This window comes from Frigidibacter sp. (genome assembly GCF_030695035.1).
Classification (GTDB): Bacteria; Pseudomonadota; Alphaproteobacteria; order Rhodobacterales; family Rhodobacteraceae; genus Frigidibacter.
On the sequence record NZ_JAUYTT010000015.1, the window covers coordinates 54,522 to 108,523 of the forward strand.

55 protein-coding genes and 2 tRNA genes (2 of these 57 cut by a window edge) are annotated in these 54,002 nt (G+C 67.7%); 34 read left to right on the forward strand and 23 right to left on the reverse strand.

Annotated elements, in window-relative coordinates; translation table 11 throughout:
- The 3 genes in view from pyrC to Q8S30_RS15690 are tightly spaced (at most 4 nt apart) and all read right to left on the reverse strand, a layout consistent with a single transcriptional unit that may run on beyond the window.
- Positions 1-134 carry the start of a dihydroorotase gene (gene pyrC / locus Q8S30_RS15680; protein ID WP_305666964.1) on the reverse strand. The gene continues 1,159 nt to the left of window position 1, outside the view, so only the first 134 of its 1,293 coding nucleotides appear in the window; the start codon lies at positions 132-134; the stop codon falls past the left edge of the window.
- Positions 135-138: 4 nt separating this feature from the next.
- Positions 139-1,803: a DNA recombination protein RmuC gene (locus Q8S30_RS15685; RefSeq protein WP_305666965.1), complete on the reverse strand. Its 1,665-nt coding sequence runs from the start codon at positions 1,801-1,803 to the stop codon at positions 139-141.
- Entirely contained in the window at positions 1,800-2,762 is a 963-nt protein-coding gene (locus Q8S30_RS15690; RefSeq protein ID WP_161346509.1) for an aspartate carbamoyltransferase catalytic subunit, read from the reverse strand. Before Q8S30_RS15690 ends, Q8S30_RS15685 begins: the two co-directional genes overlap by 4 nt.
- Positions 2,763-2,876: 114 nt before the next feature.
- On the opposite strand from Q8S30_RS15690, the gene Q8S30_RS15695 reads away from it, so the two are divergent.
- Together Q8S30_RS15695 and moaB are read left to right on the forward strand one after the other, a co-directional pair.
- Positions 2,877-3,656, forward strand: coding sequence for a uracil-DNA glycosylase family protein (locus tag Q8S30_RS15695; RefSeq protein ID WP_305666966.1), 780 nt, complete (start codon positions 2,877-2,879; stop codon positions 3,654-3,656).
- Positions 3,653-4,180 carry a molybdenum cofactor biosynthesis protein B gene (gene moaB / locus Q8S30_RS15700; protein ID WP_305666967.1) on the forward strand — a complete coding sequence of 176 codons (528 nt, stop codon included), beginning with the start codon at positions 3,653-3,655 and terminating at the stop codon, positions 4,178-4,180. Before Q8S30_RS15695 ends, moaB begins: the two co-directional genes overlap by 4 nt.
- 76 nt (positions 4,181-4,256) lie before the next feature.
- Here the strand turns inward: moaB and Q8S30_RS15705 are convergent, their stop codons facing one another.
- Positions 4,257-5,087 carry a protein-disulfide reductase DsbD domain-containing protein gene (locus Q8S30_RS15705; protein WP_305666968.1) on the reverse strand — a complete coding sequence of 277 codons (831 nt, stop codon included), beginning with the start codon at positions 5,085-5,087 and terminating at the stop codon, positions 4,257-4,259.
- A 150-nt stretch (positions 5,088-5,237) separates the two neighbouring features.
- Here Q8S30_RS15705 and Q8S30_RS15710 point away from each other — a divergent pair, with 150 nt between their 5' ends.
- Together Q8S30_RS15710 and leuB are read left to right on the forward strand one after the other, a co-directional pair.
- Positions 5,238-5,792 carry a YqgE/AlgH family protein gene (locus Q8S30_RS15710; protein ID WP_305667036.1) on the forward strand — a complete coding sequence of 185 codons (555 nt, stop codon included), beginning with the start codon at positions 5,238-5,240 and terminating at the stop codon, positions 5,790-5,792.
- Between the two features lie 367 nt (positions 5,793-6,159).
- Positions 6,160-7,269: a 3-isopropylmalate dehydrogenase gene (gene leuB, locus Q8S30_RS15715; RefSeq protein ID WP_305666969.1), complete on the forward strand. Its 1,110-nt coding sequence runs from the start codon at positions 6,160-6,162 to the stop codon at positions 7,267-7,269.
- Here leuB and Q8S30_RS15720 read toward each other — a convergent pair whose 3' ends face one another.
- Positions 7,270-8,817, reverse strand: coding sequence for a Na/Pi cotransporter family protein (locus Q8S30_RS15720; protein WP_305666970.1), 1,548 nt, complete (start codon positions 8,815-8,817; stop codon positions 7,270-7,272).
- Positions 8,818-9,022: 205 nt separating this feature from the next.
- Between Q8S30_RS15720 and Q8S30_RS15725 the strand changes: the two genes are divergently transcribed.
- The 5 genes from Q8S30_RS15725 to Q8S30_RS15745 all read left to right on the forward strand — a co-directional run bounded on the left by Q8S30_RS15725 (position 9,023) and on the right by Q8S30_RS15745 (position 12,787).
- Positions 9,023-10,024 carry a DMT family transporter gene (locus tag Q8S30_RS15725; RefSeq protein ID WP_305666971.1) on the forward strand — a complete coding sequence of 334 codons (1,002 nt, stop codon included), beginning with the start codon at positions 9,023-9,025 and terminating at the stop codon, positions 10,022-10,024.
- A gap of 58 nt (positions 10,025-10,082) precedes the next feature.
- Positions 10,083-10,159, forward strand: a tRNA-Pro gene (locus Q8S30_RS15730).
- A gap of 147 nt (positions 10,160-10,306) precedes the next feature.
- The gene (locus Q8S30_RS15735; RefSeq protein WP_305666972.1) at positions 10,307-11,035 is read left to right on the forward strand and encodes a transporter substrate-binding domain-containing protein; all 729 of its coding nucleotides are present in this window, start codon (positions 10,307-10,309) and stop codon (positions 11,033-11,035) included.
- Positions 11,036-11,108: 73 nt separating this feature from the next.
- A complete protein-coding gene (locus Q8S30_RS15740) occupies positions 11,109-11,999 on the forward strand; it encodes a glycosyltransferase family 92 protein (protein WP_305666973.1) in 891 nt (296 codons plus the stop codon).
- 134 nt (positions 12,000-12,133) lie between these two features.
- Entirely contained in the window at positions 12,134-12,787 is a 654-nt protein-coding gene (locus Q8S30_RS15745) for a peroxiredoxin (protein ID WP_305666974.1), read from the forward strand.
- Positions 12,788-12,808: 21 nt separating this feature from the next.
- Here Q8S30_RS15745 and Q8S30_RS15750 read toward each other — a convergent pair whose 3' ends face one another.
- Positions 12,809-13,135, reverse strand: a complete 327-nt coding sequence (locus Q8S30_RS15750) for a DUF6525 family protein (RefSeq protein WP_305666975.1) — start codon at positions 13,133-13,135, stop codon at positions 12,809-12,811.
- Positions 13,117-14,325: a GTP-binding protein gene (locus tag Q8S30_RS15755; protein ID WP_305666976.1), complete on the reverse strand. Its 1,209-nt coding sequence runs from the start codon at positions 14,323-14,325 to the stop codon at positions 13,117-13,119. Before Q8S30_RS15755 ends, Q8S30_RS15750 begins: the two co-directional genes overlap by 19 nt.
- A gap of 107 nt (positions 14,326-14,432) precedes the next feature.
- On the opposite strand from Q8S30_RS15755, the gene Q8S30_RS15760 reads away from it, so the two are divergent.
- A complete protein-coding gene (locus tag Q8S30_RS15760; protein ID WP_305666977.1) occupies positions 14,433-14,576 on the forward strand; it encodes a hypothetical protein in 144 nt (47 codons plus the stop codon).
- Positions 14,577-14,675: 99 nt separating this feature from the next.
- On the opposite strand, the gene pnp is transcribed toward Q8S30_RS15760, so the two are convergent.
- The 6 genes from pnp to rbfA form a co-directional block, all read right to left on the reverse strand.
- Positions 14,676-16,808: a polyribonucleotide nucleotidyltransferase gene (gene pnp / locus Q8S30_RS15765; protein WP_305666978.1), complete on the reverse strand. Its 2,133-nt coding sequence runs from the start codon at positions 16,806-16,808 to the stop codon at positions 14,676-14,678.
- Positions 16,809-17,083: 275 nt separating this feature from the next.
- Positions 17,084-17,353 carry a 30S ribosomal protein S15 gene (gene rpsO, locus Q8S30_RS15770; protein WP_305666979.1) on the reverse strand — a complete coding sequence of 90 codons (270 nt, stop codon included), beginning with the start codon at positions 17,351-17,353 and terminating at the stop codon, positions 17,084-17,086.
- 158 nt (positions 17,354-17,511) lie between these two features.
- Positions 17,512-18,690, reverse strand: a complete 1,179-nt coding sequence (locus Q8S30_RS15775; protein WP_305666980.1) for a calcium-binding protein — start codon at positions 18,688-18,690, stop codon at positions 17,512-17,514.
- A 130-nt stretch (positions 18,691-18,820) separates the two neighbouring features.
- A complete protein-coding gene (gene truB / locus Q8S30_RS15780) occupies positions 18,821-19,723 on the reverse strand; it encodes a tRNA pseudouridine(55) synthase TruB (protein WP_305666981.1) in 903 nt (300 codons plus the stop codon).
- A 54-nt stretch (positions 19,724-19,777) separates the two neighbouring features.
- The gene (locus tag Q8S30_RS15785) at positions 19,778-20,521 is read right to left on the reverse strand and encodes a phosphodiester glycosidase family protein (RefSeq protein WP_371135534.1); all 744 of its coding nucleotides are present in this window, start codon (positions 20,519-20,521) and stop codon (positions 19,778-19,780) included.
- Positions 20,505-20,921, reverse strand: coding sequence for a 30S ribosome-binding factor RbfA (rbfA, locus tag Q8S30_RS15790; RefSeq protein ID WP_371135535.1), 417 nt, complete (start codon positions 20,919-20,921; stop codon positions 20,505-20,507). Before rbfA ends, Q8S30_RS15785 begins: the two co-directional genes overlap by 17 nt.
- 110 nt (positions 20,922-21,031) lie before the next feature.
- Between rbfA and dapB the strand changes: the two genes are divergently transcribed.
- Complete coding sequence (gene dapB, locus Q8S30_RS15795; RefSeq protein ID WP_305666982.1) at positions 21,032-21,841, forward strand: 4-hydroxy-tetrahydrodipicolinate reductase; 810 nt, start codon at positions 21,032-21,034, stop codon at positions 21,839-21,841.
- 4 nt (positions 21,842-21,845) lie between these two features.
- Here dapB and Q8S30_RS15800 read toward each other — a convergent pair whose 3' ends face one another.
- Positions 21,846-22,037 (reverse strand): DUF1674 domain-containing protein, encoded by a 192-nt coding sequence (locus tag Q8S30_RS15800; protein ID WP_305666983.1) that lies wholly within the window; start codon positions 22,035-22,037, stop codon positions 21,846-21,848.
- An 89-nt stretch (positions 22,038-22,126) separates the two neighbouring features.
- Here Q8S30_RS15800 and Q8S30_RS15805 point away from each other — a divergent pair, with 89 nt between their 5' ends.
- The 8 genes from Q8S30_RS15805 to mutL all read left to right on the forward strand — a co-directional run bounded on the left by Q8S30_RS15805 (position 22,127) and on the right by mutL (position 32,772).
- Positions 22,127-23,413 (forward strand): RsmB/NOP family class I SAM-dependent RNA methyltransferase, encoded by a 1,287-nt coding sequence (locus Q8S30_RS15805; RefSeq protein WP_305666984.1) that lies wholly within the window; start codon positions 22,127-22,129, stop codon positions 23,411-23,413.
- A gap of 175 nt (positions 23,414-23,588) precedes the next feature.
- On the forward strand, positions 23,589-25,310 hold the full coding sequence (locus tag Q8S30_RS15810) for a heparinase II/III family protein (RefSeq protein ID WP_305667039.1): 1,722 nt from the start codon (positions 23,589-23,591) through the stop codon (positions 25,308-25,310).
- Between the two features lie 24 nt (positions 25,311-25,334).
- Positions 25,335-26,921 carry a bifunctional phosphoribosylaminoimidazolecarboxamide formyltransferase/IMP cyclohydrolase gene (purH, locus tag Q8S30_RS15815; RefSeq protein ID WP_305667040.1) on the forward strand — a complete coding sequence of 529 codons (1,587 nt, stop codon included), beginning with the start codon at positions 25,335-25,337 and terminating at the stop codon, positions 26,919-26,921.
- Positions 26,922-26,956: 35 nt separating this feature from the next.
- Positions 26,957-27,451 carry a signal peptidase II gene (lspA, locus tag Q8S30_RS15820; protein WP_305667041.1) on the forward strand — a complete coding sequence of 165 codons (495 nt, stop codon included), beginning with the start codon at positions 26,957-26,959 and terminating at the stop codon, positions 27,449-27,451.
- A 94-nt stretch (positions 27,452-27,545) separates the two neighbouring features.
- Positions 27,546-28,091 carry a DUF3035 domain-containing protein gene (locus Q8S30_RS15825; RefSeq protein WP_305666985.1) on the forward strand — a complete coding sequence of 182 codons (546 nt, stop codon included), beginning with the start codon at positions 27,546-27,548 and terminating at the stop codon, positions 28,089-28,091.
- A gap of 98 nt (positions 28,092-28,189) precedes the next feature.
- A complete protein-coding gene (locus Q8S30_RS15830; protein WP_305666986.1) occupies positions 28,190-29,587 on the forward strand; it encodes a pitrilysin family protein in 1,398 nt (465 codons plus the stop codon).
- Complete coding sequence (locus Q8S30_RS15835) at positions 29,584-30,894, forward strand: pitrilysin family protein (protein WP_305666987.1); 1,311 nt, start codon at positions 29,584-29,586, stop codon at positions 30,892-30,894. Before Q8S30_RS15830 ends, Q8S30_RS15835 begins: the two co-directional genes overlap by 4 nt.
- Before the next feature lie 48 nt (positions 30,895-30,942).
- Complete coding sequence (gene mutL / locus Q8S30_RS15840; protein ID WP_305666988.1) at positions 30,943-32,772, forward strand: DNA mismatch repair endonuclease MutL; 1,830 nt, start codon at positions 30,943-30,945, stop codon at positions 32,770-32,772.
- Positions 32,773-32,875: 103 nt separating this feature from the next.
- Here mutL and Q8S30_RS15845 read toward each other — a convergent pair whose 3' ends face one another.
- Together Q8S30_RS15845 and Q8S30_RS15850 are read right to left on the reverse strand one after the other, a co-directional pair.
- A complete protein-coding gene (locus Q8S30_RS15845) occupies positions 32,876-33,523 on the reverse strand; it encodes a ChrR family anti-sigma-E factor (RefSeq protein ID WP_371135536.1) in 648 nt (215 codons plus the stop codon).
- The gene (locus tag Q8S30_RS15850) at positions 33,520-34,065 is read right to left on the reverse strand and encodes a sigma-70 family RNA polymerase sigma factor (RefSeq protein ID WP_371135537.1); all 546 of its coding nucleotides are present in this window, start codon (positions 34,063-34,065) and stop codon (positions 33,520-33,522) included. The genes Q8S30_RS15845 and Q8S30_RS15850 overlap by 4 nt, the downstream gene beginning before the upstream one ends.
- Before the next feature lie 264 nt (positions 34,066-34,329).
- Here Q8S30_RS15850 and Q8S30_RS15855 point away from each other — a divergent pair, with 264 nt between their 5' ends.
- The 5 genes from Q8S30_RS15855 (at position 34,330) to Q8S30_RS15875 (ending at position 38,135) form a co-directional block, all read left to right on the forward strand.
- On the forward strand, positions 34,330-35,622 hold the full coding sequence (locus Q8S30_RS15855; RefSeq protein ID WP_305666991.1) for an NAD(P)/FAD-dependent oxidoreductase: 1,293 nt from the start codon (positions 34,330-34,332) through the stop codon (positions 35,620-35,622).
- Positions 35,619-36,377: a DUF1365 domain-containing protein gene (locus Q8S30_RS15860; protein WP_305666992.1), complete on the forward strand. Its 759-nt coding sequence runs from the start codon at positions 35,619-35,621 to the stop codon at positions 36,375-36,377. Before Q8S30_RS15855 ends, Q8S30_RS15860 begins: the two co-directional genes overlap by 4 nt.
- Entirely contained in the window at positions 36,377-36,934 is a 558-nt protein-coding gene (locus tag Q8S30_RS15865) for a DUF3833 family protein (protein WP_305666993.1), read from the forward strand. Before Q8S30_RS15860 ends, Q8S30_RS15865 begins: the two co-directional genes overlap by 1 nt.
- Positions 36,931-37,659, forward strand: coding sequence for an SDR family oxidoreductase (locus Q8S30_RS15870; protein WP_305666994.1), 729 nt, complete (start codon positions 36,931-36,933; stop codon positions 37,657-37,659). The genes Q8S30_RS15865 and Q8S30_RS15870 overlap by 4 nt, the downstream gene beginning before the upstream one ends.
- 80 nt (positions 37,660-37,739) lie before the next feature.
- Positions 37,740-38,135 (forward strand): VOC family protein, encoded by a 396-nt coding sequence (locus Q8S30_RS15875; RefSeq protein WP_305666995.1) that lies wholly within the window; start codon positions 37,740-37,742, stop codon positions 38,133-38,135.
- Here Q8S30_RS15875 and Q8S30_RS15880 read toward each other — a convergent pair.
- On the reverse strand, positions 38,087-38,770 hold the full coding sequence (locus Q8S30_RS15880; RefSeq protein WP_305666996.1) for a helix-turn-helix domain-containing protein: 684 nt from the start codon (positions 38,768-38,770) through the stop codon (positions 38,087-38,089). The two genes, Q8S30_RS15875 and Q8S30_RS15880, sit on opposite strands and share 49 nt — an antisense overlap.
- Before the next feature lie 86 nt (positions 38,771-38,856).
- On the opposite strand from Q8S30_RS15880, the gene Q8S30_RS15885 reads away from it, so the two are divergent.
- Positions 38,857-39,249 (forward strand): DUF3775 domain-containing protein, encoded by a 393-nt coding sequence (locus Q8S30_RS15885; RefSeq protein WP_305666997.1) that lies wholly within the window; start codon positions 38,857-38,859, stop codon positions 39,247-39,249.
- Between the two features lie 92 nt (positions 39,250-39,341).
- On the opposite strand, the gene Q8S30_RS15890 is transcribed toward Q8S30_RS15885, so the two are convergent.
- The 4 genes from Q8S30_RS15890 to Q8S30_RS15905 form a co-directional block, all read right to left on the reverse strand.
- Positions 39,342-40,388 carry a saccharopine dehydrogenase gene (locus tag Q8S30_RS15890; protein ID WP_305666998.1) on the reverse strand — a complete coding sequence of 349 codons (1,047 nt, stop codon included), beginning with the start codon at positions 40,386-40,388 and terminating at the stop codon, positions 39,342-39,344.
- A 69-nt stretch (positions 40,389-40,457) separates the two neighbouring features.
- Positions 40,458-40,715 carry a WGR domain-containing protein gene (locus Q8S30_RS15895; protein WP_305666999.1) on the reverse strand — a complete coding sequence of 86 codons (258 nt, stop codon included), beginning with the start codon at positions 40,713-40,715 and terminating at the stop codon, positions 40,458-40,460.
- Between the two features lie 224 nt (positions 40,716-40,939).
- A complete protein-coding gene (locus Q8S30_RS15900) occupies positions 40,940-41,659 on the reverse strand; it encodes a response regulator transcription factor (protein ID WP_305667000.1) in 720 nt (239 codons plus the stop codon).
- Complete coding sequence (locus Q8S30_RS15905) at positions 41,656-43,575, reverse strand: PAS-domain containing protein (protein ID WP_305667001.1); 1,920 nt, start codon at positions 43,573-43,575, stop codon at positions 41,656-41,658. Before Q8S30_RS15905 ends, Q8S30_RS15900 begins: the two co-directional genes overlap by 4 nt.
- A gap of 236 nt (positions 43,576-43,811) precedes the next feature.
- Here Q8S30_RS15905 and Q8S30_RS15910 point away from each other — a divergent pair, with 236 nt between their 5' ends.
- The 8 genes from Q8S30_RS15910 (at position 43,812) to Q8S30_RS15945 (ending at position 52,627) form a co-directional block, all read left to right on the forward strand.
- Complete coding sequence (locus Q8S30_RS15910; protein ID WP_305667002.1) at positions 43,812-45,782, forward strand: long-chain fatty acid--CoA ligase; 1,971 nt, start codon at positions 43,812-43,814, stop codon at positions 45,780-45,782.
- On the forward strand, positions 45,779-46,609 hold the full coding sequence (locus Q8S30_RS15915; RefSeq protein ID WP_305667003.1) for an ABC transporter ATP-binding protein: 831 nt from the start codon (positions 45,779-45,781) through the stop codon (positions 46,607-46,609). The genes Q8S30_RS15910 and Q8S30_RS15915 overlap by 4 nt, the downstream gene beginning before the upstream one ends.
- Positions 46,610-46,686: 77 nt before the next feature.
- Positions 46,687-47,676: a branched-chain amino acid ABC transporter permease gene (locus Q8S30_RS15920; protein WP_305667004.1), complete on the forward strand. Its 990-nt coding sequence runs from the start codon at positions 46,687-46,689 to the stop codon at positions 47,674-47,676.
- Positions 47,677-47,794: 118 nt separating this feature from the next.
- Positions 47,795-47,974 carry a hypothetical protein gene (locus Q8S30_RS15925; protein WP_305667005.1) on the forward strand — a complete coding sequence of 60 codons (180 nt, stop codon included), beginning with the start codon at positions 47,795-47,797 and terminating at the stop codon, positions 47,972-47,974.
- Positions 47,975-48,014: 40 nt separating this feature from the next.
- The gene (locus Q8S30_RS15930) at positions 48,015-49,091 is read left to right on the forward strand and encodes a branched-chain amino acid ABC transporter permease (RefSeq protein ID WP_305667006.1); all 1,077 of its coding nucleotides are present in this window, start codon (positions 48,015-48,017) and stop codon (positions 49,089-49,091) included.
- 63 nt (positions 49,092-49,154) lie between these two features.
- Positions 49,155-50,441 (forward strand): ABC transporter substrate-binding protein, encoded by a 1,287-nt coding sequence (locus Q8S30_RS15935; RefSeq protein ID WP_305667007.1) that lies wholly within the window; start codon positions 49,155-49,157, stop codon positions 50,439-50,441.
- Positions 50,442-50,498: 57 nt separating this feature from the next.
- Positions 50,499-51,323 carry an ABC transporter ATP-binding protein gene (locus Q8S30_RS15940; protein ID WP_305667008.1) on the forward strand — a complete coding sequence of 275 codons (825 nt, stop codon included), beginning with the start codon at positions 50,499-50,501 and terminating at the stop codon, positions 51,321-51,323.
- A gap of 83 nt (positions 51,324-51,406) precedes the next feature.
- Positions 51,407-52,627, forward strand: a complete 1,221-nt coding sequence (locus Q8S30_RS15945; protein WP_305667009.1) for a phenylacetate--CoA ligase family protein — start codon at positions 51,407-51,409, stop codon at positions 52,625-52,627.
- A 139-nt stretch (positions 52,628-52,766) separates the two neighbouring features.
- Here Q8S30_RS15945 and ykgO read toward each other — a convergent pair whose 3' ends face one another.
- Both ykgO and Q8S30_RS15955 read right to left on the reverse strand, forming a co-directional pair.
- Positions 52,767-52,892, reverse strand: coding sequence for a type B 50S ribosomal protein L36 (ykgO, locus tag Q8S30_RS15950; protein WP_161348375.1), 126 nt, complete (start codon positions 52,890-52,892; stop codon positions 52,767-52,769).
- 92 nt (positions 52,893-52,984) lie between these two features.
- A tRNA-Val gene (locus Q8S30_RS15955) sits at positions 52,985-53,059 on the reverse strand.
- Positions 53,060-53,193: 134 nt separating this feature from the next.
- Between Q8S30_RS15955 and Q8S30_RS15960 the strand changes: the two genes are divergently transcribed.
- Positions 53,194-54,002 carry the 5' portion of an N-formylglutamate amidohydrolase gene (locus Q8S30_RS15960; RefSeq protein ID WP_305667010.1) on the forward strand. Its footprint extends 61 nt past the window's final position, so the window shows 809 of its 870 coding nt (coding positions 1-809); the start codon lies at positions 53,194-53,196; its stop codon lies beyond the right edge, outside the window.

Genomic DNA, 54,002 nt, shown 5'->3' on the forward strand with positions numbered 1-54,002 from the left:
ATCCGCGCGCCCTTGGGGGCAGACAGCGCATCCACCACCGCGATCACCCCGCCATGAAGGATCAGGTTGCCGGTGCGTTCCGTGCCAGCCTCTGGGTCGATCAGGCGGGCGTTTTCAAGGTAGGTCGTGGTCATCGGGTCACTCCGCAGCATCGGCATTGGCGGGCGGCAGTCGCGCGGGATCGTCGCCAGGATCGGCGCCAAGTTCGGGAATGTCGCCGGTCTCATCCGGTTCCGCGTCAAAGTCGGTCTGGATGGTTTTCGAGGTGCGGGCACCCAGCCGTTTCAGCTTGTCCACCTGCGCCAGCACATTGCCATTGCCGCGCACCAGCCGGTCCATCGCGGTGCCATAGGCGTTCTGCGCCTTGCCCAGATTGGCACCGACCGACTCCATCGCGTCGATGAAACCCGCAACCTTTTCGTACAGCAGCCCGGCCCGGTTGGCGATGTCCTCGGCATTGCGGTTGCGCCGCTCGATCGTCCAGGTGCTGGCGATGGTGCGCAGCGCCATCATCAGCGTGGTCGGGGTGGCGATCATCACCGACTTGTCCAGCGCATAGCCGGTCAGGTCGCCCGCCTCGCGCAGCGCCTCGGACAGGGCGCCCTCGATGGGGACGAACATCACGGTGTAGTCGACGCTGTGGCCGACCAGCCGGGCGTAGTCCTTCTTCGAGATGGTATCGACATGCGACTTCAACGCCGTCACATGGCGGCGGCGCGCGGCGGTGGCCTGCACCTCGTCCTCAGAGTTCACGCAGGTCTCATAGTCGACCAGCGACACCTTGCTGTCGATCACCAGCGCCGAGCCATTGGGCATCCGCACGATCACGTCCGACCGCAGGCGCCCGCCCTCATCGCCAGCATGGCTGTCTTGCGTGGTGTATTCCTCGCCCTTGCGCAGGCCGGAGCGTTCCAGCAGCGATTCAAGGATCATCTCGCCCCAGGCGCCTTGCCGTTGCTTGTCGCCCTTCAGCGCGCGGGTCAGGGCGACGGCCTCCTTGGAGACCTCCTCGGACCGGCGCGACAGCATCTCGATCTCGGTCTTCAGCGCCTGGCGGTCGCGCAGCGCGCCCTCATGGACGGCCTTCAGCTCGACCTGGAAGTGGGCGACATGCTCCTTCAGCGGGTTCAGCGCCGCCTCCAGCCGCTCACGGCTGGCGCGGGTCAGTTCCTCGCCGGTGGTCTTCAGCGACAGGTCCGCCAGTTCCTTGAACTTGTGCTGCATATCCTCGCGCACGGCGCTCAGAAGCGCGATCTTCTCTTCGCCCGACAGGCGCTGCTGGTCGGATTGGGCACGGAGGGCGGCAAGGTCGCGCTCGGCCGTCGCGGCGCGCTTTTGCATGTCGAGGACGCGCAGGTCCATGGTTTCGCGCAGTTTTTCGATATGGCCCTTCGCCTCGAGTAGTGCGGTTTCGGCACGGGCCGCGCGGGCGGCTGCGGCCTCCAGCTCTGCGCTGCGCTGCGACAAGGCCTGCGCCGTTTCATACCGGACGCGCTGCGCCTCAAGGGCCCGCGCGTCGGTGTCGGACAAGGCCGTTTGCAACCGCGCCGCCTCATCCACCGAGCCGGTCAGCAGCGCGGAGACGCGGGCGAGCTCCAGTTCCATCTGGTGCAGGGCGTGGCCACGTTCCGCCTCGGCTTCCTGAGCGCGGGCGGCACGGGCCTCGGCCAAGGCCAGCGCGCCAGAGCGCCGCCAGATCATCAGGGCCAGCACCAGAAGCGCAAGCAGCGCCAGCGCCGCCCAGGGCAGCCAGGGCGGGCCGGCGGCGTCGAGACGGGCGGCAAACTCGATCAGCGGCGTCATACCATTGTTCCAAGCGCCGCGCGGCCGCGTTCGGCGCGCAGGTTGCGGGCCAGAAGGTCCATGCAGGCCATACGCACGGCAACGCCCATCTCCACCTGCTCCTGAATGACGCTGCGGTTGATGTCATCGGCGATGGTGCCGTCGATCTCGACCCCGCGGTTCATCGGGCCGGGATGCATGACGATGGCATCGGGCTTGGCATGGGCGAGTTTTTCGGCGTCGAGGCCGAAGCGGTGAAAATACTCGCGTTCCGAGGGGATGAAGCCGCCATCCATCCGCTCTTTCTGAAGGCGCAGCATCATTACCACATCGGCATCCTTCAGCCCTGCGGCCATGTCGTCATAAACCTCGCAGCCGAACTCGGCGACGCCCGCAGGCATCAGGGTCGGCGGGCCGATCAGGCGCACGCGGTTTTCCATTTTGCCCAGCAAGATCAGGTTGCTGCGGGCCACGCGGGAATGGGCGATGTCGCCGCAGATCGCCACGGTCAGCCGGTGGATCCGGCCCTTGGCGCGGCGGATGGTGAGCGCATCGAGCAGCGCTTGCGTGGGATGCTCGTGCCGCCCGTCACCAGCATTCAGCACAGCGCAATTCACCTTGGAGGCCAAGAGGTTGACCGCGCCGCTGGCGCCGTGCCGCACCACCAGCAGGTCGGGATGCATGGCGTTCAGTGTCAGGGCGGTGTCGATCAGTGTCTCGCCCTTCTTCACGCTGGACTGGGCCATCGTCATGTTCATCACGTCGGCACCAAGGCGCTTGCCGGCGAGTTCGAAGCTGGACTGGGTGCGGGTGGAGTTCTCGAAGAACATGTTGATCTGCGTCATCCCCGCCAGCGCGTCGGTGCGCTTGATGGTGCGGCGGTTCAGGTCAACATATTGATCTGCAAGGTCAAGGATGGTGCGGATCTCGTCGGGGGCGAGATGTTCGATGCCCAGAAGGTGACGCGCGCGAAAGGACATGGGCGGGTTCCTGTGGCTGGATCGGTTGCGCGCTTATCGCAAAAGCCTCGGCGCGCGGCAAGGTCGCGGGCGCTTTACCTGGCTGGCCGGGGGGCCTAGCTTGCGGGCATGCTGATGCCTGATCTTTCCCACCTCGATTCCCTGACACTTCGGGCCATGCTGGAATGGCAGATGGAGCTTGGCGCGACCGAGGCGATCGGGGATGTGCCAGTGGATCGGTATGCCGAAGTGCCGCGGAAGGCCGAGGTGGCGGCGCCTGCGGTTGTGGCGTTGCCGGTGGGGGAAGTGGACTGCGTGGCCGAGGCGCGGGCGGCGGTGCGGGGGGTGCAGAGCCTTGCGGAACTTGCCGAGGCGCAGGGGGCGTTCGAGCATTGCGAGATCCGCAAGGGCGCCCGCAACTTCGTGTTTTCAGACGGAAATCCTGCCTCGCGGGTGATGGTGATCGGCGAGGCGCCGGGGCGGGATGAAGATATCGAGGGCAAGCCCTTCGTGGGGCGGGCGGGGCAGCTGCTGGACCGGATGTTTGCGGCGATCGGGCTGGTGCGGGGAGCCGAGGATCCGGCTAAGTCCTTGTATATCACGAACGTTATGCCGTGGCGGCCACCGGGGAACCGGACGCCGGAGGCGGCGGAGATTGCGATGATGCTGCCGTTTCTGGAGCGGCATGTGGCGCTGGCGGAGCCGGAGATCATCGTGCTGATGGGGAACACGCCCTGCAGTGCCGCGCTGGGGCAGGTGGGGATTTTGAAGCTGCGTGGTCAATGGGTTAACGCCTTTGGCAGGCCGGCTTTGCCGATGACGCACCCGGCCTATCTGTTGCGCAATCCGGCGGCGAAGCGGGAGGCCTGGGCGGATTTGCTGGCGGTGCAGGCGCGGTTGAGGAGCGGGGCATGACGAGGGAGTTCATTCCGGTACGGATTGCGGTGCTGACGGTGTCGGACACGCGGGGGCTGGCGGAAGACAGGTCTGGCGATACTTTGGTGCAACGCATTGAAAGTGCTGGTCATATTCTGGCCGCTCGGCACATCTTGCCTGATGAGCGGGACCAGATTGCGGCGCAACTGCGCATATGGATTGCCGATCCGGGGATCGATGTGATCCTGAGCACGGGGGGCACCGGGTTGACCGGGCGGGACGTGACGGTGGAGGCGCACCGGGACGTTTATGAGAAGGAAATCGAGGCGTTCGGGACAGTCTTTACCCTTGTTTCCATGAAGAAAATCGGCACCAGCGCGGTGCAGAGCCGGGCTTGCGGCGGGGTTGCGGGGGGCACGTATCTGTTCGCCTTGCCGGGCAGTCCGGGGGCCTGCAAGGACGCCTGGGACGAGATCCTGAGCCTGCAGCTGGACTACCGGCACATGCCCTGCAACTTTGTCGAGATCCTGCCGCGGCTGGAGGAGCATCGGCGGCGGAAGTAGGCTCGGGTGCTATACAGAAACCATACGGAACCCATACAGATACCGTATGTAAACTGGAACAGTCAGGAATAGCCCCTTAACTGGGGCAGCCGCGCAGTTCAACGGCGCGGCCGTCGCCCAGAACGGTGATGGTGATGCGCGAGCGGTCCAGCGCCACCGGGCCGTTCCGCGCCGGGATCAGGTCAGAAGTGCTGACCAGCCGCCCGCCCTCGCGCCGGGTTTCCGATTCGGAGACCCAGAGCTCTGGATCGGCGGTTTCGAACACCGCCACATCCTCGGCCCCGCCCGGCAGGTCGATCTGGGCGGTGAGGCGTAGCCCGTCGCGGATCGGTTCTACCTCGCAGCGGAGCCCGCTGAGACCGGCCGACTTGGCCGCCATCGGCTGATCGGCCAGCGCGGCGCGGATCGACGCATCCGGCGCGCCGCCGCGGGGGATATCCGCGCCGAGCTGCAGCGAGACCGGAACGCAGATGTCGCTGCACACGCCCATGTCGATGCTGGCCTGCAGGTGGATCGGCTGGGCGGGGTCGCGCGGGGTGATTTCCAGCGGCAGCACCAACTGATGCGTGTAGCCGATGGTGCGCATCCCGTTCAGGTAGAACACCTCGGGCGTGGGCCAGTGGAAGCGGACCGCTGCGACGTTCTGCGAGCCCGACCAGTCGAATTGCGGGGGGATGCCAGCATCGCCGGGGGCGCGCCAATAGGTCTTCCACCCGTCGGCCAGATCGAGGCGCAGCGCGGCCATCTGGGTGCCGCCGTCCGTGGTCCAGCCGCCAAGAAAGCCGGCGCGGATCAGATTGTCCGGCACCGCATCGGCCGCAGCGGGGCCAGCCGCGGACAGGCAGAGCGCAAGGGCCGCGGCATAACGGCGAAGGGCCGCGGCGGGGCGGCGGGCAGTGTGGGCCAAGGGGTGTGCAATCATGGCGCGAGGTTTATCCCCCGCTGGCCCAGAGGGAAGTCACATTTCCGCCAATGGGCCGCGACTGTGGCTGCTGCGCCACCTCATCCTCTTGCGCAGGGCGGGGCGTGGCGCGATGGTCGGGGCATGGAAGAGTGCATGGACCTGACCGGAAAACTGCTGATCGCCATGCCCGGCATGGGTGACCCGCGCTTTGACAAGAGCGTGATTTACCTGTGTGCGCATTCGCCCGATGGGGCGATGGGGCTGATCGTCAACAAGCCGGCGCATGACCTGTCCTTCTCGCATCTGCTGGCGCAGCTGGGGGTGCAGCAGGGGCCGGGCGGGGCCGATATCCGCGTGCATTTCGGCGGGCCGGTGGAGCATGGGCGCGGCTTCGTGCTGCATAGCGCGGACTATCCGGGCGGGGATGCGACGTTGCATGTGGATGCGCGGTTCTCGATGACGGCCACCATGGATATTCTGCAGGCGATTGCCGAGGGGCAGGGGCCAGCGCGGTTCATCATGGCGCTGGGCTATGCGGGTTGGGGGCCGGGGCAGCTGGAGTCGGAGATCTTGCGCAACGGCTGGCTGACAGCCGAGGCGGGGCCGGAACTGGTGTTTTCGGCGCAGAACTCGGCCAAGTGGGAGCAGGCGCTGCGGACGCTGGGGGTGGACCCGGTGGGGCTGTCGGCTTCGGCGGGGCGGGCGTAGGGGCGCTACGCTTGCCTTCCAGAATTTCGGCCGTCGACGAAATTCTGATGTGACCGCCCTCCGGGGGCGGGCACATGCGTGCCCACCTTGGCGGTCTCATCAGAATTTGGCACTGCCAGTCCAAGCGGCACCCCCCTTGCCCTGCGGCTTGCGCCTTCGGGCAACCGGCGCGGTCGGCTTGCCACTGGCAAGCCGCCTGATCGCGCCGGGGCGCCAGTTTCGGAAGTCGCGCGCAAAACGGACGTGCTTTCAATGGGCGGCATTCCGGCCCCGCGCTTGACCCTGCGAGAGCCATTGGCTAGGCCGGTGCCCGACGCTTTTCGCAGTTTGGCCGGGCGGCGCTGCGCTGCTGGCCCTTGGAGGACATATGGCAAATCCCTCGATCCTTATCCTGGCCGGCGACGGCATCGGCCCCGAGGTCATGGCCGAGGTCAAGAAGATCATCGGCTGGTTCGGCGACAAGCGCGGCATCGGCTTTGATGTCGAGGATGATCTGGTGGGCGGGTCTGCCTATGACGTGCATGGCACGCCGCTGACCGATGCGACGATGGCCAAGGCGCAGGCCGCGGATGCGGTGCTGCTGGGCGCTGTCGGCGGGCCGAAATATGACGTGCTGGATTTCAGCGTGAAGCCCGAGCGGGGCCTTTTGCGCCTGCGCAAGGAGATGGACCTGTTTTCCAACCTGCGCCCGGCGCAGTGCTTTGACGCGCTGGCGGATTTCTCTTCGCTGAAGAAGGAGGTCGTCGCGGGCCTCGACATCATGATCGTGCGCGAGCTGACCTCGGGCGTGTATTTCGGCGAGCCGCGGGGGATTTTCCCGGACAATGAAGGCGGGCGCGTGGGCGTGAACACGCAGCGCTATACCACCGAGGAGATCCGCCGGGTGGCGCGGTCGGCCTTCGAGCTGGCGCGGCGGCGGGGCAACAAGGTCTGCTCGATGGAGAAGGCCAATGTGATGGAATCGGGCATCTTGTGGCGCGAGGAAGTGCAGTGGGTGCATGACAACGAATACCCGGATGTCGAGCTGAGCCACATGTATGCCGATGCCGGGGCGATGCAGCTGGTGCGTTGGCCCAAGCAGTTCGACGTGATCGTGACCGACAACCTGTTCGGGGATCTGCTGTCCGACTGCGCCGCGATGCTGACGGGGAGCCTCGGGATGCTGCCCTCCGCCAGCCTTGGGGCGCCGACGGCGACGGGTCGGCCGAAGGCTTTGTACGAGCCGGTGCACGGCTCGGCGCCGGATATTGCCGGGCAGGGCAAGGCCAACCCGATCGCCTGCATCCTCAGCTTTGCGATGGCGCTGCGCTATTCGTTCGATCTGGGTGAGGAAGCGACGCGGGTTGAGCGGGCGGTGGAAGCGGTGCTGGCGGATGGCGCGCGCACGGCGGACCTGATGGGGCCGGAAGGCGGCGTGCCGGTGAGCACGGCCGAGATGGGCGACCTGATCGTGAAGGCGCTGGACGCCAGCCTTTAACTACTGCGCGTAGTGCGCGATCCGTTCGGCGTGATGCGCCGAGCGGGTCAGCCAGCGCGAGGCGTCGGTGAGGTCGAAGACGCCCTCGGGGCTGACGAGACCGGCATGTTCGCGCAGCAGGGCCGAGCGGCGCAGGCGATGGGCGCGGTGGAGGATGGTTGCTTCGAGCCGGGCCAGTTGGCGGGCGGTCGCCGGGTCTCGCGGGGCATTTGCGGCGCGTGTGAGGGCGGCGCCGAAGGCGGCAGCGGGGCGGCGCAGTACCGGGTCGCGGGGGAGAAGCGCAATGCGCTCCGTCTGTGCGGCGCGGTGGGCGAGGCGCTGCAGGTGGTCGAAGCGGTGCAGCGCGGCGGAGCGGCGGGCGAGGGTGGCGGCGTCGCCTTCGGCCACGCGGATGCGGGTCAGGAAGGATTCGAGATCGTCGAGGGCGGGCCCAAGCAGGGGCGTCAGCTCCTCGAGTGGGGCGGGATCGGCTGACGGGCCGAGCCGGGCGCCGAGGGCGGCGCAGAGCGCCGAGGCGATGGCGTCGGACGCGGCCCCAGCGGCATCGAGTGCGGCGCCGGGATCGGCCAGCAGGGCGGGGTCCAGCTTCTGGGTCAGGCTGGGGCCGCGGCCGGGCACAAGGCGCTCTATCAGCCGGGCGAAGGGCGCGGTGAGGGGCAGCATCAGCATCACCCCTAAGAGGTTGAAGGCGGTGTGGAAGGCGACCAGCGCGGCAGGCGCGTCGCCCCCGGTCAGCACCGCCATGGCGGGCGCGGCCCAGCCGACCACGGCGAAGGCGGCAAGTCCGGTCACCACATTGTAGGCGACATGGGCCATGGCGGTGCGGCGCATGTCGCGCGAGCCGCCGATGGTGGCGATCAGCGACTTGAAGGTGGTGCCGATATCCATGCCGATCACCATCGCCGCCGCCTGCGGCAGGGAGATCGCGCCCGAGGTCAGCAACACCAGCGCCATCGCCACCCCGGCGCTGGAGGACTGGATGACCAGCGTGACGCCGATGCCGATGCCCAGAAGCGCCAGCCGCCCGGCCAGCGTGTCGCCGGGCAGGCGGTCGAAGACCATCCAGGATTCGAAGGCTCCGGTGCCCTGCTGCATCAGGTCGAAGCCCAGGAAGATCAGGCTGAACCCGGCCAGCAGCGTGCCGGCCCGCGCCCAAGGACCACCCGCCAGCGCCCGCAGCAGGGCCGCCGCCAACAGCATCGGCAGCGCCGCCGTTCCCAGCTGCAGCTTGACCCCCAGCAGCACGACCATCCATCCGGTGATCGTGGTGCCGACATTGGCCCCGTAGATTATGCCGATGGCCTGCGGGAAGGTCAGCAGCCCGGCCCCGACAAAACCGATGGTGGTGACCAGCACCGCACTGGAGGATTGCACCACGGCGGTGGCGGCGGCCCCGGTCACCGCGCCCGAGAGGGGCGAGGTGGTGAAGCGGCGCAGCGCCTCGCGCAACTGGCGGCTGGCGAGTTGGCGCAGGGCGTCGGTCATCATCTGCATCCCGAGGATGTAGAGGCCGATGCCGCCGGCCAGCAGCAGCAGGTTTTCCGTCATCGGTTTCGCTCCCTCGGGCAGCAGTGATCGCCGCGCCGCCTGCAGGATCGCAGAGCGGGGAACCCGGGGCAAGAATGCTGCGTTTGCGAAAGGGACGCCGCGGCGGCAAAGGCGCGTTGAGTTGCCGGGGCAAATCTGGCAGCACGGGCGGAGACGGTCGCCCGGAGCGAATTGGCCCGGCACCCAGCGAAGGAAGGCAATCACCATGGCGATTGGCAATTCAAGCCTGCGCGGCGCGGTGCTGGCGCTGGCAGCCATGGGCATCTATGCCACGCATGACGTGGTGGTGAAGCTGCTGGGCGAGGACTACTCCGCCATCCAGATCGTGTTCTTCGCCGCGCTGATGAGCTTTCCGGTGGTGTCGGTGGTCCTGCTCAGCGACCGGACCTCGGGCACGCTCAGGCCGGTGCATCCGTGGTGGACCCTGCTGCGCACCGTTTGCACCGTCACCTGCGGGGTGACGGCCTTCTATGCGTTTTCGGAACTGCCGCTGGCGCAGACCTATGCGATCTTGTTCGCCACGCCGCTGCTGATTACCGTGATTGCCATTCCGCTGCTGGGCGAGACGGTGCGGCTGCGGCGCTGGGCGGCGGTGATCTGCGGGCTGGTGGGGGTGATGGTGGTGCTGCGGCCGGGCTCGACCGAGCTTGGCAGTGGCCATCTGGCGGCGCTGATCTCGGCCATGACCGGGGCGCTGGCCTCCGTCATCGTGCGCAAGATCGGCAGCGAGGAACGGTCTGTCGTGCTGCTGCTGTTCCCGATGGTGGGCAACTTTCTGGCGATGGGGGCGCTGCTGCCCTTCGTCTATCAGCCGATGCCGTTGGCGCATCTGGGGCTGATCTGCATCATCGCGCTGTTCGGGATTGCGGGTTCGCTGCTGGTGATTGCCGCCTACCGGTCTGGCGAGGCGGTGATCGTGGCGCCGATGCAATATTCGCAGATCCTGTGGGCGACGGGCTATGGCTGGTTCCTGTTCGATGAGCGGCTGGACGGCGGCACCGTGCTGGGCGCGTCGATCATCATCGGCTCGGGCCTGTACATCCTGTTCCGCGAGAGCCGGTCCGATGCGTCGCAGAACCAGCCGGTGCTGCAGACGCGGCTGCGGCAAGAGACGGTGACCACCCCGCGCGCCGGGCTGCTGCAGCGCATCTTGCGGCTGGGCGGCGACCGCACGATGACCGGCTCGGGTAGTGGGCGCGGCGCTTAAGGGGCGTGCGATGCCCCTTGCAAATGCGCGCGAGACCCGGTAACTCGCCGCTCACGGTCGGAGCGTAGCGCAGCCTGGTAGCGCACCTGCTTCGGGAGCAGGGGGTCGGAGGTTCGAATCCTCTCGCTCCGACCAATGAAATCCCGGGGCTTCCGATGGGATTTCGCATTTGGGACGGTGACCGCCTTCATGGTGGGCGGGACGTCCGGCTTGATCTGATACAGACATCGATTGTTCAATCTTCGCGGTGCGTCGCGCTGTCGGTATTGCAGGGGATGCGGGATGAAATTCGCCTATCTGATAGAGCCGCCGTTCAATTACCGGGATGCTTCGGGTGCGGTGCTGGGCCATGACGTCGAGATCGCACGGCATGTGTTTGCAGAGCTGGGTGCGCCGTTCGAGCCGGTGGAGGCCGAGTTCGCGCAGCTTCTCCCCGGGCTTTCGGAGGGGCGCTGGCAGATGACGACGGGCCTTTTCGCAACGGCGGAGCGCCGACGGGTTGCGGCATTTACCCGTCCAATCTGGGCGCTGCCGGACGGGTTGCTGGTGCGCCAGGGCAATCCGCTGGGCCTTGTCGGCTATCGCTCGGTGGCTGCGCATGGGTCGGCGGTGCTGGCGGTGATCCGTGACCAGATCCAGCACCGATCCGCCGCTGAATTTGGGGTGCCGGAAGAGCGGCTGCGGATTTTCGAGACCTATGCCGAGGCTGCCGACGCGGTGCGGGACGGGCACGCCGATGGCTATGCCAGCGTTGCCCGCGCCCATGCGGGGTTCCTGGCACAGAACCCGGGCTGGGGGCTTGAGGCGGTGGACGTGCCCTATGCGGAGAAGCCGCCGGCGTTCGGAGCCTTCGCTGTTGCGCTGGGGGACCGGGAGCTTCTGGGGCGCGTCAACGAGGTGCTGGCCAGGTTCCTTGGCTCGGCGGAGCATCGCAGCGTGGCGGAAGGGTATGGCTTTTCGGATCGTGAGGTTGATCTGGTGAGCGAGGCCAAGGCTGCCGGAACGGCATAAGGCCCGAGCCCCCGCCTTTGCCAACCCCCCGCCGCGCTGCTATGCCAAGGTGGAACCCTTGGCCGGAGGACCTATGCTGCGATTGTTCGGGCGCAAGCGCGCCATTACCCGGATCGGGCTGGTTCCGCCGGTGGCGCAGCCGGGGCGGGCGGGGCTCGCGCTGGTGTTGATCGTGCGGAACGAGGCGCGGCATATCGGGGAATGGGCGCGGTTCCACGCGGCGGCGGGGGTTTCGCGTTTCATCGTCTATGACAATGGCTGCACGGATGGCACGCTGGAGGCGCTGGAGGCGGCGGTGCCGGGGATGGCTGTGGTGATCCCGTGGGACCAGAAGCTGCTGGCGGGGACAGCCGAGATCCACAATCAGGTGCTGGCCTATGCCCATGCCACGCGCAACTTTGGCGGGGCGTTCCGCTGGATGAGCTATCTGGATGTCGACGAGTTTCTGGTGCCGAAGCGGGCGAACAGCCTGACGGAGGCGCTGGCGCATCTGGAAGGGTGCCGGAATATCAGCCTGCCCTGGCACATGTTCGGCCGGAACGGGCATGGGGAGGCACCGGAAGGTGGGGTGGTGGCGAATTACACCCGACGGAACCCGGATCCGATGAGCGCGGCCAAGGGCCTTAGGAACTTCAAGATGATCGTGGACCCCTGCCATGTGACGGCGATCCGGGTGCATACGATCTGGACGGGTGGCAGCGATGCGACCTGCAATGACCGCGGCGAGCAGTTCAGCGCGGCGGGGCGCGAGGCGGCGGCGTTCTATTCGGCGGATCATATCCAGTTGAACCATTACTACACGCGGTCCGATGCAGAGCTGCGCGCCAAGATCGCGCGGGGGCCGAACCTGACGACGCCCGATGCCGACCATCTGCGCCGGGTGATGCGCAAGGTGGCGCACATCGAGGCGGGCGAGATCGAGGATCGCAGCGCGCCGGAGTTTCTGGCGCGCAGCGGCCGTTGAGGGCGGTTGTTCGCGTTTGCGCGTCCGGCAGGGGATTTCTTTCCTTTTGCGGGGCAGGGCAACACGGGGGCTGAAATCCTGTTCCGGTTCGACTATCTCGGAGGGGACAGCGAATCTTTACAGGAGAGCCGAACATGGGCCTGCGCATCAACGATATCGCCCCCGATTTCACCGCCGAGTCGACCGCCGGCACGATCAAGTTTCACGACTGGATCGGCGACAGCTACGCCATCATCTTCTCGCATCCGAAAGACTTCACCCCGGTCTGCACTACCGAGTTCGGCGCGGTGGCACAGCTGGCGGGCGAGTTCGAGGCGCGCAAGACCAAGGTGATCGGCGTGTCGGTGGACAGCGTCGAAGAACATCACAAGTGGATGGCGGATATCGAGAAATTCGCGGGCGTCCCGGCTAACTTCCCGATCATCGACGATACCTCGCTGACCGTGGCCAAGGCCTATGACATGCTGCCGGCCGATGCCTATCTGCCCGACGGCCGCACCCCGGCGCATTCGGCGACCGTGCGCACGGTGTTCATCATCGGGCCGGACAAGAAGGTGCGGCTGACGATGACCTATCCGATGTCGGTGGGCCGCAACTTCGCCGAAGTGCTGCGCGCGCTGGATGCGGTGCGGGCGACGGATGGCGTGCCGTTCGCCACCCCGGCCAACTGGGTGCCGGGGCAGGACGTGATCGTGGCGCTGTCGGTTCCGACCGACGAGGCGACGGCGAAATACGGCGAGCTGGACATCAAGCTGCCCTATCTGCGGTTCGCCAAGGCGCCGGCCTAAGACTTTCCTGAAAATTCAGGATTATGTGAAGGCCCCCGGTGACGGGGGCTTTTGCATGTTCAGCGTGGCGGGATGGCCGGGCCCCCAGATGCGCGCGGCATCGCGGGCCAGCAGCCGCGCCTCGGCCGCGTCAAGCCGGGCGCGGGCACGGGCCTCGCATCCGGTTTCGCGCAGGGCGCGCTGCCAGAGGCGCAGCAGGGACGCCGCGCTCCACGGCAGGGCGGCGGTGGCGGCCCAGTCCCGCAAGGGAGGGGGCAGGCGGTCATGCGCGGCCATTGGCGCGGCGCGAGAGCGGCAACGCAGGCTGCTGGCGAGGTTGCGGCGCATCGTCAGGCGCCCTTCTTCCATGCCGGGAAGGGGTCGGACATGTGCTTCCAGTCGCGCGGCCGGAAATCGGTGGCGGGGACCAGCGCGGCATCGAGCGCCGCGGTGATTGCGGCGCGGTCCATGCCCGAACCGATGAAGACCAGTTCCTGCCGGCGGTCGCCCCAGGGGTCGAGCCATTTTGCCTGCAACTCTGCCATCGCCTCGGGATGCTTGGGCCAGCGGGCTTTCGGGACGCTGGCCCACCAGCCGCCAAGCGGTGTGATGGAGGAGACGGCCCCGGCCAGCGAATACTCCACCGCCCAGTCGGGCCTTGTCGCCAGCCAGAAATGCCCCTTGGCGCGGATGACGCCGGGCAGGTCGCCGGTCAGCACCGCATGGACGCGGGCGGGATCGAAGGGCTGGCGCGCACGGTAGACGAAGGAGGAAATGCCGTATTCCTCGGTCTCCGGGACATGATTGGCGAAGCCATAGAGTTCCTTGGCCCAAAGCGGATGCTCATGCGCCCGGTCGAAATCGAAGCGACCGGTGTCGAAGATCTGGCCGGGGTCCACCGCGGAATGATCGGTCTCGATCAGCAGCGCATCGGGGTTGAGGGCGCGGACGATGCGGCGGGCGGCCTCGGCGCGATCGGGCCCGGCATCGGTGATCTTGTTGAGGATCACCACATCGGCAAATTCCATCTGGTCGGTGAGCAGGGTCACGAGGGTGCGGTTGTCGGCATCCCCCAGGCTCTCGCCGCGGTCCGTCAGGAAGTCATGGCTGGCGAAGTCCTTCAGCAGGTTGATCGCGTCGACCACCGTCACCATCGTGTCGAGCCGGGCGACATCGGACAGGCTGCCCCCCTCCGCGTCGCGGAAGTCGAAGGTGGCGGCGACGGGCAGCGGTTCGGCGATGCCGGTGGATTCGATCAGCAGGTAGTCGAAGCGCCCCTCGGCAGCGAGGCGGCGCACCTCGACCAGCAGGTCATCGCGCAGGGTGCAGCAGATGCAGCCATTGGTCATCTCGACCAGCTTTTCCTCGGTCCGCGACAGGCCGGCGCCTTCGCGCACGAGGTCTGCGTCGATGTTCACCTCGGACATGTCGTTGACGATCACGGCGACGCGGCGGCCGGAGCGGTTGTTCAGGATGTGGTTGAGGAGGGTCGTCTTGCCGGCGCCGAGGAAGCCGGAGAGGACGGTCACGGGCAGGCGGGGGTCGGTGGCGGTGGTCATGGATGGGCTCCCGGAATGATCCGGAGCTTCTAACATGATGTGTTATAACATTACAATCGATAGTGAGTGGGGAGGATCACGCTGTTGCCGGACCAACGCCGCGCCGGATGATCGCCCGTTCGGAACCAGCGGCGGGCGAGGCGGTTGTGATGGCAGGTAATATGAGGAGAAACGCAATGCCTATCCTTCTTTGGCTGCTGGGCGTCCCCGGCGTGGTGATCATCATTCTGCTGCTCATGGGCGTGTTTTAAGGCGCCTCTGATGCAGTCCGTTGGCGCCCTGCGTGCCGACGTGAAAAGGCCCCGGCAGTCTCTGCCGGGGCCTCTCTATTTGCTGCTGCAGCCTTAGGGTTAGGCTTCGTCGGAGTCGCTGATCTCGGCGCCGGTGGTCTGGTCGACCATCCGCATCCCGAGGCGCACCTTGCCGCGATCGTCAAAGCCCAGCAGCTTCACCTTCACTTCCTGACCTTCGGTCAGGATTTCATTCGGGTGCTTCAGGCGCTGCTTGGAGATCTGCGAGACATGCACAAGGCCGTCGCGCTTGCCGAAGAAGTTCACGAAGGCGCCGAAATCGACCAGCTTCACGACCTTGCCGGTGTAGATCTTGCCTTCTTCCGGCTCTGCCACGATCGACCAGATCATGTCATAGGCCTTCTTGATCGACTCGGAGTTGGCCGAAGCGATCTTGATGACGCCATCGTCGTTGATGTCGACCTTGGCGCCCGACACTTCCACGATCTCGCGGATGACCTTGCCGCCCGAGCCGATCACTTCACGGATCTTGTCTGTCGGGATCGTCATCGTCTCGATGCGCGGGGCATGGGCCGAGAATTCCTGACGGCCGGCAGCCAGCGCCTTGGCCATCTCGCCCAGGATGTGCAGACGGCCGTCCTTGGCCTGTGCCAGCGCCTGTTCCATGATGGCGGGGGTGATGCCCGCAACCTTAATGTCCATCTGCAGCGAGGTGATGCCGGCTTCGGTGCCCGCAACCTTGAAGTCCATGTCGCCGAGGTGATCCTCGTCGCCAAGAATGTCGGTCAGCACCGCATAGCGGCCGTCATCTTCCAGGATCAGACCCATCGCCACGCCGGCAACCGGAGCCTTCAGCGGAACGCCGGCATCCATCATCGACAGCGAGCCGCCGCAGACAGAGGCCATCGAGGACGAGCCGTTCGACTCGGTGATCTCGGACACGACGCGGACGGTGTAGGGGAAGTCGGTCGCGGCGGGCAGGACGGCCTGCAGCGCACGCCATGCCAGCTTGCCGTGGCCGATTTCGCGGCGGCCCGGGCCAGAGACGCGGCCAACTTCGCCGACGGAGTAGGGCGGGAAGTTGTAGTGCAGCAGGAAGTTCGACCGGCTGTTGCCGTGCAGCGCGTCGACGATCTGTTCGTCATCGCCAGTGCCGAGCGTGGTGACCACGAGGCCCTGCGTCTCGCCGCGGGTGAACAGCGCCGAACCGTGGGTGCGCGGCAGGATGCCAACTTCGGCCACGATCGGGCGGACGGTCTTGTTGTCACGGCCGTCGATGCGGGCGCCACCGTTGATGATATCGCCGCGCAGGATCGAGGATTCCAGCTTCTTGAACGCCGAACCGAGGTTCGCGTTGGCAAGCTCTTCGTCCGACAGCGCGGCCTTGGCGGCGGCGCGGGCGGCGTCGATGGCGGTGGTCCGCTCTTGCTTGTCCTTGATAGCGAAGGCGGCGCGCATCTGCTTTTCAGCAGCGGCTTTCACCTTGGCGTAGAGGGCGGAGTAGTCCGGAGCCTGGAAGTCGAAGGGCTCTTTCGCGCTGTCTTCGGCGAAGTCGATGATCATGTCGATCACCGGCTGCATCGCGTCATGACCGAACTTGACCGCGCCCAGCATTTCCTCTTCCGACAGCTCGTAGGCTTCGGATTCGACCATCATAACGGCGTCCTTGGTGCCGGCGACAACCAGATCGAGCCGCTGCTCGGGGTTGTTGCGCAGCTTGTCCATGTCCTGCACTTCGGGGTTCAGGACATAGGCGCCATTAGAGAAGCCGACGCGGGCCGCGCCGATCGGGCCCATGAACGGCACGCCGGAAATGGTCAGCGCCGCCGAGGTGGCGATCATCGCGACCATGTCGGGATCGTTGACCAGATCGTGCGACAGCACGGTGCACATCACCAGCACTTCATGCTTGAAGCCGGGGACGAACAGCGGGCGGATCGGCCGGTCGATCAGGCGCGCGGTGAGGGTTTCCTTCTCGGAAGGCCGCGCCTCGCGCTTGAAGAAGCCGCCCGGGATCTTGCCGGCGGCGTAGTATTTTTCCTGGTAATGAACCGTGAGCGGGAAGAAGTCCTGGCCCGGCTTCGGTTCCTTGGCGAAGGTCACGTTCGCCATGACGCTGGTCTCGCCCAGCGTGGCGACGACCGAGCCATCGGCCTGACGCGCGATCTTGCCGGTTTCCAGCGTGAGCGTTTCATTGCCCCACTGGATGGATTTCCTGATAACGTTGAACATTCAAATTCCTCTTGGGAGCTCTCCCGGCCCCTGCCGGGTCTCCCGATGTCTGGCGGCCCCATTGCCGCCGCCCCTATCCTTTGCATGTGCCCGGGGCCAAGGGCGTCACGTCGCAGATAGCGCGGGCCCTACAGGAAAATGGCCGAGATTGGAAGCGGGGAGTTTGCGCGCACCCCGGCATTGGCCAATGTCCGCAGGGTCGGTGCCGCCAGGGCCCAAACGCAAAACGCCCGCACCTTTCGGCGCGGGCGTCGTGTCGAACCCTTGGGTCGCGGTTAGCGACGCAGGCCCAGACGCTCGATCAGCGACTGGTAGCGGGTCTGGTCCTTGCCCTTGACGTAGTCCAGCAGCTTGCGGCGCTGAGCCACCATCATCAGAAGGCCACGACGCGAGTGGTTGTCCTTCTTGTGGGTCTTGAAATGCTCGGTCAGCGTGGCGATGCGCGAGGTCAGGATCGCGACCTGAACTTCGGGCGAGCCGGTATCGCCGGGCTTGGTGGCGAATTCGCTGACAAGGCGGTTCTTTTCTTCGACGGTGATCGACATCGGGATCTCCTGTTACGGAAGGGTTATGGCGCAGGCCGGGATGTCGTCCAGCAAGGCCCTTGGAGGCTGACCGCCGAGCGTGGCGGATGCGCGCGTATAGGGGAATTGCGCCCGGAAGGGAAGCGGGTTCTGCGGGGGTGCTTTGGCGCGCCGGGCGATCAGGCCGCCAGCGCGCCGCCGCCGGGAAAGCCGGTTTCCAGAATTTCGGGCGTGCCGATCAGCAAGATGTCACCGGCGGTCAGGTTTGCCGCGCCGGTCACCTCGGCAATGCGGATGCCGTCGATCAGCACATGGGCGGTGTCGCCTTCGGTTTCCACCGTCACATCGGGGTCGGGATGGGCCTCGGGGTCGTAGGCCAGCACGATCTGGTCCTCTGCCGGGTCGTAATCGGCGATGACCGCCACCGCCTCGCCGCCCATCAGCCAGTCGCCCAGAACGAAGGTGTCGGCATCCTCGCCGCCCGAGCCTGTGTCGCCCGCGCCAAGGATCAGCGTGTCGTCGCCGCGCCCGCCGTTGAGGAAATCCGCATCCTCGGCGGAATCGTCGGCCGGATCGGCTGGGACGCCGACCAGCGTATCGTCGCCGTCATTGCCATAGAGCACGTCACGCCCCGCGCCGCCGTCGAGGTGGTCATCCCCGAGGCCGCCTTCGAGGCTGTCATCGCCGGCCTCACCGCGGAGGGTGTCATCGCCCTCGCCGCCGATCAGGTGGTCGTTGCCGTCCCCGCCCAGCAGGATGTCATCGCCCTCATGGCCGGCAAGCCTGTCATCGCTGGCCTCGCCCAGCAGCAGGTCATCGCTGGCCTCGCCCAGCAGCAGGTCATCGCCGGCCTGGCCGTGCAGGCTGTCGTCGCCCTCGCCGCCCAGCAGGATATCGTCGCCCCCGGCGCCGTGCAGATCGTCGTTGCCGGCGCCGCCAACCAGCAGGTCATTGCCCGCGCCGCCGTTCATCTGGTCGTCGCCATCCAGCCCCTGCAGCGTGTCATCGCCCTCGCCGCCCGCAAGGATGTCATCGCCCGGCCCGCCGGTGATATCCTGCCGGGGAGCGGTGCTGGCGAGCTCCGGTTCGGGGTCGTCCGTGTCCGGCCCATCGGGTTCAAGGTCGCCGGTTTCCGGCTCAGCCTCGTCCGGCAGGTCGTCCTCCCAGCCGGTTTCCTCGCCGGCCTCGGGCGCGTCGTCCCATTCGTCCCACAGATCGCCGGGCCCCTCGTCCTCGTCATCGCCGCTGCCTTCCGGCATCTGATCTTCCTCGTCCTCGTCCTCTTTCCGAGACAGGAACGAAAAATCCATCATCGACCCGGCCACCACCAGGCCGAGCAGTCCCGTCAGCATAAGCATGACGCCCACCCCGTTCCTTGCGCCCCGAGGCAATGCCCCGAGGCCCCACTTCACCCGGGATCAGCGAACGCGATTCGGCTTTCCGAAAGGACAACGCCGTTAACCACTGGGCGCGATTTCGGGAGAGGGATCAGAGGTTGAACACGCGGCTCGGATGCAGTTCGCCGGCCTTGTAGATGCCCACGGCGACCGGCTGGCCGTCATGGCTGGCCCAGGCCTCGTCGCCGTATTCGACGTCGGAGGCGATCACCATGCCGGGGTTGCCGTTGCGCAGGCGCGCCGCGCCTTCGGCGGTGGCGCGCAGTTCGGGCAGATCGGCCAGCCCGGTTTCCAGCGGCAGCAGATGCGCGTCCAGCTCCGGCGACTGCGCCAGTTCCTCGATGCGCTCAAGGCTCAGGCCGTCTTCAGCGTCGAAGGGCCCGGACCATGTGCGCCGCAGCATCAGCACATGGCCAAGGCAGCCAAGCGCCTGCCCCAGATCGCGGGCGATGGAGCGGACATAGCCGCCCTTGCCGCAGACCATTTCCAGCTCGACATGGCCCTCATCGGGGCGAGAGAGGAAGGTGAGGCTTTCCACCCAGAGCGGGCGGGCGGCAAGCTCCATCTCCTCGCCCTCGCGGGCGAGGGCATAGGCGCGCATCCCGTCGACCTTCACGGCAGAGAATTGCGGGGGAATCTGCATGATGTCGCCGGTGAAGGCGGGCAGGGCGGCGAGGATCTGGTCATCCGTCGGGCGCAGGTCCGAGGTGGCGATCACCTCGCCCTCGGCATCGTCGGTGTTGGTGGCCGCCCCCAGCCGCACGGTGAAGCGGTAGCATTTCAGCGCATCGGTGATGTAGGGTACGGTCTTGGTCGCCTCGCCCAGCGCCACCGCCAGAACGCCGGTCGCCGCCGGGTCGAGCGTGCCGGCATGGCCGGCCTTCGCGGCGCCAAAGGCCCAGCGGACCTTATTCACGACCGAGGTCGAGGTGATGCCGGCGGGCTTGTCCACCACCAGCCAGCCAGAGATGGCCCGGCCTTTCCTGCGTCCCATGATCTGATCCCCTTTGCGGCAAGGCGCGACTGCTAGCGGCGCGGGCCGGCTTCGTCAATCGGTGGGTGCAAGAAGCCCGACGATCGGCCCCATCGGGCGGCCGCCCTGATCGCGGCCAAGCTCGGGCGCGTAGATCCGCGAGATGCTGCCGTCGAGATAGAGCGCCTCGGGCGTGTCCAGCACGTCACGGAAGAAGCGGCCGAAGCTGTGGAAGTTCACCGCGCCTTGCGACAGGGCGAAGCGGGCGGTCTGGCCATCGGCGCTGACGCCGACGCCGTTGCGGATGTAGGTCGAGTCGGAGTCGACCAGGAACCGCGGATGCAGTTCGCCGCCGATCACCAACATCGGGCCGGATTGGGTGGCATGGGTGCAGGCGGGCGGATTGGCGAGGAAGGCCTTGGTTTCCAGCACCGCAAAGCTGCCAGGCTGGATGCAGAAGATGCCATTCGGCAGCAGCCCGAAATTGCCGCCGCCGCCGCCGGTCACGGCGCCCGACTGCGTCTCGCCGTTCTCGATATGCAGGCCCACCGCGCTGCGGTCGGCGTGATACATGCCGGCATTCATCGCGAAGACGACTTCGCGCCCCTCGGCGGCGGCTAGCTCACGCAGCCGTTCAAAGCTGCCGACGGGGCGGCCATCGGGCGCGGTCAGCCACAGCCGCAGGTCGGCGCCGGCGGGCACGTCGCAGACGGTGTAGCCCACGCCTTCGAAGCTGGTGTCCTGGCAGGTCTGGGCTTGGGCCATTCCGCCGACGGTCAACAGCAGCGCCAGGGCCAGCGCCTTACGCGTCTTCGTCATCGTCCGGTTGCGCGATGTCGCGCTGCACGGTTTCGTCGGCAAACAGGCGGCGGGTCTCGTCCATGCGGTCGAAGGTTTCGTCCAGCACGAAGCGCAGCTGGGGCGTGAACTTCAGCGTCATGTTCTTCGAGATCAGGTGGCGCAGCTCGCCGGTATTGCGGCGCAGGGCGGCCAGCGCCTCATCCGCGAACTTGCCGCCAAGGGGCAGCACATAGGCGGTGGCGACCTTCAGGTCGGTGGACATCCGCACCTCGCCCACGGTGATCGAGATCCGCTCCAGATCTGGGTCATGCACGTCGCCGCGCGCCAGAACGTCCGACAGGTTGCGCCGGATCAACTCGCCGACGCGAAGCTGGCGCTGCTTGGGGCCTATGCCCTGGGAAGTGCTTTTGGATGCCATTCCCCGCATGTAGGGCATGAAAGCCGCTGCCGCAACGGGGTTCGGGCGCAACGGGCTTTGCCAAGCAGGCGCGCGCGCGGTAACTGGGGGCGAACCGATAGGAGAATGCCATGACCGATCTGCCGGGTATCGTCGTCACCGGAGCCTCGGGCCGGATGGGCCGGATGCTGATCGCCGCGGTCGCAGCGTCGGACAAGGCCCGGCTGGTCGGCGCGCTGGAGCGCGAGGGGCACCCCTGGGTCGGGCAGGATGCCGGCGTGGCGATGGGCGGCGCGCCTTTGGGCGTGCTGGTGACCGATGACCCGCTGGAGGTCTTCGCCAAGGCGCAGGCGGTGATCGACTTCACCGCGCCCGAGGCGACGGTCGAGTTCTCGGTGCTGGCCGCGCAGGCCCGCGCCGTGCATGTGATCGGCACCACCGGGCTGGAGCCGGCGCATCTGGCGAAGATCGCCGCCGCCGCCCGCCATGCGGTGATCGTGCGGGCCGGGAACATGAGCCTTGGCGTCAACCTGCTGACGCAGCTGACGCAGCGCGTGGCGGCGGCGCTGGATGCCGACTGGGATATCGAGATCGTCGAGGCGCATCACAACCGCAAGGTCGATGCGCCCTCGGGTACGGCGCTGATGCTGGGCGAGGCGGCGGCGGCGGGGCGCGGCGTCGATCTGGCGGCGGTGTCGGACCGCGGCCGCGACGGGATCACCGGGGCGCGGCTGCCGGGCCATATCGGCTTTGCCGCGATCCGCGGCGGCGATGTGGTGGGCGAGCATGACGTGATCTTTGCCGCGGCGGGCGAGCGGATCGTGCTGCGCCACATCGCCACCGACCGCGCGATCTTTGCCCGCGGCGCGCTGAAGGCGGCTCTGTGGGGGCAGGACCGCATCCCCGGCGAGTATGACATGCTGGACGTGCTGGGGATATGATCCCTTAGAAGTCGATGGCGATGCCCTTCTTCTCCCAGTCGCCATAGCGCACCGGCTCTGGCCCGTCGCGCCCGCCAAGCTCGGGGGGCAGGGCGGGGCCGGTGGCGGCACGGCGGCGCTCTTCGGCCTCGGCCAGGGCGCGAAGGGCGGCGGGCGGCAGATCGGGCCGCAGATCAGTCGGGGGTGCGTCGGTCATGGCGGGTTCCTTGTATCGTCGCACCCTGTGATATACGCGGGCCGACGATGGGAACAAGGTTCCCGAGCAATTCAGGGGGCGCAGCGCGCATGAGCAAGGACGCACATTCGGCCCGCGCGGCCGCGGCGGATCTGGTGGCGGCAGTCACGGGCGAAGGGCAGCTGCTGTCCGACGCGCTGGGGCAGGGCGCGCTGACCGCGCTGGCCCCGGCCGACCGGGCGCGGGCGCAGCGGCTGGCGACCGAGACGCTGCGGCAGATGCCGCGGGCCGATGCGGTGCTGAAACCCTTCCTGCGCCGCTCTCCCCCGGCCCCGGTGCTGGCGGTGCTGCGCATCGCCACGGTCGAGATGCTGGCGCTTGGCGCCGCGCCGCATGGCGTGGTGGGGGCAGCGGTCGATACGCTGCGCGCCGGCGGGATGCGGACCGACAGCTTCGCCAGCCTTGGCAATGCGGTGCTGCGCAAGGTCGCCGCCACCGATCCGTCCGTCTGGGAAACGCTGCCGGTGCCGGAGCTGCCGGGCTGGCTGCGCGGGCGGCTGATGTCGGCCTGGGGCAAGCCCGCCACCCGCGCGATGGAGGCGGCGCATCTGGCCGGCGCCCCGCTGGACCTGACGCCGAAGGATGGCGATGCCGAGGCCTTGGCCGCGCGGCTGGGGGGCGAGGCTTTGCCGGGCGGTTCCGTGCGGCTGACCGCGCCGGGGCAGGTCAGCGAGTTGGGCGGCTATGCCAGCGGCGACTGGTGGGTGCAGGACGCGGCGGCGGCGATGCCGGCGCGGCTGCTGGCCGCGCAGGCGGGCGAGCGGGTGGCAGACCTTTGCGCCGCGCCGGGCGGCAAGACGCTGCAACTGGCGGCGGCGGGGGCCGAGGTCACTGCGCTCGACATCTCGCAGGGCCGCATGGACCGGGTGGCCGAGAACCTTGGCCGCTGCGGGCTGGCGGCGAACCTCGTGGTCGCCGATGCGCTGGACTGGCAGCCAGAGGCGCTGCTGGACGCCGTGCTGCTCGACGCGCCCTGTTCGGCGACCGGCACCATCCGCCGCCATCCCGACCTGCCGCATGCGAAGGGCGGCTACGGGCTGCGCGAGCTGTTCGCGCTGCAGGCGCAGATGCTGGACCATGCGCTGACCCTGCTGCGGCCGGGCGGGCGGCTGGTGTTCTGCACGTGCTCGCTGCTGCCCGAGGAAGGCGAGCAACAGATCGCCCATCTGCGCGACAGGCACCCGGATCTGGTGGCCGACGTCGCGGCAACCGACCTGCCCTGGATCGCGCCGGAATGGCGGGCGGGGGACGGGATGCTGCGCCTGCGGCCGGATTTCTGGGCAGATCGGGGCGGGATCGACGGGTTCTTCATCGCCTGCCTGCGGCTGCCGGGGTGAACGCTGCCGCGCGGCGCAAACGGGCATTAGGCGGTGACAGCGGCCCCTGCCGTGGCTATGGTTCAGGCCGAGCAGTCCCCGAAAAAACCCGCGGAACCCCACGCGAATCCCCATGACCCAAGGCACGGCAGGCGCGATCCAACCCGAAGGCTGGACAGCCCGGCGCATCCGCCTGATGCACCGGCTGGCGGCGCGCCTTGCCACGCAGGCGCGCCCTGCAACCGGCTTTGTCAGCCAGCCCGAACCCAAGACCATCGGATCCTTCGCGCGCGGCAAGCAGCTTTGCGCCGGCAACTTCCTGTTCGCGGGTTATCTGGTCGAAGCGAAGGCCCCTACTGATTCAAAGGTCTGGCCCTTGTGGGACCTGCCGATGCCCGCCCCGGCCTTCGAGGAGGCGCTGCACGGTTTCGCCTGGCTCGACGATCTGGCCGCCGTCGCCGATGGCCCGGCGCGGGCCCGGGCGCAGGCCTGGACCTGGGACTGGATCACCCGCTTTGGCCGGGGGCGCGGGCCGGGCTGGACGCCGGACCTGACCGGGCGGCGGCTGATCCGCTGGATCAACCACGCGCTCTTCTTGCTCAACGGGCGTGAGAGGGCCGAGGCGGATGCCTATTTCCGCAGCCTCGGCCAGCAGACCATCTTCCTGGCCCGCCGCTGGCACACCGCCCGCCCGGGCCTGCCGCGGTTCGAGGCGCTAACCGGGCTGATCTATGCCGGCCTGTCGCTGACCGGGATGGAACGGCATGTGGGGCCCGCGGCCAATGCGCTGGCCAAGGAATGCGCCAGCCAGATCGACGCGCAGGGCGGCATCCCGACGCGGAACCCCGAGGAACTGCTGGAGGTCTTCACCCTGCTGACCTGGGCCGCGGCGGCGCTGGCCGAGGCGGGGCGCAGCCCGCAGCCTGCGCATCTGCAGGCCATCGAGCGGATTGCGCCGACGCTGCGGGCGCTGCGCCATTCCGATGGCGGGCTGGCGCGCTTCCACGGCGGCGGGCGCGGCACCGAGGGGCGGCTGGATCAGGCGCTTGCCTCGGCCGGGGTGCGGGCGGTTCCGGCAGAGGGGCCCTCGATGGGCTATATCCGGCTCGCCGCGGGGCGCAGCACGGTGATCGTCGATGCCGCGCGGCCTCCGGTGGGGGCGGCGTCCTCCAATGCCCATGCCTCGACCCTGGCCTTCGAGCTGACCTCGGGCCGCCGTCCGTTGGTGGTGAACTGCGGCTCGGGTGCGGGCTTCGGCCCCGACTGGCACCGCGCCGGGCGGGCGACGCCCAGCCACTCGACGCTGGGGATCGAGGGCTTCTCCTCGGCCCGGCTCGGCACGGACGGGCTGGTCCTGAAGGGCGGGCGGCGCCTGCTCGGCGACGCGCCGGGCGAGGTTCGGGTGGATCTGGAGCATGGCGAGGATGGCATCCGCCTGATCGCCGGCCATGACGGATACGCCCCGACCCACGGCATGACCCATGTGCGCGAATTGCTGCTGGACACCACCGGCCGTGTGCTGCGCGGCGAAGATACGCTGGGGGCGCTGACCTCGGCGCATCGGCGACGGTTCGATGTGCTGATGGATCGCACCGGGCTGCAAGGCATCCCCTTCGACATCCGCTTCCATCTGCATCCCGATGTGGATGCGGCGCTGGACATGGGCGGCACCGCAGTGTCGATGGCGCTGAAAAGCGGCGAGATCTGGGTGTTCCGCCATGACGGCACCGGCGCGCTGCGGCTGGAGCCTTCGGTCTATCTGGAGCGGGGTCGGCTGAAGCCGCGCGGGACGCGGCAGATCGTTTTGTCAGCGCGCGTGATGGATTATGCCTGCCAGATCGGCTGGACCTTGGCGAAGGCACAAGATACCCCCGCCGCCATCCGCGATCTGGAACGCGACGACACCACCCATTTCTGAAGGAAGCCTCCTGTGACTGATGCCGTGACCGATCTTGTGCCCCTGCGCCGTGCGCTGATTTCCGTTTCCGACAAGACCGGGCTGGTGGAGTTTGCCCGGGCGCTGGCGGCGCGGGGGGTGGAGCTTCTGTCCACCGGCGGCACCTCGGCGCTGCTGCGGGCCGAGGGGCTGAGCGTGCGCGATGTGGCCGACGTGACCGGCTTCCCCGAGATGATGGATGGCCGGGTCAAGACCCTGCATCCAGCGGTGCATGGCGGGCTGCTGGCGCTGCGCGACAATGTCGAGCATCAGGCGGCGATGGCCGAGCATGAGATTGATCCCATCGACCTGCTGGTGGTCAACCTCTACCCGTTCGAGGCGACGGTGGCGAAGGGTGCCGACTATGACACCTGCATCGAGAATATCGACATCGGCGGCCCGGCGATGATCCGCGCGGCGGCGAAGAACCATCTGTTCGTCAACGTGGTCGTGGATGTTCAGGATTATGCGGCACTTCTGGCCGAGCTCGACGCAAATGACGACCGCACCAGCCTTGGCTTCCGCCAGCGGCTGGCGCAGGCGGCCTATGCCCGCACTGCGGCCTATGACGCGGCGGTCAGCACCTGGATGGCGGCGGCGATTGGCGAAGGCGCACCGCGCCGCCGCGCCTTTGCCGGCACGCTGGCCCAGACCCTGCGCTATGGCGAGAACCCGCATCAGTCGGCGGCCTTCTACACCGATGGCAGCGGCCGCGCCGGGGTGGCCACTGCCAAGCAATGGCAGGGCAAGGAGCTGTCCTACAACAACATCAACGACACCGACGCCGCGTTCGAGCTGGTGGCGGAGTTCGGCGGCGACGCACCCGCCTGCGCGATCATCAAGCACGCCAACCCCTGTGGCGTGGCGACGGGGGCCACGCTGCTCGAGGCCTATACCCGCGCCTATGACTGCGACCGCACCTCCGCCTTTGGCGGGATCGTGGCGCTGAACCGTCCGCTGGATGCGGCGACGGCGGAAGAGATCGCCAAGATCTTCACCGAGGTGGTGATCGCCCCCGGCGCCGATGCGGCGGCGATGCAGGTGTTTGCGGCCAAGAAGAACCTGCGGCTGCTGACGACCGAGGCGCTGCCCGATCCGGCGGCGCCGATCCTGACCTTCCGGCAGGTGGGCGGCGGGTTCCTGGTGCAGGGCAAGGACAATGGCCGAATTGCCCTCGATGACCTGAAGGTGGTGACCAAGCGCGCCCCGACCGAGGCCGAGCTGGCCGACATGCTGTTCGCCTGGCGGGTGGCCAAGCATGTGAAATCGAACGCCATCGTCTATGTGAAGGACGGTGCCACCGTCGGCGTCGGCGCGGGGCAGATGAGCCGCGTCGATTCGACCCGCATCGCTGCCCGCAAGGCCGAGGACATGGCCGAGGCGCTTGGCCTTGCCGAACCGCTGACCCGTGGCTGCGTGGCTGCGTCGGATGCGTTCTTCCCCTTCGCGGATGGCGTGGAAGTGCTGGCGGCTGTCGGGGCGACGGCCGTGATCCAGCCGGGCGGGTCGATGCGCGATGCCGAGGTGATTGCCGCCGCCGATGCCGCGGGGCTGGCGATGGTCTTCACCTCCATGCGCCATTTCCGGCACTGAGGGGCGAGGGGATGGCACAGGCCAAAACCAAGTCGATGCGGGCGGTGATCTGGACGGCGGCGGTGATCTTCGTGCTGGACCAGCTGTCGAAATACATCGTGGTCCATCTGATGCAGCTGGACCGCAAGTTGCAGATCGACGTGCTGCCGCCCTGGCTGCAGTTCCGCATGGCGTGGAATCAGGGCATCAACTTCGGCCTGTTCGCCAATTCGGCCGACATCATGCGGTGGGTGCTGATCGCGCTGGCGCTGGCTATCTCCACCTGGGTCTGGATCTGGATGCAGCGCGAGCCGCAAGGGGTCCGCGCCCGCATCGCCGCCGGGCTGCTGATCGGCGGCGCGCTTGGCAATGTGCTGGACCGGGTGCTGTATGGCGCGGTGGCCGACTTTCTGAACATGAGCGTGCCCGGCCTCGCCAACCCGTTCTCGTTCAACGTGGCCGATATTGCGATCTTTGCCGGCGCGATCGGGCTTGTGCTCTTTGCCGGCGAGGGCAAGGATGCAGCCAAGGCGCGCGGCAAGCGGGGCTGATGCGGGGCCAAGATGCCCCCGTGACGCGGGCCATGACATGCGCTAAGACGAGCCCGGCGCTAAGTGGGGCCGGGAACTGCAAGGGGGAAGGCCGATGCGGGCGAAATTTGGCATCATCGTGATTGCGGGCGCGACCCTGTTGTCGCTGGCCGCCTGCGGTGACCGCAATGGCGTCCCCGAGCTGATGAACCTGCGCCAGAAGGGCGCGGGCGCCGACGAGTTCGGCATCCTTCCGACCAAGCCGCTGGAACTGCCAGGGGATGTGGCCGCCCTGCCGGAGCCGACGCCCGGCGGCAGCAACCGCACCGACCCGACCCCCGAGGCGGATGCCGTGGCCGCGCTTGGCGGTAATCCTGCAGCGCTTGGCCGTACCGGCGTGCCGGCGGGCGATGGCGGGCTGGTAGGCCACGCCGCGCGCTTTGGCACCTCTCCCGCGATCCGCGCGCAGCTTGCGGCCGAGGATCTGGACTATCGCCGCCGCAACGATGGCCGGCTGCTGGAGCGGGTGTTCAACGTGAACATCTACTACAAGGCCTATGAGCCCTTGTCGCTGGACCAGTATGCCGAGCTGGAGCGCTGGCGCGCGATGGGCGTGCGCACCGTGGGCGCACCGCCAAAGGCCGTCGAAGCCGCGCGCTGAACCGTCACTGCCGCTCACTTCCGCGTCACCCGTCTTGCGCCGTGCCGGCTTAGGGCTAGGGTGCGGGCCAGACGACCCGGACCTGGAAGGATAGCGGAATGTGGATCAGGCATCTTGCGGCGATGGCGCTGGCCTTGCTGGTGGCGGCACCCGCGGTGGCAGAGGATGTGACCACCTTCACGCTTGAGAACGGGATGGAGGTCGTGGTGATCGAGGATCACCGCGCCCCGGCCGTCACGCACATGGTCTGGTACCGGATCGGCGCCGCGGATGAGCAGCCGGGCGTGTCGGGCGTCGCGCATTTTCTGGAACACCTGATGTTCAAGGGCACTGACGATATTGCGCCCAAAGAATTCTCGCGGATCGTGGAGGCGAATGGCGGGTCCGACAACGCCTTCACCTCGCAGGACTACACCGCCTATTTCCAGCGCATCGCCGCCGACCGGCTTGGCCTGGTGATGGAGATGGAAGCGGACCGGATGCGCGATCTGATCCTGTCCGAAGAGGATGTGGTGACCGAACGCGCGGTGATCCTGGAAGAACGCAGCCAGCGCACCGACAGCGACCCGGCCGCGCTGTTCGCGGAACAGCGGATGGCGGCGCAGTTCCTGAACCATCCCTACGGCATCCCGATCATCGGCTGGCGGCATGAGATGGAGCAGCTGAGCCTGCAGGACGCGCTGGACTGGTATCGCCTCTACTACGCACCCAACAATGCGATCCTCATCGTCGCGGGTGATGTGGACCCGGCCGAGGTGAAGCGGTTGGCCGAAGTGCATTATGGCCCGCTGGAGCCCTCCGCCAATCTGCCCGAACGCACCCGCACCAGCGAGCCGCCGCAGCTGGCGGAACGGCGCATCGAATATTCCGACCCTCGCGTGGCGCAGCCCTATGTGGTGCGCACCTATCTGGCACCAGAGCGGAACGCCGGCGCGCAGGAGCAGGCCGCCGCGCTGACGCTGTTGGCCGATCTTCTGGGCGGGAACCAGCAAACCTCGGTCCTGGGCCGCAAGCTGAGCTTCGATACGCAGGTCGCGCTTTACACATCGGCCTTCTACGATGCGGTGTCGCTGGATGCCTCGACCTTCGGGCTGGCCATCGTGCCGGCGCCGGGGGTGGGTCTTGCCGAGGCCGAGGCGGCGCTGGATGCCGCGCTGGCGGAGTTCCTTGAGGAAGGCGTCGATCCGGCGCAGTTCGAGCGGATCAAGACCCAGATCCGCGCCGATGAGATCTATGCCCGCGACAGCGTCGATGGCCTCGCTCGCCGCTATGGCGCGGCCCTGACATCCGGCCTGACCGTGGCCGATGTGCAGGCCTGGCCGGAGGTGCTGGAGGCGGTGACGGAAGAAGACGTGATGGCCGCCGCCGCCGAAGTGTTCGACAAGCGCCGCGCCGTGACCGGCTGGCTGATGCAGACCGAGGCTGGCGGCGCGCCGGATACGGCTGGGCCCATGCCCGACCCGGCTGCGGCCGACCCTGTGGAGGTGATGCAATGATCCGCGCCCTGTTTGCGGCCTGCGCCGCGCTGATGCTGGCCGCCCCCGCCGAGGCCGTGGAGATTCAGGAAATCACCTCGCCCGGCGGGATCGAGGCCTGGCTGGTGGAGGATCACTCGATCCCCTTCGTCGCGCTGGAACTGCGGTTCCGTGGCGGCGCCAGCCTTGATGCGCCCGGCAAGCGCGGCGCCATCAACCTGATGACTGCGACAATTGAGGAGGGCGCGGGCGATCTGGATGCGCAGGGCTTTGCCGAGGCGCGCGAGGCGCTGGCCGCGACCTATCGCTTCAGCGTGGGCGATGACACGCTGTCGGTCTCTGCCCGGATGCTGACCGAGAACCGCGATGCGGCGGTGGACCTGCTGAAACTGGCGCTGACCGAGCCGCGGTTTGATACTGATGCGGTGGAACGGGTGCGCGGGCAGGTGCTGTCGGGCCTGCAATCTGACGCGCAGGACCCGGGCACGCTTGCGGGCCGCGCCTTCGACGCGCTGGCCTTTGGCGCGCATCCCTATGCCACGGCGCCGGATGGAACGCTGGAAAGCGTCGCGGCGCTGACGCGCGAGGATATCCTGGACGCCAAGGCCCGCACCATCGCCCGCAACCGGGTGGTGGTGTCGGCGGTCGGCGACATCACCGCCGAGGATCTGGGCCTGTTGCTCGACAATCTGCTGGCCGATCTGCCCGAGACCGGCGCGGCGCTGCCCGGCGAGGCCGAAATGGGCCTGACCGGCGGCGTGACGGTCGTGGATTTCGACACGCCGCAATCGGTGGTGGTGTTCGGGCATGAGGGGCTCAAGCGCGACGATCCCGACTTCTTCCCGGCCTATATCCTCAACCAGATCCTCGGCGGCGGCGGCTTCTCCTCGCGGCTGATGCAAGAGGTGCGCGAGGCGCGGGGGCTGACCTATGGCGTCTATTCCTACATCGTGCCGCGCGATCATGCCGAAACCTGGCAGGGCAGCTTTGCCTCGTCGAACGACCGGGTGGCCGAGGCGATCGAGGTGGTGCGGGCGGAATGGGTGAAGGCGGCGGAGGGCGGCGTGACGGAGGCGGAGTTGGAGGCGGCGAAGACCTACCTGACCGGGTCCTACCCGCTGCGGTTCGACGGCAACGGCCAGATCGCCGACATTCTGGTGGGGATGCAGCTGGATGATCTTCCGGCCGATTACGTCAACACCCGCAATGCGGAGGTGGAGGCGGTGACGCTGGAGGATATCGCCCGCGTGGCGGCGGAGCGGTTGCAGCCCGAGGATCTGCGCTTCGTGGTGGCGGGGCGGCCGGTGGCGCTGGAAGCCTCGAACTGACAGCCGAGGGCATGGCCGAATCTATAGGGCCATGCTAATTCTGGTGGCATGAACGCCCCCACCCCCCATATGTCCCTCCCGCGCCCGGTGATCCGCCAGCTGGATGAGGGGGCCGTGAACCGCATCGCCGCCGGCGAGGTGGTCGAGCGCCCCGCCTCTGCGGTGAAGGAGCTGGTGGAAAACGCGCTCGATGCCGGGGCGCGGCGGATCGAGGTGGCCTATGCCGATGGTGGCAAGACGCTGATCCGGGTGACGGATGATGGTTGCGGGATGACTGCTGCCGACCTGCCGCTGGCCCTCTCGCGCCATGCCACGTCGAAGATCGACGGGTCCGACCTGCTGGCAATCCACAGCTTCGGCTTTCGCGGTGAGGCACTGCCCTCGCTGGGGGCCGTCGGGCGGCTGACCATCACCTCGCGCGCCGAAGGGGCCGAGGCGGCGCGGATCGCGGTGTCGGGCGGGCGGGCGGAGGGCGTGCGGCCCGCGGCGCTGAGCGGCGGCACGGTGGTGGAGCTGCGCGACCTCTTCTACGCCACCCCCGCGCGGCTGAAATTCCTGCGCGGCGACCGGGCAGAGGCGCAGGCGATTGCCGATGTGGTGCGGCGGCTGGCGATGGCAGAGCCCTATGTCGGCTTCACCCTGCGCGACGAGACGGGGGGCGAGGGACGGGTGATCCTGCGCGCCGATGCCGAGCAGGGGGAGCTGTTCGGGGCCTTGCAGGCAAGGCTTTCCCGCATTCTGGGGCGCGAGTTTGCCGACAACGCGCTGCCGATTGACGCCGAACGCGAGGGGCTGCGGCTGACCGGCTTTGCGGCGCTGCCGACCTATTCGCGGGGCGCGGCGGTGGAGCAGTTCCTGTTCGTGAACGGCCGCCCGGTGCGGGACAAGCTGCTGATCGGGGCGTTGCGGGCGGCCTATATGGATTTCCTGTCGCGCGACCGACACCCGGCGGCGGCGCTGTTCCTGACCTGCGATCCGCAGGCGGTGGATGTGAACGTGCATCCCGCCAAGGCCGAGGTGCGGTTCCGCGAGCCGGGGAATGCGCGGGGGCTGATCGTTTCGGCCCTGCGCCATGCGCTGGCGGGGGCGGGGCATAGGGCGTCATCTACCGTGGCGGGGGAGACGTTGGGGGCGATGCGGCCGGAAATCATCGGCGCGCCAAGGGTTTACCAGATGGACCGGCCCTCGATGGGCGCGGTGCGGACGGCCTGGGAGTTTCAGGCACCGCAGCCGACCCTGGCACCGGAACTGGCCGAGGCCTCGGCGCGGTATGAGGTGCCGGAGGCGGCCCCGGTCGCGCTGCCGCTGGGCGCGGCGCGGGCGCAGCTGCATGAGAATTACATCATCGCCCAGACCGAGACCGGCATCGTGATCGTCGATCAGCACGCGGCGCATGAGCGGCTGGTTTATGAGCGGCTGAAGGCGCAGCGGGCGGGCAGCGGCGTGCCGGCGCAGGCGCTGCTGATCCCGGAAATTGTCGAGCTATCCCAACATGATGCATCGCGGCTGCTGGAGTTGGCGCCGGAGCTGGCCACGCTGGGGCTGGTGCTGGAACCGTTCGGGGGTGGCGCGGTCGCGGTGCGGGAAACGCCAGCAATTCTGGGCGTGATCGATGCTGCGGCGCTGATCCGGGACATTCTCGATGAGCTGACCGATCTGGGCGACAGCCAGCAATTGCAGGCGCGGATCGACGCGGTGCTGAGCCGGATGGCCTGCCACGGCTCGGTGCGGTCGGGGCGGCAGATGCGGCCCGAGGAAATGAACGCGCTGCTGCGCGAGATGGAGGCGACGCCGCATTCGGGCCAGTGCAACCACGGCCGCCCGACCTATGTGGAACTGAAGCTGGCGGATATCGAGCGGCTGTTCGGGCGTAGGTGAGAAAAGCCGCGCAAGCCTTTGGGGCGGCGCGGTTTTCGGGATACAGAAGCTATGCAGAAACCATGCGGTTTTTATGCATCCGATTTGCCGCCACTCACCGCGCTCAGATCCTGAAGAACGGCTGCGCAAGGCGCGGGATCAGGCTGCGGAAGCGCAGGGGCGCGTCGGTCGCGGCGAGGCAGATGCAGGGCAGGCCGGCTTCGGCGGTGGGGGTGTGCTGCACCGCCTCATCGGCAATCTCGACATCGCCGGGGCCGAAGCGGCCATCCTCATCCCGGAAGGCGCCTTGCAGGACCAGCGTCAGCTCGCGCCCGCGGTGGCCGTGGTCGGGCACGGCGGCACCGGCGGGGATATACAGCAGCCGGGCGCTGGCGCCGCGGTCGGTGCGCAGGATCGCCTGACGCACGCCCATGCCCACCGGGCGCCAGCGCACGGCAGCCAGATCGCCGCCGACGTAATCTTGCAGCGGGGCGGGGAACAGGCCACCGGCTTTGCGCACCCGCTCTGTCGGCGGGCCAGCGGCGATGCGGCGGAGCGTGGCTTGCAGGCTGTCTTCGGCAAGGTCCGCCGTTTCCAGCGCACCCAACAGCGAGCCGCCCACGGCCTCATAGGCCTCGGACCGGGCGCGGCAGTCGTCGCAGAGCGACAGATGGACGGCGACGACAAGGCTGAACGCCTCGGGCAGGGTGCCGGCAGCATAGCCCATCAGAAGATCGTCGGTGAGGTGATGTTGAATGGTCATGGTGGTCATTTCAGTTCATGGCGCAGGCGATCCAGCGCGAGCCGAATCCGGGATTTGATGGTGCCGAGCGGGAGGCCGGTGGCCGCCGCAATCTCGGTATGGGTGCGGTCGCCGAAATAGGCCTGCTCGATCAGTTCGCGTTGCTTGGGCGGAAGCTGGGTCAGCGCGGCGCCAAGGCGGGCGCTGTCTTGCCGCTGGGCCAGAACATCGGCCTGATCGGGCTCATGGTCCGGGCCCCATGTCAGGTCTTCGGGCTCTGGTCGCCGGGCGCGGCGCAGCGCGTCGATGCGGCGGTTGCGGGCGATGGTGAAGATCCATGTCGCCACGCTGGCGCGGGCCGGATCGTAGAGATGCGCCTTGTGCCACAGCGTCGCCATCACGTCCTGCGCGCATTCCTCGGCCAGCGTGGCATCGGCGCCGGATTTCATCAGGAACGCCTTCACCCGCGGCGCGAAATGCCGGAACAACGCGGCAAAGGCGGCGTTGTCGCGGGAATCGCGCACCCGCAGCAGCACGGCGCTCCAGTCGATGTCATCAGTTGCAGGCTGCACGGTCGGCTTTGTCTCCGCGATCGGGGCAGTCGGGATGGGACGCGCCCGGCGCGGGGCGGCCCTTACCCTGCCAGTGTAGGCAGGGCGCGGCGGGGATGCATCCGCAAAGTCGAGGGTGAGGGCATCGGTCAACATGAGGCTGTTACGCGGCAGCGCGGCGGCTGGATCACCCGGCCCTAGAAATGCCGCGCTGCAGGGGCGCCGAGTGATCCGCGGCGGGTGACCCGGCGTAGCCTTGTGATAGCCAGATGACCGGAGTGCCGAATGCCGTTTGAACACTTGCCCGCCCCGCCCCGCCGCATCGCCGTGATCGGTGGCGGCATCTCAGGGATGGCGGCGGCGCACCGGCTGGCGGCGGATCACCGGGTGACGCTGATCGAGGCTGCCCCGCGGCTGGGGGGCCATGCGCGCACCGTGCTGGCGGGGCGCCGCGGCGATCAGCCGGTGGATACCGGGTTCATCGTGTTCAACGAGGTGAACTATCCGCATCTGTGTGCGCTGTTCGCGGAACTGGATGTGCCGATCGCGAAAAGCGACATGAGCTTTGGCGCGTCGATCGACGGGGGGCGCTTTGAATACGGGCTGAAATCGCTGGGCGCGGTCTTCGCGCAGAAGCGGCGGGCAGCGGACCCTCGGTTCTGGCGGATGCTGCGCGACATTATGCGCTTCAACCGCGAGGCGCTGGCGGCGGCGGATGATCCGGCCATGACCATTGGCGGGCTGCTGGACAAGCTGGGCACCGGGCCGTGGTTCCGCGATTACTACATCACCCCGCTGTCGGGCGCGATCTGGTCGACGCCGACGCGGGGGATCCTGGAGTTTCCGGCGCAGGCGATGCTGCAATTCTTCCGCAACCATGCGCTGCTGAGCCATACCGGCCAGCACCAGTGGTTCACGGTGCGCGGCGGGTCCATCGAATATGTGCGGCGGTTGGAGGCTTCCTTGCGCGAGCGGGGGGTGCAGATCCGCACGGGCGCCTCGGTGGCGGGGGTTCGGCGGCCCGGCTATGGCGCCGAGGTGCGGATGGCGGGCGGCGAGTGGGAACTGTTCGACGAGGTGGTGATGGCGGTGCATTCCGACGATGCGCTGGCGCTGCTGTCGGATGGCTCGGGCCCCGAACGCGCGGCGCTGTCGGCCATCCGCTATCAGCCGAACGAGATGGTGCTGCACTCGGATGAAAGCGTGATGCCCAAGCGGCGGGCGGCCTGGGCCAGCTGGGTCTATACCGAGGAGGCGGGGCAACCGGCGGAACGGATCGACCTGACCTACTGGATGAACTCCTTGCAGCCGATCCCGATGGATGACCCGCTGTTCGTGACGCTGAACGGGCGGCGCAAGATCAGTGAGGCGCTGATCCATGACACGGCGACCTTCCGGCACCCGGTTTATGACCTGGCAGCGCTGGAGGGTCAGGCCCGCGTTCGGGCGCTGAATGGCACGAACCACAGCTGGTTCTGCGGGGCATGGATGAAGAACGGGTTTCACGAGGACGGGATCGCGAGTGCGGTCGAGGTGACGGACGGCATCGCGGCGCAGGCGCTGAGGGCTGTGGCATGACGGTGGAGCATGTCCGCGGCCAGACCTACCATGCGCGGCATGGCGGGCCGGCGAATGCCTTCCGCTATGGGGTGGACTATGTGCTGCTGGAGGATGCCGAGGCGCCGGTCGCCGGGCCGCGGCTGTTCTCGCGGGGCCGGGGCAATGTGGCATCGGTGCAGGACCGCGACCATGGCGGCGCGCCGGGGCGGGGGCAGGGCGCGGTCTGGGTGCGCGAGGTGCTGATGGCCGAGGGTGTCTTCGTGCCGGGGCTGCGCATCGGGCTGCTGACCCAGCCGCGGCTGCTGGGGCATGTGTTCAACCCGGTGTCGTTCTGGCTGTGCCGGGATGGGGAGGGCGCCTTGCGCGCCGTGGTGGCCGAGGTGACGAATACCTTTGGCGACCGGCACAGCTATCTGTGCGTGCGGGGCGGGCTGGAGCCGATCCGGCCCGAGGATGAGATCGTGGCGACGAAGGTGTTCCACGTCTCGCCGTTTCAGGATGTGGCGGGGGAGTATCGGTTCCGCTTCGACATCGGGGCGAAGCGGGTGGGGGTCTGGATCGACTACCACAATGGCAAGGGTGGGGTGCTGGCGACGCTGACGGGCAGGCGGGTGCCGCTGACCAATGCGGGGCTGCTGGGCGCGCTGCTGCGGCGGCCGTTTGGCAGCAGGCGGGTGCTGGCGCTGATCCATTGGCAGGCGCTGAAGCTGTTCGTGAAGGGCGCGCGGTATCGGGACCGGCCGCTGCCCCCCGTGGAAGAGGTGACGCGGTGATGGGGTTTGTGCTTGGGGCCGCAGCGGCGCTGCTGCTGGTCTGGCTGCGCGGGCGGCTGGCGGGCTTCGCTGCGCAGCGCAGCGGGGACTATGCCGGGGGGCCGGCGCTGGATATCCGCGCGGCGCTGAACGGGCCGCTGCTGTGTGAGGGCGTGATCTACGGGCCGACGGGGCGGGCGAAGTCGCGCTTTGTCGGCGAGTTCGACGCGCAATGGCAGGGCGCGACCTGCCGGATGGCCGAGGTGTTCCGCTATGAGGGCGGGGCGGTGGATCGGCGCGACTGGGTTCTGCAGCTGGGCAATGACGGCGCGATCAGCGCGACCGCGCCGGATGTGCTGGGGCGCGGCACCGGGCGGCAGCAGGGCAGCGCGGTGGTGCTGCGCTACAAGATCCGCCTGCCGCAGGATGCCGGCGGGCATGTGCTGTCGGTGACCGACTGGATGTATGCGACGCCGGGCGGCAGCATCGTCAATCGCAGCCAGTTCCGCAAATGGGGGGTGCTGGTGGCCGAGCTGGTGGCGACGATCCGCAAGGCACCTGCTGAGGGCACGGCATGAGCGTGAAGGGCCAGCGCTGGTGGCTGGTCGGCGCCAGCGAGGGGCTGGGCCGCGAGCTGGCCCGCCAGATGAGCGCGGCGGGGGCCGAGCTGGTGCTGTCGGCGCGCAGCGGGGCGCGGCTGGAGGCGCTTGTGGCAGAGCTGCCGGGCCCGGCGCGGGCGCTGCCGATGGATGTGGCCGATATGGGTTCGGTGCGGGCAGCGGCGGCGGAGGTCGGAGAGATCGACGGGCTGGTCTGGCTCGCCGCGACCTATTGGCCGATGGCGGCGCAGGATTGGGACGCGGACCGCGTGGCGCAGATGTGCGACGTGAACCTGACCGGCTGCGCAAGGGTGCTGGGGCAGGTGGTGCCGGGCTTCGCGGCGCGCGGGCGCGGTCATCTGGTGCTGACCGGCTCGCTGGCGGGCTATCGCGGGCTGCCGGGCGCCATCGGCTATGGCGCGTCGAAGGCCGGGGTGATGGCGCTGGCCGAGGCGATGCAGGCCGACCTGCGCGGGTCTGGCGTGAAGGTCCAGTTGGTCAACCCCGGCTTCATCCGCACGCGGCTGACCGACCTCAACGATTTCGACATGCCGTTCCTGATGGAGCCCGAGGAGGCCGCTGCGCGGATCCTGAAGCACATGGGCACAAAGCGCTTTGCGCTGAGCTTTCCGAGGCGCTTCGCGGCGCTGTTCCGGCTGGGGCAGTTTTTGCCGGATGCGCTGTGGTATCGGATCATGGGGTAGGGCGGGCCCTGTCGTCATCCTTCAAGAAATCGTCCCCGCATCCGGCTATCCATCGAGGAACCGTGAAGGAAAGGGACCAGATGATTTTCCGATACAGCATCCTCTATGTCGCAGAGGTCGCAACCGCGCTGGAGTTCTACGAACGCGCCTTCGGGCTTCGGCGGGGGTTCCTGCATGAGTCGGGCGACTATGGCGAGATGGACACCGGCACGACCCGGCTGGCGTTCTCGTCGCGCAAGCTGATGACCGAACTTGGCAAGTCTCCAGGCCGGGCCGATCCCGGGGCCCCGGTGTTCGAACTCGCCTTCGAGACCGAGGACGTGCCAGCGGCCCTGTCGCGCGCGATCTCGGCCGGGGCGGTTCTGGTGCAGGACGCCCGGGAGGAGCCCTGGGGCCAGACAACCTCCTATGTCAGCGACCCGGATGGCTACCTGGTGGAGCTCTGCTCGCCGGTCCAGTTGCCAAGCGCCGGCTGACCCAGCAGCGTGAGCGTCTCGCCGTCGCGCTGCAACTGGCGGGGGGTCTTGCCGAACCAGCGCAGCAGCTCGCGCGTCATATGGGCCTGATCGCTGAAGCCGCAATCGGCGGCGATGGCGGCCAGAGGCGATGGGCCGCCCAGGTGCCGGGCAGCCTGCCGCGCCCGCGCCAGAAGCCGCCAGTAATCCGGTGGTGGCAGATCCAGCCGGTGAAACAGCCGTTGCAGGCTGCGCAGCGACAGGCCCAGATCGCCGGCAACCGCCGCCGCACCTGCGCCGGGCCGGCACAGCGCGCGGATCGCGTGATCGGCGTCGCCCGAAAGCGCCAGATCGTTGCGGATGATCGCCCCGGCCTGATCGGGTTGGGCTTCGATGGCGCGCAGGGCGTTCGCGGCGATCCGCGCGCCCGGGCGCAGCCGGTAGCCCTGCACTGTGGTGCCGGCGGGCAGGGCCGCCAGCCGGGGGCGCAGATCGAACGAGGTCAGCCGGACTTCGGGGCGCTGACCGGCGCGGCGGAGGATCAGCACATCGCGGCACCCGTCAGGATAGACCGATGCCAGCGTGTCGCGGGGGACGTCATGCGCCCAGGGCTGAAACTCGTCTTCCTGCATCTTGCCCCGGATCCTATCGCGCACCGATGGCCACGGCCAGCCCCACCCTACTCCCCTTGCACCCGCCCCCAGTTTGCCCGAGGGTCGCCCCCAACCAAGGGAGGCCACCAATGCTGCAGATCAGCCCCGAGAAGATTGCCCATGTGATCGTGCGTGCGCGCGAGCTGGATGCCAAGGTCGGCAGCTGGGACAGCCCCGGCGACAGCGTGGATTCGGACTCCATTCTCGAGGCGCGCTCGGGCGATGCGACCGAGCAGGAGCTGCGCGCCTTCATCGGCGAGATGAACGTGGATGAGCAGGCCAGCCTTGTCGCGGTGATGTGGATCGGCCGCGAGACCTATGGCGCGGATGAGCTCGATGAGGCGATGGACACCGCCCGGGCCGAGGCCTCGGCCCCGACCGCGGATTACCTGCTGGGGGTGCCGCTGCTGGCGGATTACCTTGAGGACGGGCTCGATGCGCTGGGGATTTCGGTGGAGGATGCCGAAGACGGGGTTCTGTAGCGCCGCCGACAGGCGCCGGGGGTTTCACACCCCCGACCCCCGTGGGATATTTCCGCCAGCAAGAAGGGGGCTGTGGCTGGGCCGAGCCTCGGTTACAGCGCCGCGGACTGGCGGTTGAACTCGGCTTTGGCGCGGCCCCAGACGCCTGCGTCCAGCGCGGGCAGGGCCAGCAGCGAGGGTAGCAGCTGCGCGGCGTAATCAAGGCTCGATTCCACCGGCAGCAGCGAGGGCAGGTTGTCGATGGCGGTCACGTCCAGCACCGGGTCTGCGGCCACGCGCAGGGCGGGCGCGGCCCAGTCGGTGGTGCGGTCATAGACCTTGATGGGCGAGAAATCCGAGGTCGGGTCGCAGGCGATATCGCCGATGACGCTCAGCGCGCGGGGGGCGTCGATGGCCGAGGCGGGCACGAAGACCGGGCCGCCGGGCCGGGCGAGGATGCAGTTCAGGAAGATCTCATGCGCCAGCAGCTCGGGGAAAGGGCCGCCATGGGCGGTTTCGGCCATGTCCCAGCGGGTGACGGGCAGGCCGAGCGCGGTGCAAAGGTCCGCCGCGCCGGTGCCGACGCGGCCAAGCGCGCCGATGATCAGGGCGCGGGGGGCGGCGCCGGCGAGCTCGGCCGCCAGATCCTTTAGCAGCGCCGTCTTGTCCGCGTAGCGCGAGAGGGGGCCGCAAAGCGCGCCCTGCTGCTGCGCCGCCCAGCATTTGAGCGCGACGGCGGCGCCGGCATAGCCCGCCCAGTAGCCGAAGGCGGCAACGCGGCGCCCGGCCCCGTCCACCAGATATTCGAGGTCATAGAGCGTGCCGCCCCCGGCGCGGAACCGGCGCAGCAGCACCTGTCCGGCGGGCTGGCCCTTGTAGGCATGGCCGAACAGGATGTGGCGATGGGTGAGGGGGCTGCCATCCTCGGGCAGTTCCTTGAGCCCGAAGATGATCGCATCCGCCGGGGCCTCGGGCCAGGAGGCCTCGGCCGCAATCTCGCAGCCCGCATCGATGTATCCCTGCAGCGGGATCGCGCGGACAGAGCTTTGCTCGACCGTCACCCGCAGCCCGGCGGCGATCAGCGCGGCGGCACCCTCGGGCGTCAGGCCGACGCGCTCTTCATTCGGGCGTTGCTCGGCCCGCACCCACAGATGTGTCATGTCATCCCCCGCAATTGGCTGGCGCAGGAGTAGGCCAGCGGCCGGGGCGGAGCAAGCCGGGCGGCGGTATCAGGCCTGCGGCCGAAGCGACGGGCTGGCGCGGGTCAGGCGGTAGCCCTGTCTCTGCGCCCTTGCGCGAAGGGTCTCGGCGGCAAGGCAGGCCTCGCGCAGGTTGGCATACCAGGAGATGCGGGTGCAGCCCTGGCGCCCGGCCGCGCCGGTTTCGCGCAGCAGGGTATATTCGCCAAAGAGGTTGTCGATGATTTCCACCCGCACGAAGCGGGCGCGCAGGTCGTTGCGGCGGCGGTGCAGGAGAATGTCGATCATCGGCGCGGTCCCTTCGGGCTTGGGTGGCCTTGGAATCACAGCGCGCGCCCGGCTGCAAGCGAAGGGGAGGGGGCTGTCTGCCCCCTCTTGGCGCTGTGCGCCAATTCACCCCCGAGGATATTTGGACAAGGCAAAGGGCAAGACCGCCTTCTCCCTTTGCCTTGTTGCAAATATCCCGGGGGCGCGCGCCGCAGGCGGGCGGGGGGCAGAGCCCCCCAGCGACCTCAGTCCCAGATCACGTCGCCGAGGAAGATGTAGCCGGCGCCATAGATGGTCTTGATCAGCCGCGGGTTCTTGGGATCCTCGCCCAGCTTGGTGCGCAGGCGCGAGATGCGCACGTCCATCGCCCGGTCAAAGCTGTCGCCTGCCGCGCCGCCAAGGCTTTCTTGCATCTGCGCGCGCGAGATCAGGCGTTTGGGGGCGTCGAGGAACAGGCGCAGCACCTCGCCCTCGGCATGGCTGAAGGGCACTTCGGTGCCATCCTCGGCGACCAGGACATAGCGGTCGAACTCTGCGGTCCAGCCGGCGAAGCGGGCGGTGCGGGGGCTGCGGTCAGTTTCGGGCCGGCCCTTGCGCAGGCGGGCGCGGATGCGGGCGACGACTTCGGCGGGGTCGAAGGGCTTGATGATGTAATCGTCCGCCCCCAGTTCCAGCCCCGTCACCCGGTCCTGCACCTGCGCGCGGCCCGAGATGATGATGATCGCCGCGCCGGATTCCAGCGCGAGACGGTGGACCAGCGCCAGGCCGTCGCGGTCGGGCAGGCCCAGATCGACGAGGCAGACATCGGGGGCGGTGCGTTTCAGGGCCGCCTCGAATTCGGTGGCGCGGGAGAAGCAGGTGGTGCGGAAGCCGGCCTCGACCAGCGCGTCCGACAGCATCCGCCGAATCTCGGGCTCGTCATCGAGAATGGCGACATGCGGGGGGCGGGCGGGGGGCAGGGTCATGCGGCCTCGGCTGTCAGGAAGGCCGCCAGATCGGCGGGCGTGAAGGGTTTGCCGAGCACCGGGCAAGGGGCGGCGCGGCGCAGCGCATCGCCCGCGGGCAGCGAGGTCATCAGCAGCAGGCGGGCGGGGTGGGCCTGCGCCTGCAGGGCGCTGGCAAGATCCACGCCGGTCATGCCGCCGGGCAGGCCGATGTCCGACAGCACGAGGCCGAGGCCCGGCAGCGCCGCAAGCTCCAGCGCCTCGGCGGCGCTGGCGGCTTCGATGACGTTATGGCCAAGGCCGCGCAGCATCTCGCGCACGTCGGTGCGGATCTCGTCGCGGTCCTCGACCAGCAGCACCAGCAGCGGGTCGGGGGCCTTGGCGGCGCGGCGCAGCGGCAGGCGCAGCACCACCCGGGCGCCGCCGCTGCCGCGGTTCTCCAGCCGGACCGAGCCGCCGGACAGCTTGGCATGGTCATAGACCATCGACAACCCAAGGCCCGATCCCTCGCCGCCCTTGGTGGTGAAGAACGGATCCAGGCCATGTTCCAAGGCCGCGGCAGAGAAGCCGGGGCCCGAATCCTCCACCACCAGATCCAGCCAGGTGTCGCGCACGGCGCGGGCGGCGAGTTCAATACTGCCGGGGCGGGGGCCGATGGCATCCTTGGCGTTGAGGACGAGGTTGAGGAGGGCGTCTTGCAGCGAGCCGGCATCCAGCAGGAACGGCCCCGACAGGCCGCCATCGGAGACAGAGAGGCTCACCGCCTCGGGCAGGGCAGGCCCGGCCATCGTGGCAAGGTCGCGCAGGAAGGGGCCGAGGCGGGTGGGCTGCGGGCGCAGCTCTCGCGGGCCGGAGATGGAGGCGATGCGGTCAAGCAGGGTGCCGCCGCGGCGGGCGGCGGCGAGGGTCGCGCCCACCAGCTCCTCCGCGCCCTGGGGCAGGGCCGGCATCCGCGCCAGCCGCCCCTGCAGGCCAAGTATAATCGTCAGGAGGTTGGCAAAATCATGCGCGAGGCCCGAGGTCAGCTGCGCCGCCAGCTCTCGCTTGCCGGTCTGCGACAGCGCGGCGCGGGCCTGGGTTTCGGCGGTGACATCGGTGGAGAGGATATAGACGCCGTTCACCGTGCCGTCGCTGCCGGTGTCGGGCGTCAGCGCGATGCGGATGCGGCGGCCCGAGGGCGCGTGGGTGATCTCATAGACATGCGCCTCGCCGGCCAGCGCCCGGTCTATGCCCGGCATGATGCGTTCGGCAGCGTCGGGGCCAAGCGCTTCGGTCATCGGGCGGCCGACGATATCGGAAAGGCTGCCCGGCATCACCGAGGAGAGGCGGCGGTTGGAGAAGGTATAGCGGCGGTCGCGGTCGATATGCGCGATATGGGCGGGGGTCATTTCGGTGACCAGACGGGTGCGCGCCTCGATCTCCGTCAGCTCGCGCTTGGCTTCCTCCAGCGCGGCGTTCATCGCTGCAAGCTGCCGGTTCGCCTGCGCCAGTTGCTCGGCATGGGCCAGAAGCTGGGCGGACAGGTCTTCGGAGCGGGCCCGCAGCAGTTCCTCCTGCCGCTTGATGCTGGTGATGTCGGTATAGACGGTGACCCAGCCGCCCTGCGACAGCGGCGAGCCTTCGACCGAGATGGTGCGGCCATTGGCGCGGGTGCGTTCCATGTAATGCGGCTGGAAGGCGCGGGCCTGATCGACGCGGGCCTGCACCTCTGCCTCCACATCCGTGGCGGGCCCGTATTCGCCGCGCTGCACCAGATAGCGGATGGTTTCGGCAAAGGAGGTGCCGGGCAGCGTGAGCGCATCGGGCAGGTCGAACATCACCTGATATTGCCGGTTGCAGACCGCCAGCCGCAGGTCGCGGTCGAAGATCGACAGCGCCTGCTGGATCAGGTTCAGGCCCGCGCCTGTCAGTTTCTGAAGCTCGTCGCCTTGCATCATGCTGCGGCTTCCTCCCCGAAGCCTGAGTGATGGCTAGCACCCGCAAGGGGGCGCGCATAGCCCGAAGCGCGCCTGCAAGAATTCGATAGGATTGCGACAAAGTCGGGTAATCATTCGGGGCGAGCCTTTGGAGGAGGCGCGCCGGGCGAAGGAGGAATCGCCCGCCGTGTGGCCCCTTGCGGGGCCAGGGGAAAGAGCGTGCGGCCCTGCAGACGGGCCCATGCGAGGGAGGATATATGGTGGTTTTGACGGCGCCTTCGGACGCCCTGACGTCCATTCCGGCGTTGCTGGCCCGCAACGTGGCGCGGATCGGCGCGCTGCCGGCCTACCGGGAAAAGGAATTCGGGATCTGGCAAAGCTGGACCTGGGCCCAGACGGATGAGCAGGTCCGCGCGCTGGCGCTTGGCTTCCTGTCGCTGGGGGTCGAACGCGGCGACCATATCGCCATCATCGGCCGCAACCGGCCGGCGCATTACTGGGCGATGGTCGCGGCGCAGATGTGCGGGGCCGTTCCGGTGCCGCTGTATCAGGACGCGGTGGCCGATGAGATGGCCTATGTGCTGGACCATTGCGGCGCGCGCTTCATCGTGTGCGGCGATCAGGAGCAGGTGGACAAGGTGCTCGAGATCGAGGACCGCGTGCAGCATATCCAGCATGTCATGTACAATGACCGCCGGGGCATGCGGAAATACGACCATTCCCGCATGAACGCGCTGGCAGATGTACAGGCCGAGGGGCGGGCCGGGCATTTCCGCTATGAGGGCGAGCTGACCAAGCGCATCGCCGAGCTGCATTACGACAGCACCTGCGTGATGCTGTATACGTCCGGCACCACCGGCAAGCCCAAGGGCGTGGTGCTGTCGAACCGCAATATCATCGAGACTGCGAAGAACACCTCGGGTTTCGACCATCTGCGCCACGGGGATGAGGTGCTGGCCTATCTGCCGATGGCCTGGGTCGGGGACTTCATCTTCTCGGTGGGGCAGGCCTACTGGACCGGCTTCACCGTGAACTGCCCGGAAAGCCCGGCGACGATGATGACCGACCTGCGCGAGATCGGGCCGACCTATTTCTTTGCGCCGCCGCGGGTGTTCGAAGGCCAGCTGACCAATGTGATGATCCGCATGGAAGATGCGGGCCGGCTGAAGAAGAAGATGTTCGATCATTTCATGGCGCTGGCGCGGCGGGTGGGGCCGGCGATCCTGGATGGCAAGTCCGTCAGCGCGCTGGACCGTCTGCGCTACGGGCTTGGGAACATTCTGGTTTATGGCCCGCTGAAGAACACGCTGGGCTTCAGCCGCATCCGCGTTGGCTATACCGCAGGCGAGGCGATCGGGCCCGAGATCTTCGATTTCTACCGCAGTCTGGGCATCAACCTGAAGCAGCTTTACGGGCAGACCGAGGCGTCGGTGTTCATCACCCAGCAGCCGGACGGGCAGGTGCGGTCGGATACGGTGGGCGTGCCCTCACCGGGCGTGGAAGTGAAGATCGCCGAGAATGGCGAGGTGTTCTATCGCTCGCCGGGGACCTTCGTCGAGTATTTCAAGAACCCCGAAAGCACCGCCAGCACCAAGGATGCCGAAGGCTGGGTGGCGACCGGGGATGCCGGGTTCTTCGAGGAAGGCACCGGGCATCTGCGGATCATCGACCGCGCCAAGGATGTGGGCAAGATGGCGGATGGCCACCTGTTTGCGCCCAAATACGTTGAAAACAAGCTGAAATTCTATCCCAACATCCTTGAAGCAGTGGTGTTCGGCAATGCCCGCACCATGTGCACCGCCTTCATCAACATTGACCTGCAGGCGGTGGGCAACTGGGCGGAGCGCAACAACATCGCCTATGCCAGCTATCAGGAGCTGGCCGGGCATCCGAGGGTCTATGACATGATCCAGAGCCATGTGGAGGAGGTGAACCGTTCGGTCGCCGCCGATCCGATGCTGGCGGGCTGCCAGGTCCACAGGTTCCTGATTTTGCACAAGGAATTGGATGCGGATGACGGCGAGATGACGCGGACGCGCAAGGTGCGGCGCAACGTGATCGAGAGCAAGTTCGCCGAGTTGATCGACGCGCTCTATGACGGGCGGGGCAGCATCTACACCGAAACCGAGGTGACCTACGAGGATGGCCGCAAGGGCGCGATCAAGGCGACGCTGACGATCCGCGATGCCGCCGTGCAGGGAACCCAGACAAGGATGGCGGCGGAATGAGCGCACAACCTGCCGTGAATACAGAGGGTTACACCACAGCCGATGGCCGGAAAATTGGCGGCGTGCTGATGGAAATGAAGAACATCACGCTGCGGTTTGGTGGGGTGGTGGCGATCAAGGATATCAGTTTCGATATCCGGGAGGGCGAGATCCGGGCGATCATCGGGCCGAACGGGGCGGGCAAATCCTCGATGCTGAACGTCATCTCGGGGTTCTATGTGCCGACCGAGGGCGAGGTCTGGTTCAAGGGCTATCGCCGCGGGCCGATGAAACCCTATCAGGTGGCGCAGCTGGGCATTGCCCGCACCTTCCAGAACATCGCGCTGTTCGACGGGATGACGGTGCTCGACAACATCATGACCGGGCGGCTGACGCTGATGAAGACCGGGCTGCTGGCGCAGGCGATGTGGTGGGGCGCCGCGCAAAAGGAAGAGAGCGCGCACCGCGAGAAGGTGGAAAAGATCATTGATTTCCTGGAGATACAGGCGATCCGCAAGACTCCGGTCGGCCGGCTTCCCTACGGCCTGAAGAAGCGGGTGGAACTGGCGCGGGCGCTGGCGGCAGAGCCGAAGATCCTGCTGCTGGACGAGCCGATGGCGGGGATGAACGTCGAGGAGAAGGAGGACATGTGCCGCTTCATCCTGGATGTGAATGACGAGTTCGGCACTACGATCTGCCTGATCGAGCATGACATGGGCGTGGTCATGGACCTGTCGGACCGGGTGGTGGTGATGGATTACGGCAAGAAGATCGGCGACGGCACGCCCGATGAGGTGCGCGCCAATCCCGAGGTGATCGCCGCCTATCTGGGGGTGGCCCATGACTAAAGCCGCCATGCAGAACCCATGCAGAACCCATACGCATACCGTATGTAAACAAAAACAGTCGGACATCGAGGTGCGCCATGCTGCCTGACCAGATCCTGTTCGCGCTGGAAGTGACCCTGAACGGGCTGATGGCGGGGGTGATGTATGCGCTGGTCGCCCTTGGCTTCGTGCTGATCTTCAAGGCCAGCGGCATCTTCAACTATGCGCAAGGCGTGCTGGCGCTGTTCGCGGCGCTGACGCTGGTCGGGTTCCAGAACGGGCAGATCCCGTTCGCGCATCTGATCAACGCCACCTTCGGCACCAACCTGCACACCTTCGGCTGGACGCTGCCCGGCATCGTTGCCATCGCGCTGACGGCGGGGGTGATGGTGGGCCTTGCCTGGCTGATCGAGCGGCTGGTGCTGAAGCATCTGGTCAATCAGGCGCCGATCATCCTGTTCATGGCGACCATCGGGCTTGCCTATTTCCTCGAAGGCCTCGGCGACGTGATGTGGGGCGCCGATATCAAGACGCTGGACGTCGGCCTGCCGCAGGGGATTTCCGAAACGGTGGAAAGCGCGACGGCGGCGCTGCTGGGCTATGGCTTCTTCATCGACAATCTCGACATCGTGGCGACCATCGTGGCGGTGATCCTTGTCGCCTCGCTGACCATCTTCAGCCAGTATTCCAAGCAGGGCCGGGCGCTGCGGGCGGTGGCCGATGACCATCAGGCGGCGCTGTCGGTGGGGATCAGCCTGCGCTTCATCTGGGTTCTGGTCTGGTCCATCGCCGGCTTCGTGGCGCTGGTGGCCGGGATCATGTGGGGCACCAAGTCGGGCGTGCAGTTCAGCCTGAGCCTGATCGCGCTGAAGGCGCTGCCGGTGCTGATGCTGGGCGGGTTCACCTCGATCCCCGGGGCCATCGTCGGCGGGCTGATCATCGGCGTGGGCGAGAAGCTGTTCGAGTTCACCATCGGCCCGATGATCGGCGGCGCGACCGAGAACTGGTTCGCCTATGTGCTGGCGCTGCTGTTCCTGGTGTTCCGGCCGCAGGGCCTGTTCGGCGAAAAAATCATTGAGCGGGTGTGAGAGATGGAGTTTGATCCGATGCGTCCGATTGCCGCAGTTCCGGGGAAGACCCGCGCCGCAACCCGGGCAGGGGCTGGCCTGATGCGGGCCGGTTGGGGAGTAGGGAGTGTTCCGCACCATGAAGATCTGTTCGATCATGTTCACCATCGGCTGGGCCGCCGCGCTGGCCTTTGGCTGGATGGCGCTGGCGGCGCCGCAGGGCGAGCCAGAAGCGTTGCTGGTGCTGCATATGGCGCTGTCGGCGCTGGGTGCCGGGCTGGGGCTGTTCGCCTGGGTGCGGATCCGCAGGGGCTGCTGACCGGGACCGGCGCCGCCCACCAAGATGGGGGGATGCGCTGATGTTCTACCGCGAAGCAGGCGACTTCAAGACGACCTACCCGGAAGACGCGCAGACCTTCCCGATCCAGTTCGACCGTGTGCGCTATTACGCGGTGCTGGCGATTGCCTTCGGGGTGATCCCGTTCTTCATCAACGACTATTGGGCGAACGCGGTGTTCGTGCCCTTCCTGATCTATGCGATTGCCGCCATCGGGCTGAACATCCTGACGGGCTATTGCGGGCAGGTCAGCCTTGGCACCGGCGGGTTCATGGCGGTGGGGGCCTATGCCTGCTACAAGCTGATGACCAGTTTCCCCGAGGTTTCGATCCTGATCCATGTGCTGCTGGCCGGCGGGATCACCGCCTGCGTGGGGGTGCTGTTCGGGCTGCCAAGCCTGCGGATCAAGGGGTTCTACCTTGCCGTGGCGACGCTGGCGGCGCAATTCTTCCTCGTCTGGCTCTTCAACAAGGTGCCGTGGTTCTACAACTACTCCGCCTCTGGCCAGATCAACTCACCCGAGCGCACGGTGCTGGGGCATTTCGTGACCGGGCCGAACACCTCTGCCGCCGCGAAGTACCTCTTCTGCCTCGTGATCCTGTTCGCGCTGGCCTGGGTGGCGCGGAACCTGACGCGCGGCACCATCGGACGGCGCTGGATGGCGATCCGCGACATGGACATCGCGGCCGAGATCATCGGGGTGAATCCGCTGACCGCCAAGCTGTCGGCCTTTGCGGTATCGTCCTTCTTCATCGGCGTGGCCGGGGCGCTGTTCTTCGCCGTCTATCTGGGCGCGGCCGAGGTCGGCGAGGTGTTCGGGATCAACAAGAGCTTCCTGGTGCTGTTCATGGTGATCATCGGCGGGCTGGGCAGCATATTCGGCAGCTTTGCCGGGGCGGCGTTCCTGGTGCTGCTGCCGGTGTTCCTGAAGAACGTGCTGGTCGAGGGGATGGGATGGCCCACCGATCTGGCGGCGCATATCGAGCTGATGATCGTCGGCGGGCTGATCGTGGTGTTCCTGATCCTCGAGCCGCATGGCCTCGCGCAGCTGTGGCGCCTGACCAAGGAGAAGCTGCGGCTCTGGCCGTTCCCGCATTGAGACACCGACCCGGGAAACCGGCTTTTGCGTAACCCTTTATTCGACTCTGGGAGGAGACCCTGAATGAAGACGACATTTGCAACCCTTGCCGTCGCCGCGATGATCGCGGTTGCTGCGCCGGCCTCGGCCGATCTGGTCGTGCCGAACCTCAGCTACCGGACCGGCCCGTTTGCCGCCGGTGGCATCCCCTATGCCGACGGTTTCACCGACTATTTCACGCTGCTGAATGAACGCGATGGCGGCATCGGCGGCGAGAAGGTGGTCGTGCCGGAATGTGAGACCGCCTATAACACCGAGAAGGGGGTGGAGTGCTACGAGGCCACCAAGGGCCAGGGCGCGCTGGTCTATAACCCGCTGTCGACGGGCATCACCTATCAGCTGATCCCGAAGGTCTCGGCCGATGGCATCTCGCTCTACACCCCCGGCTATGGCCGCACCTCGGCCGCGAATGGCAAGGTGTTCGAATGGGTGTTCAACTATCCCGCGAACTACTGGGATGGCGCGTCCGTCGCGGTGAAACACCTGCTGGACGAGAATGGCGGCAGCCTTGAGGGCAAGACCATCGCGCTGGTCTATCACAACTCTGCCTACGGCAAGGAGCCGATCCGTACCCTGACCGAGCTGAGCAAGAAGCATGGCTTCAAGCTGACCGAGATCCCGGTCGACTCGCCCGGCCAGGAGCAGAAATCGCAATGGCTGCAGATCCGCCGCGAGAAGCCCGATTACGTGCTGTTCTGGGGCTGGGGCGTGATGAACCAGGTGGCCGTGCAAGAGGCCGGCAATATCCGCTTCCCGATGGAGAACATGATCGGGGTGTGGTGGTCGGGGTCCGAAAACGACGTGACCGCGGCGGGTGCCGGCGCCAATGGCTACAAGAGCCTTGCGATGCACGGCACCGGGATGGACTACCCGGTCTATGCGGACCTGAAGCAGTACGTGCAGGACGCGGGCAAGGCGGCCGGCGCGGGCGATCAGGTCGGCAGCGTGCTCTATTCGCGCGGCATGTATGCGGCGATGGTCATCTCGGAGGCGATCCGCAAGGCGCAGGAGCTGGCGGGCACGTCGGCGGTGAACGCGGCGCAGGTGCGCGACGGGTTCGAGGCGCTGGAGATCACCGAAGAGCGGATGGCCGAGCTGGGCCTGCCGAACTTCGGCCAGCCCTTCGCGGCGAGCTGCGAGGACCATGGCGGACCGGGGGCGGGGATGATCCAGCAATGGGATGCCTCTGCCGGCAAGTGGAACCTGATCACCGACTTCATCGCGCCCGATGACGAGGTGCTGGACGCGCTGGTGCTGGAAGACTCGGCCGCCTACGCCGCCGAAGCCGGCCTGACCGAGCGCTGCAACTGACGACGCTGCCCCGGCCTTCGGGCCGGGGCAACCCAACCGCCTTCAAGGGGCCAGCCCATGCTTGACGCCGCACCCACTCGCGAAAACCTCCTAGAGGTGAACAATATCGAGGTGATCTACAACCATGTGATCCTTGTGCTGAAGGGCGTGAGCCTGTCTGTGCCGAAGGGCGGCATCACCGCGCTTCTGGGCGGCAATGGCGCGGGCAAGACCACGACGCTGAAGGCCATTTCCAACCTGCTGCATTCCGAGCGCGGCGAGGTGACCAAGGGCACGATCCATTATCGGGGTGAGCGGGTGCAGGATCTGGGCCCGTCGGAGCTGGTGAAGAAGGGCGTGATCCAGGTGATGGAGGGCCGCCACTGTTTCGAACACCTGACGGTCGAGGAAAACCTGCTGACCGGCGCCTATACGCGCAAGGATGGAAAGGCGGCGATCAACCGCGATCTGGAAATGGTCTATGCCTATTTCCCGCGGCTGAAAGAGCGGCGCAAGAGCCAGGCGGGCTATACCTCGGGCGGTGAGCAGCAGATGTGCGCCATCGGCCGCGCGCTGATGAGCCGGCCGGAGACAATCTTGCTCGACGAGCCGTCGATGGGCCTCGCCCCGCAGCTGGTGGAGCAGATCTTTGAGATCGTGAAGGCGGTGAACGAACAGGAGGGCCTGACCTTCCTGCTGGCCGAACAGAACACCAATGTCGCGCTGCGCTATGCCCATTACGGCTACATCCTTGAATCGGGCCGGGTGGTGATGGACGGCCCGGCCGATGCGCTGCGCGAGAATCCCGATGTGAAGGAATTCTACCTCGGCCTGTCGGACGAGGGCCGCCGCAGTTTCCGTGACGTGCGCAGCTACCGGCGCCGCAAGCGCTGGCTGGCCTGAGAGGTCCGAAGACTACCCCGTAATTCAGCACTCCCCGGCGTCCCCCGGCGCGGGGACAGGAGGGGGGCAACCCCGGCAGAGACATGACCCAGTATTTCGACAGCCTCGAGACCCGCAGCCCCGACCAGCGCGCCGCCGATCTGGCCCGCGCCCTGCCCGGGCAGATCGCCCGCGCGATGGGCGCCCCGGGGATCGGTGCGCTGCTGGCGGGGGTGGACGCGGCGGCGGTGACGGACGCCGCCGCGCTGGCCCGGCTGCCGGTGATCCGCAAGTCGGAACTGGGCGCGGCGCAGAAGGCATCGCCACCCTTCGGCGGGTTCACGACCAAGCACGCGCATGGCTTTGCCCATGTGTTCCAGAGCCCCGGCCCGATCTATGAGCCGGGCGGCGCCGACCATGACTGGTGGCGCATGGGCCGCTTCCTGCATGCCTGCGGCATCGGGCCCGGCGATATCGTGCAGAACTGCTTTGGCTATCACCTGACGCCGGCGGGCATGATCTTCGAATCCGGCTGCCGGGCGGTGGGGGCGGCGGTGCTGCCTGCCGGCACCGGCCAGACCGAATTGCAGGTGCGCGCCGCGGTGGATGTGGGCACCACCGCCTATGCCGGAACGCCCGATTACCTGAAGATCATCCTCGACAAGGCCGAGGAGATGGGCGAGCGGCTGGCGATCACCCGGGCTGCCGTGGGCGGCGGGGCGCTGTTCCCATCCTTGCGCAAGGAATATGCCGACCGGGGCATCCTCACCCTGCAAAGCTATGCCACCGCCGACCTTGGCAACATCGCCTATGAAAGCCCGGCGATGGAGGGGATGATCGTCGATGAGGGCGTGATCGTGGAGATCGTGCGCCCCGGCACTGGCGATCCGGTGGCCGAGGGTGAGGTGGGCGAGGTGATCGTGACCACGCTGAACCCCGACTACCCGCTGATCCGCTTCGCCACCGGCGATCTGTCGGCGGTGATGCCGGGCGCCTCGCCCTGCGGGCGCAGCAATACCCGCATCCGCGGCTGGATGGGCCGCGCCGACCAGACCACCAAGATCAAGGGCATGTTCGTGCGCCCCGAGCAGGTGGCGCAGTTCGTCAGCCGCCATCCCGAGGTGGCCCGCGCCCGGGTGATCGCCACGCGCGAGGGCGAGATGGATGTGATGACGGTGCGGGTGGAAAGCCCCGGCACCGATGCCGGACACTATGAGGGCGCGGTGGTCGCAGCGCTGAAGATGAAGGGCCGGATCGAGATCGTGCCGCCGGGCAGCCTGCCCAATGACGGCAAGGTCATCGAGGATCTGCGCAAGTACGACTGAGGGCGGGGGCGACCCGGCCCCGCCCGCGCGGCGCTCAAACCCCCCAAACAGAAAGGCCGCCGGGTTTCCCCGACGGCCGCATCTGTCGCTTGCGCAGTATCCTAAGGGTTTTGGTCCTGACGGACCGGGCCCAGAAGGATCAGCCCTGACGGGCCTTGAAGCGCTTCTGCGTCTTGTTGATCACGTAGATGCGGCCTTTGCGGCGCACGACCTGGCAATCGCGATGACGCTGCTTGAGCGAGCGGAGCGAGTTACGGACCTTCATGGCCTTCTCCCATTCGCGGCGCGCGTGCGCCTTCTAAACAACGATGCCCCCGTCGCCGGGGGCGGTGAAATCCCCGTTGCCGGGGGGCGTGATGGTGGGCGCGACAGGGATCGAACCTGTGACCACTACGATGTCAACGTAGTGCTCTACCGCTGAGCTACGCGCCCGTACCTCATTGACGCCGTTGCCCAGCACTGCTGGACGGCACGGTGCCGCTTCGGTCCCGCGGTCTATAAAAGGAGTCGATGGGCCTTTCAAGGGCTTTTGGCGGCTGAAGGAATGTCGTTATAGTTTCGTCATCATGAGCACCGATGATGCCCCGTTGCCCTATCGTCTGACGCTGCCGGCGCGGCGCACGACATCCGTCATCTTCGCCTCGCCGCATAGCGGGCGCGACTACCCGGAGGCCTTTCTGCGCAGGTCGGTGCTGAATGCGCAGATGATCCGGTCTTCCGAGGATGCCTTCATCGACCAGCTGCTGGACCCGGCGCCGGGCCTTGGCGCGCCGCTGCTGGCCGCTACGGTGCCGCGGGCCTATGTGGACCTGAACCGCGCGGCGGAAGAGCTGGACCCGGCGTTGATCGAGGGCGCGCGGCCGGTGCCGCACAATCCCCGGGTGGCCTCGGGGTTGGGGGTGATTCCGCGGGTGGTGGCCGGGGGGCGGGCGATCCGGCCCGGGAAGATGACCATGGCCGAGGCCGAGGCGCGGATTGCCGGCGCCTGGCGGCCCTATCACGCAAAGCTCGCGGCGCTGATGGACGAGTCGGTGGCGGCGTTCGGCGAGGCGATCCTGATCGACGTGCATTCCATGCCGCATGAGGCGGTGGACAGCGCCAGTGCCCGCGGCCCGCGCCCGCAGATCGTGCTGGGGGACAGGTTCGGGGCGACGGCGGCGCCGGACATCCTCGACCAGATCGAGGGCGCCTTCGCGGTGGAGGGGCTGACGGTCAGCCGCAACATCCCCTTCGCCGGGGCCTATGTGGTGCAGGCCCACGGCCGCCCCTCGCGCGGGCGCCATGCGGTGCAGATCGAGATCGACCGGGCGCTCTATATGGACGAGGTGCTGATCGCGCCGCATGAGGGCTATGCCGGGTTCGCCGCGCTGATGCG

Excerpts from the sequence above, each read along its gene's own strand:
- Q8S30_RS15685 (WP_305666965.1), bottom strand. The coding sequence starts at position 1,803 with ATGACGCCGCTGATCGAGTTTGCCGCCCGTCTCGACGCCGCCGGCCCG.
- Q8S30_RS15690 (WP_161346509.1), bottom strand. The coding sequence starts at position 2,762 with ATGTCCTTTCGCGCGCGTCACCTTCTGGGCATCGAACATCTCGCCCCC.
- Q8S30_RS15695 (WP_305666966.1), top strand. The coding sequence starts at position 2,877 with ATGCCTGATCTTTCCCACCTCGATTCCCTGACACTTCGGGCCATGCTG.
- moaB (WP_305666967.1), top strand. The coding sequence starts at position 3,653 with ATGACGAGGGAGTTCATTCCGGTACGGATTGCGGTGCTGACGGTGTCG.
- Q8S30_RS15710 (WP_305667036.1), top strand. The coding sequence starts at position 5,238 with ATGGACCTGACCGGAAAACTGCTGATCGCCATGCCCGGCATGGGTGAC.
- leuB (WP_305666969.1), top strand. The coding sequence starts at position 6,160 with ATGGCAAATCCCTCGATCCTTATCCTGGCCGGCGACGGCATCGGCCCC.
- Q8S30_RS15720 (WP_305666970.1), bottom strand. The coding sequence starts at position 8,817 with ATGACGGAAAACCTGCTGCTGCTGGCCGGCGGCATCGGCCTCTACATC.
- Q8S30_RS15725 (WP_305666971.1), top strand. The coding sequence starts at position 9,023 with ATGGCGATTGGCAATTCAAGCCTGCGCGGCGCGGTGCTGGCGCTGGCA.
- Q8S30_RS15735 (WP_305666972.1), top strand. The coding sequence starts at position 10,307 with ATGAAATTCGCCTATCTGATAGAGCCGCCGTTCAATTACCGGGATGCT.
- Q8S30_RS15740 (WP_305666973.1), top strand. The coding sequence starts at position 11,109 with ATGCTGCGATTGTTCGGGCGCAAGCGCGCCATTACCCGGATCGGGCTG.
- Q8S30_RS15745 (WP_305666974.1), top strand. The coding sequence starts at position 12,134 with ATGGGCCTGCGCATCAACGATATCGCCCCCGATTTCACCGCCGAGTCG.
- Q8S30_RS15750 (WP_305666975.1), bottom strand. The coding sequence starts at position 13,135 with ATGGAAGAAGGGCGCCTGACGATGCGCCGCAACCTCGCCAGCAGCCTG.
- Q8S30_RS15755 (WP_305666976.1), bottom strand. The coding sequence starts at position 14,325 with ATGACCACCGCCACCGACCCCCGCCTGCCCGTGACCGTCCTCTCCGGC.
- Q8S30_RS15760 (WP_305666977.1), top strand. The coding sequence starts at position 14,433 with ATGATCGCCCGTTCGGAACCAGCGGCGGGCGAGGCGGTTGTGATGGCA.
- pnp (WP_305666978.1), bottom strand. The coding sequence starts at position 16,808 with ATGTTCAACGTTATCAGGAAATCCATCCAGTGGGGCAATGAAACGCTC.
- rpsO (WP_305666979.1), bottom strand. The coding sequence starts at position 17,353 with ATGTCGATCACCGTCGAAGAAAAGAACCGCCTTGTCAGCGAATTCGCC.
- Q8S30_RS15775 (WP_305666980.1), bottom strand. The coding sequence starts at position 18,690 with ATGCTTATGCTGACGGGACTGCTCGGCCTGGTGGTGGCCGGGTCGATG.
- truB (WP_305666981.1), bottom strand. The coding sequence starts at position 19,723 with ATGGGACGCAGGAAAGGCCGGGCCATCTCTGGCTGGCTGGTGGTGGAC.
- Q8S30_RS15785 (WP_371135534.1), bottom strand. The coding sequence starts at position 20,521 with ATGACGAAGACGCGTAAGGCGCTGGCCCTGGCGCTGCTGTTGACCGTC.
- rbfA (WP_371135535.1), bottom strand. The coding sequence starts at position 20,921 with ATGGCATCCAAAAGCACTTCCCAGGGCATAGGCCCCAAGCAGCGCCAG.
- dapB (WP_305666982.1), top strand. The coding sequence starts at position 21,032 with ATGACCGATCTGCCGGGTATCGTCGTCACCGGAGCCTCGGGCCGGATG.
- Q8S30_RS15800 (WP_305666983.1), bottom strand. The coding sequence starts at position 22,037 with ATGACCGACGCACCCCCGACTGATCTGCGGCCCGATCTGCCGCCCGCC.
- Q8S30_RS15805 (WP_305666984.1), top strand. The coding sequence starts at position 22,127 with ATGAGCAAGGACGCACATTCGGCCCGCGCGGCCGCGGCGGATCTGGTG.
- Q8S30_RS15810 (WP_305667039.1), top strand. The coding sequence starts at position 23,589 with ATGCACCGGCTGGCGGCGCGCCTTGCCACGCAGGCGCGCCCTGCAACC.
- lspA (WP_305667041.1), top strand. The coding sequence starts at position 26,957 with ATGCGGGCGGTGATCTGGACGGCGGCGGTGATCTTCGTGCTGGACCAG.
- Q8S30_RS15825 (WP_305666985.1), top strand. The coding sequence starts at position 27,546 with ATGCGGGCGAAATTTGGCATCATCGTGATTGCGGGCGCGACCCTGTTG.
- Q8S30_RS15830 (WP_305666986.1), top strand. The coding sequence starts at position 28,190 with ATGTGGATCAGGCATCTTGCGGCGATGGCGCTGGCCTTGCTGGTGGCG.
- Q8S30_RS15835 (WP_305666987.1), top strand. The coding sequence starts at position 29,584 with ATGATCCGCGCCCTGTTTGCGGCCTGCGCCGCGCTGATGCTGGCCGCC.
- mutL (WP_305666988.1), top strand. The coding sequence starts at position 30,943 with ATGAACGCCCCCACCCCCCATATGTCCCTCCCGCGCCCGGTGATCCGC.
- Q8S30_RS15845 (WP_371135536.1), bottom strand. The coding sequence starts at position 33,523 with ATGACCACCATGACCATTCAACATCACCTCACCGACGATCTTCTGATG.
- Q8S30_RS15855 (WP_305666991.1), top strand. The coding sequence starts at position 34,330 with ATGCCGTTTGAACACTTGCCCGCCCCGCCCCGCCGCATCGCCGTGATC.
- Q8S30_RS15860 (WP_305666992.1), top strand. The coding sequence starts at position 35,619 with ATGACGGTGGAGCATGTCCGCGGCCAGACCTACCATGCGCGGCATGGC.
- Q8S30_RS15865 (WP_305666993.1), top strand. The coding sequence starts at position 36,377 with ATGGGGTTTGTGCTTGGGGCCGCAGCGGCGCTGCTGCTGGTCTGGCTG.
- Q8S30_RS15870 (WP_305666994.1), top strand. The coding sequence starts at position 36,931 with ATGAGCGTGAAGGGCCAGCGCTGGTGGCTGGTCGGCGCCAGCGAGGGG.
- Q8S30_RS15875 (WP_305666995.1), top strand. The coding sequence starts at position 37,740 with ATGATTTTCCGATACAGCATCCTCTATGTCGCAGAGGTCGCAACCGCG.
- Q8S30_RS15885 (WP_305666997.1), top strand. The coding sequence starts at position 38,857 with ATGCTGCAGATCAGCCCCGAGAAGATTGCCCATGTGATCGTGCGTGCG.
- Q8S30_RS15890 (WP_305666998.1), bottom strand. The coding sequence starts at position 40,388 with ATGACACATCTGTGGGTGCGGGCCGAGCAACGCCCGAATGAAGAGCGC.
- Q8S30_RS15895 (WP_305666999.1), bottom strand. The coding sequence starts at position 40,715 with ATGATCGACATTCTCCTGCACCGCCGCCGCAACGACCTGCGCGCCCGC.
- Q8S30_RS15900 (WP_305667000.1), bottom strand. The coding sequence starts at position 41,659 with ATGACCCTGCCCCCCGCCCGCCCCCCGCATGTCGCCATTCTCGATGAC.
- Q8S30_RS15905 (WP_305667001.1), bottom strand. The coding sequence starts at position 43,575 with ATGATGCAAGGCGACGAGCTTCAGAAACTGACAGGCGCGGGCCTGAAC.
- Q8S30_RS15910 (WP_305667002.1), top strand. The coding sequence starts at position 43,812 with ATGGTGGTTTTGACGGCGCCTTCGGACGCCCTGACGTCCATTCCGGCG.
- Q8S30_RS15915 (WP_305667003.1), top strand. The coding sequence starts at position 45,779 with ATGAGCGCACAACCTGCCGTGAATACAGAGGGTTACACCACAGCCGAT.
- Q8S30_RS15920 (WP_305667004.1), top strand. The coding sequence starts at position 46,687 with ATGCTGCCTGACCAGATCCTGTTCGCGCTGGAAGTGACCCTGAACGGG.
- Q8S30_RS15925 (WP_305667005.1), top strand. The coding sequence starts at position 47,795 with ATGAAGATCTGTTCGATCATGTTCACCATCGGCTGGGCCGCCGCGCTG.
- Q8S30_RS15930 (WP_305667006.1), top strand. The coding sequence starts at position 48,015 with ATGTTCTACCGCGAAGCAGGCGACTTCAAGACGACCTACCCGGAAGAC.
- Q8S30_RS15935 (WP_305667007.1), top strand. The coding sequence starts at position 49,155 with ATGAAGACGACATTTGCAACCCTTGCCGTCGCCGCGATGATCGCGGTT.
- Q8S30_RS15940 (WP_305667008.1), top strand. The coding sequence starts at position 50,499 with ATGCTTGACGCCGCACCCACTCGCGAAAACCTCCTAGAGGTGAACAAT.
- Q8S30_RS15945 (WP_305667009.1), top strand. The coding sequence starts at position 51,407 with ATGACCCAGTATTTCGACAGCCTCGAGACCCGCAGCCCCGACCAGCGC.
- ykgO (WP_161348375.1), bottom strand. The coding sequence starts at position 52,892 with ATGAAGGTCCGTAACTCGCTCCGCTCGCTCAAGCAGCGTCATCGCGAT.